Source organism: Kitasatospora sp. NPDC049285 (assembly GCF_040678815.1).
In the GTDB taxonomy this organism is placed as follows: Bacteria; Actinomycetota; Actinomycetes; order Streptomycetales; family Streptomycetaceae; genus Kitasatospora.
The window spans coordinates 1-53,362 of record NZ_JBFAQR010000019.1; the positions used below are offsets into that span (position 1 = coordinate 1).

The window sequence follows — 53,362 nt, forward strand, 5'->3', positions numbered from 1 at the left end:
GCCCCGGTGCGGGCCGGCGCCGGCGTCCCGGTGGGTGCCACCGCCGGCCGGCCGCACGGGCCGGCCTCGTCGAAGGAACCGAAGCCCGGCGCGGGCGAGGGGTTGCCGCACTCGTCGACGTAGTCGTCGTTGCGGGTCGAGCCGACGGTGCGGTGGTGGTAGTGGCGCACCACCGTGTGGCTGCTCCCGGAGGAGTGCGAGCCGCTGCTTCCGGAGCTGCCGGAGCTGCCGGAGCTGTGCGACCCGCTGCTGCCCGATCCGCTGGAGCCCTTCGAACTGCGGCTGCCGCTCTTGCTCTTGGCGAGCAGTTGCATCGACAGCCCGGAGCCCGGGTCCGCGCCGAGGTCCGCCCGGGAGTCCGCGCCGGTCGCCTGCGCGCAGCCGCCCGCACCGTCGTCGGACGACGAGCAGCCGGCGGTGGCGAGCAGCACGGCGCACACCGCCGCCGCGGCGAACACGGCGCGTCCGAGCATCAGTTGTCCCCCCTGCCGGCCGGGCCGCCGGTCACCGTACGGTGCCGGGCGCGAGGTGCCGCCGGACGAAGTCGATCTCCAAGCGGAGCTGCTTGATCCGCTCGTCGACGACCAGCGAACCGTGCCCGGCATCGTAGCGGTAGACCTCGTGGACCTTGCCGAGTTCCTCCAGCCGCCGGACGTAGTTGTCGATCTGCCGGATCGGGCAGCGCGGGTCGTTGAGGCCGGCGCTGATGTACACGGGCGCCTTGACCTGCTCGACGTAGCTCAGCGGGGAGGAGGCGTGCCAGCGCTCGGGGACGTCCTCGGGGGTGCCGCCGAACAGGGTGCGGTCCAGCGACTTCAGCGCCTCCATCTCGTCGTCGTAGGCGGTCAGGTAGTCGGCGACCGGGACGGCGGCCAGGCCGAGGGTCCAGTGGTCGGGCTGGGTGCCGAGGCCGAGCAGGGTGAGGTAGCCGCCCCAGGAGCCGCCGGAGAGCACCAGCCGGTCGGGGTCGGCGAGTCCGCTGTCGACCGCCCAGGCGCGGACCGCGCCGATGTCCTCCAGCTCGATCAGGCCGACCCGTTCGCTGAGCGCGTCGGTCCAGGCCTGCCCGTAGCCGGTGGAGCCGCGGTAGTTGACCCGGACCACCGCGAAGCCGTGGTCCAGCCAGGCGGCCGGCCCGGCGGCGAAGGAGTCGCTGTCGTGGTGGGTCGGGCCGCCGTGCACCTCGAAGACGGTCGGGTACGGGCCCGGGCCGGTCGGCCGCTGGACCAGCGCGTGCACCCGGCCGCCGGGGCCGTCCACCCAGACGTCCTCCACCGGCACCGAGCCGGGCGGCACCGGGCCGGCCGCGCGCAGCACCACCGCGCCGGAGGTGGAGCGGACCGCGGACGGCTCGGCGGCGGAGGACCAGAGGAACTCCACGGTGCCGTCGGGACGGGCGGTGGCGCCCGAGACGGTGCCGCGCGGGGTGTCCAGGCGGACCAGCTCGCCGGAGGCCAGCTCGTAGGAGAACAGCTCGCTGCGGGCCTCGTACTCGTGCTCGATCAGCAGGGCGCGGGCGTCCGGCCGCCACTGCGCGGACAGGTCGCCGGGGAACTCCCGGCCCGACTCGTCGCGCAGCCGCAGCTCGGTCTCGGTGCCGGCGGCGACGTCCCACAGCATCGGCTCCCAGCGGCCGCTGCGCTGGTGCGCGACCAGCAGCCGGGTGTCGCCGGGCGCGGGCGCGAAGCCCAGGCAGGCCACGCCGCGCGGCTCGTCCCGGCCGGTGACCTCGTCCAGCTCGGCGACGGTGGCCCCGTCGGCGGTGCGCAGCACCCGGATCGCGGAGTGCATCGCGTCGCCGTGCTCGGTGTGGTCGACGGCCAGCAGGGTGCCGTCGTGCGACAGGTCGCCGACGCCGCCGTACTCGGCGTGGTGGTAGACCACCTCGGGCTCGGCCGCACCGGGGCGGTGCAGGTAGAGGGTGGTGCCCTCGTCGTCGGTGGAGGTGCCGACCACCACGGTGCCGTCCCGGCCGAGGGCCAGGCCCGCCGAGTACGCGGCGGGCACCCCGGGGGCGGCCTCCTGGTCGGGGCCGCCGGTGAAGGGCTGGCGGCGCCACACGCCGAACTCGTCACCGTCGGTGTCGTCGAACCACCAGATCCACTCGCCGTCCGGGCTCAGCTCGGCGTCGGTCGTGCCGTTGGGGCGGTCGGTCACCCGCCGGTGCTCGTCGGTCGCGCGGTCCCACGCGTACACCTCGTAGGTGCCGGTGGCGTTGGACACGTACAGCGCCCGGTCGGGTGCCTCGTCCGCCCAGTCCGGCAGCGAGACCCGCGCTGCCCGAAACCGCTGCTCCCACGCCGGAACGCCGTTCGTCTGCTCGTTCATGCACTCATCCAACCCGATGCGCGGGGGTGATCGGAACGGCGGTGACGGCGCTGAAACCGGAGCGCGGAGGACGGTGCGAGCACGGAGCAGATGCGGTGCGGCTCCTGACGAACTATCAACGAAAGCGGTACAAATACGGACATAACGACGCGAGGAGTCTCACCGTGGCCGCCCCCACCCCCCTGCTCGACCGGCTCGACGCCCCCGCCCTCGCCCAGGAGCTGGGCCTGGTCGAGGAGATCGAGCGGTACCTGGCCGGCCTCCCCGCGCCCGCCCGCCTCCCCCTGCTGCCGCTCGCCGAGCCGGGCGTCCACGGCGGCCGGTACGGCAGCGTCCGGCAGCCGTGGAACTTCGGCTTCCCGCTGCCCCGCCGCACCCTGCTCGACCACCTGGCCCGCCGCGCCGCCCGTCCGGTCGAGGTCACGGTCGCCGGGCACCTGCGACTGACCTCCCGCTACCTCGCCGAGGCCGGCTGGGTGCAGGGGGCGATGTGGGACGCCGCCGGCCGGGTCTGCCTGCTCGGCGCCCAGACCGCCGTGCTCGCCCACGGCTACGGCACCGCCCGCACCGTCCGCCGCGCGCGGGTCCAGGTCATGGAGATCCTGCACGCCACCGGCCGCCCGGTCCCGTCGCCGGACGTCTACAACGACCGCCCCGGCACCCGCCAGTCCGACGTCCACGCACTGCTGGAGACCGCCCGGGCGCGCGCCGAGTCGCTCGGCATCTGAGACCCGCTTCCAGTCCGTCCCAGATCCGGGATACCCTCCCGGTTGTGAGACACGACGACGAACCCGGCGAGGAGGACCGGCGCCTGGCCGCCCGCCTCGCCGAACTGCGGGCCGAACGCGGCTGGTCGCTCGACGAACTCGCCCAGCGCAGCGGCGTCAGCCGCTCCACCCTGTCCCGGCTGGAGCGGGCCGAGATCAGCCCGACCGCCGCCCAGCTCGGCCGACTCTGTGCCGCGTACGGCCGCACCATGTCCCGGCTGCTCGCCGAGGTCGAGGCCGAGCCGCCGCAACTGCTGCGCGCCGCCGAGCAGCCGGTGTGGCACGACCCGGCCACCGGCTTCGTCCGCCGCTCGCTCTCCCCGCCGCACTCCGGCCTGCGCGCCGAACTGGTCGAGGGCACCCTCCCGCCCGGCGCCGACATCGCCTACGACGCGCCGCCCGTTCCCGGCCTGGAACAGCACCTGTGGCTGATGTCCGGCGCACTCGACCTCACCCTGGACGGCGCCGTGCACCGCCTCACCCCCGGCGACTGCCTGCGCTTCCGGCTCTGGGGCGCCTCCCGCTTCCACAGCCCCGGCCCGGAACCGGCCCGCTACGTGCTCGCCGTCGTCCTGCCCTGAGCTGCCCTGACCCGACCGCCCCCGCCCCCGCCCCGTGACTGAGGAGCCCCGCGTGCCCGCCGTCGAGATCGTGCCACTCACCGCCACCGGCCTGGACGCCCACCGCGACGGGCTCGCCGAACTGCTGCTGGACGCGATAGCCGACGGCGCCTCGGTCGGCTTCCTCGCCGCCACCAGCCCCGCGCAGGCCGCCGCCTGGTGGGCGGAGCAGCGTCCGGCCGTGGCGGACGGCAGCCGGTTGCTGTGGATCGCCCGCGACGGAGCGGGGCGGGCGCTCGGCACGGTCGCCCTGGTCCGGGAGACCAAGCCGAACGGCCGGCACCGCGCCGAGCTGGTCAAACTGCTGGTGCACCGGGACGCCCGCGGCGCGGGCCTCGGCCGCCGCCTGCTGGCCACCGCCGAACAGGCCGCCCGCGACAGCGCCGCCACCCTCCTGCTGCTGGACACCCAGACCGGCAGCCCCGCCGAACACCTCTACCGCACCGCCGGCTGGACCCCGTACGGCATCGTCCCCGGCCACGCCGCCACCCCCGACGGGGAGCGCGCCGCGACCACCTTCTTCTACAAGGAGCTCGACGGCGCGTAGGCGGCCGACGGTGCGTCAGGTGGCGGCTTTGCGGTGCGGTGCGGTGCGCCAGGCGGCGGCTAGGCGGTCGGGTGGACGAACTCCGGCTGGTCCAGCAGGCGCAGCCAGCTGCCGTCCGGCTGCCGGCGGACCACCTGGGCGCGGGCGCCGGCGCCGTCGCGCGGCGGGGTGGAGGTCAGCGCGACGCCGTCGGCGGCCAGGGTGGGCAGCGGCGGCTCCGGGGTGAACTGCGGGCGGGTGGCCAGCACCTGCTCCCAGAGCGCCTGGATCGCGGCCCGACCCACCGTCAGCTGCCCCGGTGGGAAGGCCATCACGGCGTTCTCCTCGTAGAGCGCGGCCACCCCGGCGGCGTCCCCGGCGTTCGAGCGCTCCACGAACAGCCGGGTGAGGTCCTCGGGGTGCATCGCCTTCGGGTACTCGGTCATCACTGCCTCCTGTGGCGTTCCGTCTCGATGCCGCCAGCCTCCCGCCGGCCTGATCAGAAGTCCAACAGCTGATTCTGCTCAGTACTAGAATCTGTAGTCATGGAGCTGAGGCAGCTGGAGTACTTCGTCGCGGTCGCCGAGGAACGCAACTTCACCCGCGCCGCCGAGCGGGTGCACATCAGCCAGTCCGGGGTCAGCGCCCAGATCCGCCAGTTGGAGCGCGAGCTCGGAGCGGAGCTGTTCGACCGTTCCGCCCGCACCGTCACCCTGACAGTGGCCGGCAAGGCCGCGCTGGAGCACGCCCGTGCGGCGCTGGCGGCCTCCCGCGCGGTCGGACAGGCGGTCGGCGAGGTCACCGACCTGATCCGCGGCCGCCTGACCGTCGGGATGGTGCTCGGCTGCACCGTCACCCCGTTCTTCGACGCGCTGGCGGCCTTCCACCGCGCCCACCCGGGCGTCGAACTCGCCCTGCAGGAAGCCGACTCCGAGCAGCTCACCGAGGCCGTCCGGACCGGCGCCCTGGACCTGGCCCTGATCGGCTGCGCCGGCACCACCCCCGACGGGCTGGACGCCCACACCGTGATCAGCGAACGGCTGGTCGCCGCCGTCCCGCCCGGCCACCCGCTCGCCGCCGCGGGCCGCGCCGACCTCGCCGAGCTGCTCGCCCACCCGCTGATCTGCATGCCCGTCGGCACCGGCCTGCGCGGCGTCCTCGACCAGGCCTGCGCCGCCCGGGGCCTGACCCCGCGGATCGCCCTGCAGGCCGGCGCCGCCGAGGCCATCGCCGACCTCGCCGCCCGCGGCCTCGGCGTCGCCCTGCTCAGCCGCTCGATGGCCGCCGCCTTCCCGCAGCTGACGCCCGTCCCGCTGACCGACGTCACCACTCCCGCCCTGCTCACCCTGGTCAACCGCCCGTCCCCGCCCCCCGCCCTGCGCGCCCTGCTCACCGCCCTGCGCCACGCCTTCGCCCGTCCGCCCGCCGCCTGACGCAACGTCGACCCGCGCCTACGCCCGTTCACCCACCGCCTGACGCACCGTCGAGCCGCGTCATCGCCCGTTTGTCGCTTGTCGCCTGACGCGCCGTCGACCGCCCCGAAATCCCCTCGCCCCGCGCCCGCCGCCCGGGCACCATGAACGGCGATGACCCCTGACCACACCGCCGCCCACGCCAGCCTGACCGGACTCGCCACCGCCGACGCCCTCGGCGCCCAGCACTTCGTCCCCGCTCACCTCCCCGCCCTGCGCGAGCGTCGCCTCCCGCCCGCGCCGTGGCCCTGGACCGACGACACCGAGATGGCCTGCGCGCTGCTCGCCGCCCTCCCCGCCGACCGGGCCGACCTCGACCAGGACGCGCTGGCCCGCTCGTTCGCCGAGCGCCACGACTTCGACCGCGGCTACGGCCCGGCGATGAACCGGCTGCTGCGGCAGGTCCGGGAGGGCGGCGACTGGCGCACACTCGCCGCCGGCCTCTTCGACGGCCAGGGCTCGTGGGGCAACGGCGCCGCGATGCGGGTCGCCCCGCTCGGCGCGTACTACGCAGCCGACCCCGCCCTCGCCGCCCACCAGGCGGCCCGATCCGCCGAGGTCACCCACACCCACCCGCTCGCCGTCGCCGGCGCGGTGGCCGTCGCGGTCGCCGCCGCCCTGGCGACCGTCCCGGGGCTGACCGGCCGCGAACTGCTCGCCGGCACCGTCGAGCTGACCCCGCCGGGCCGACTGCGCGAGACCCTCCGCGAGGCCCGGATGCTGCTCGACCAGCCGTACCCCGGACTCGCCGCCCACCGCCTCGGCAACGGCCGCCAGGTCAGCGCCCTGGACACCGTCCCCTGGGCCCTGTGGTGCGCCGCCCGCCACCTCGACGACTACCCCGCCGCCCTGTGGACCTGCGCGGCGGCCGGCGGCGACGTCGACACCACCTGCGCGATCACCGGCGGCGTGGTCGCCGCCCGCACCGGCCCGGCCGGCATCCCCACCCCCTGGCGCACCGCCACCGAGCCCCTCCCCATCTGGCTCCCCACCCGTCCGGAGCCTTGCTGAGTGTCCGTCAGTCGGATGCGTTGGGCCGTTCCGGTGAGAGTGCGGCGCGAGGTGACGGGTTATCGGATGCGCCGTGCACGCCCCGGCCGGAGTGTGGAGGGGCGGCCCCGGTGGGCGGGGCGCGGAGGAGGCGGTGCATGAGCGCGGCAGACGTACCGAGCCCGAGCGGAGCGGCGGCTTCGACGAGGACGAGGGTGAAGGCGGTGTCGACGCCCAGGATGACCTGGGTGACGCTGGCGCTGATGACGACCAGTTCGGTGGCCAGCCTGCGGGCCGCCCCGACCATGGCGGTGTACGGCCTGGCCTGTGTGTTCCTGTACATCGTCCCGGCCATCGTGTTCCTGCTGCCGACCGCGCTGGTCTCCGCGGAACTGGCGTCCGGCTGGAACGGCGGCGTCTACAACTGGGTCGCCCAGGGGCTGTCCAAGCCGCTCGGCTTCCTGGCCGTGTGGTGCCAGTTCGCGATGACGATCTTCTACTACCCGAGCCTGCTGGCGTACGTGGCCAGCACCATCGCCTACGTGATCAACCCCGCGCTGGCCAGCAACGGCCTCTACACCGCCATCGTGATCATGGTGCTGTACTGGACCGGCGTGTGGGTCTCCGCCCGCGGCACCGGCGCGGTCGCGGGCCTGGCCTCCTGGGGCCTGGTCATCGGGACGCTGATCCCCGGCGCCCTGCTGGTGGTGCTCGGCATGGTCTTCCTCGGCCAGGGCAACCCCTCGGCCGCCCCGATGACCGCCTCCCACCTGCTGCCCGCCTGGACCGGCCTGGCCAGCCTGGTGCTGATCGTCAACAACTTCCTCAGCTACTCCGGCATGGAGATGAACGCGGTGCACGTCTCCTCGCTGAAGAACCCGGCCAAGGAGTTCCCGCGCTCGATGTTCCTGGCGGTCGGCCTGGTGCTGCTGATCTTCATCCTGCCGGCGCTGGCGATCAGCTGGGTGGTCCCGGCCGACCAGCTCTCCCTGACCGCGGGCGTGATGCAGGCCTTCGACGCGTTCTTCCAGTACTTCCACATCGGCTGGCTCACCCCGCTGATCGCGGTCGGCCTGGTCGCCGCCTCGCTCGGCGGCATGCTGACCTGGCTGGCCGGCCCGTCCAAGGGCCTGCTGCTGATCTCCCGTCAGGAGGGCTACCTGCCGCCCTCGCTGCAGAAGCTCAACAGCCACGGCGTCCAGCAGAACATCCTGGTCGCCCAGGGCGTGGTCACCACCGTCATCGCGCTGATGTACGCGCTGATCCCGAACGTCTCCAGCGTCTACTGGATCTTCTCGGTGATCACGACGCAGGTGTACCTGATCGTCTACCTGCTGATGTTCCTGGCCGCGATGCGGCTGCGGAGGCTCCAGCCCGACCACCCGCGCGGGTACCGCGCCCCCCTGCTCGGGGTGCTGTGCGTGGTCGGCCTGCTCGCCTCCGCGGCGGCGATGGTGATCGGCTTCGTCCCGTCCTCGCAGTTCGGCGGCGGCAGCGTGTGGGCCTACGTCGGCATCGTCGGCGGCGGCCTGCTGCTGCTCGGCGTGGTGATCCCGTTCGGCTTCCTGAAGGCCAGCAAGCCCTCGTGGCGCGACCCCGCGTACGCCGCGGAGCAGCAGGAGGAGACGGCATGACCGGCACCCGGATGGCCTCCGAGCACAGGTGGATCTACCTCGGCGCGATCGTGCTGCTGGTCGCCATGGTGGTGATCGGCCTGATCACCTACACCCAGCAGAAGGCCACCAACGAGGCGTACAAGAAGGCCGGGCAGTTCAGCGACAAGCTGGTCGCCGCCGGCTACCCCGCGCCCGACCAGAAGCAGATCGCCAACACCCTCGGCACCAACGGCGGCGCGGTCTGCGAGGACCCCGCCAGCGCGCTGAAGACCGGCCTGCAGCGGGTACAGCTGTCCAACGGGGCGGGCGGGCCCGGGCAGCGCCCGATCATCGCCAGCGCCCGCGCGATCGAGGCGGAGGCCCTGCTGCTCAGCGTCTACTGCCCCGACCAGCTGCAGAAGTACCAGGACAAGATCGACGATTTCAAGACCGACGACACGGTCAAGAACTGACGGCCAGTCGAGGAGCGCCGATGACCACCGACACCGAACTCGCCGCCCGGATCGCGTCCCTGATGCCCCGGGCCAAGGCCGACCTGACCGAACTGGTCGCCATCCCCTCGGTCGCCGACCCGCGCCAGTACCCGCCGGAGAAGTGCCGGGAGGCCGCCGAGTGGGTGGCCGCCGCCTTCACCGACGCCGGACTGCGCGACGTCCGGCTCGCCGAGACCCCCGACGGCAGCCACGCCGTCCTCGGCCACCGCCCGCCGCCGCCGGGCGCGCCCACCGTCCTGCTGTACTGCCACTACGACGTGCAGCCGCCGCTCGACGACGCCGCCTGGACCACCCCGCCGTTCCAGCTCACCGAGCGCGACGGCCGCTGGTACGGGCGCGGCACCGCCGACTGCAAGGGCAACATCGTCATGCACCTCACCGCGCTGCGGGCGCTCGGCGACGACCTCCCGGTCGGCGTCAAGCTGGTCGCCGAGGGCTCCGAGGAGCAGGGCACCGGCGGCCTGGAGGCGTACGTCCCGCAGCACGCCGAGGACCTGCACGCCGACGCCCTGCTGATCTGCGACACCGGCAACGCCGCGGTCGGCGTCCCCACCGCCACCACCTCGCTGCGCGGCCTCGCCAACGTGGTGGTCACCGTCGCCACGCTTGCCTCCGACATGCACTCCGGCATGTTCGGCGGCCCCGCCCCCGACGCCCTCGCCGCACTCATCCGGATCCTCGACTCGCTGCGCGACGAGGACGGCGGCACCCGGATCGACGGCCTCGCCGCGGACGGCGTCTGGCAGGGCGTCGGCTACGACGAACCGCAGTTCCGCTCCGACGCGGGCGTCCTCGACGGGGTCTCGCTCACCGGCTCCGGCAGCATCGCCGACCGCCTCTGGGCCCGCCCCGCCGTCACCGTGCTCGGCATCGACTGCGCCCCCGTGGTCGGCTCCGCCGCCGCCATCCCCGGCACCGCCCGGGCCCGGGTCAGCCTCCGGGTGCCGCCCGGCACCGACCCAGGCGCCGCCCAGGCCGCCCTCACCGCCCACCTGGAGAAGGCCGCCCCCTGGGGAGCCAGGGTCACCGTCGAACCCGAGTCCAAGGGCGCGCCGTTCCGGGCCGCCACCGACGGACGCGCCTACGCCGCCCTCGACCGGGCCGCCCAGGACGTCTACGGCAAACCGCTGTCCTTCCTCGGCCAGGGCGGCTCCATCCCGCTGTGCAACGTCCTCGCCGGGGCCTACCCCGAGGCCGAGATCATCCTGATGGGCGTGGAGGAGCCGCGCTGCCTCATCCACGCGCCCAACGAGAGCGTCGACCCGACCGAGATCCAGCACATGGCCGAGGTCGAAGCACGCTTCCTGCTCCACTACGCCGCCGCCGCGGGCCGCTGACCGTCCCTCCGGGAGACCACCGCATGCCTTCGCCCTCCTCCGCCCCCTCCTCCTCCGCTGCCCCCGCCGAGCCCACGCCCGCACCGTTCACCGCCGCCGACTACACCGCCCGGATGGCCCGCGCCACCCGCGCCGCCGCCGAGGCGGGCCTCTCCGGACTGGTCGTCACCCCCGGCCCCGACCTGGTCTACCTGACGGGCTACCAGCCCACCGCGATCACCGAACGGCTCACCGCGCTCGTCCTCGCCGCCGACACCGAACCGCTGCTCCTGGTACCGAAACTGGAACGCCCCGACGCCGAGCAGGCACCCGGGGCGTCCGTCGTCCGGATCACCGACTGGACCGACGGCGCCGACCCCTACCAGGCCCTCGCCCCCGCCCTCAGCGTCCCCGGCCGCTACGGCATCTCCGACAACGCCTGGGCGATGCACCTGCTCGGCCTGCAGGCCGCCCTCCCCGGCAGCAGCTACGCCTCGCTCACCGCCTGCCTGCCCATGCTGCGCGCCGTCAAGGACGCCGACGAACTCGCCCGCCTCACCGCCGCCGGACTCGCCGCCGACCTCGCCTACGGCGAGATCCTCGCCGTGCCGTTCGCCGGCCGCACCGAGAACCAGGTCGCCGCCGACCTCGCCGCGCTCCTGCTCAAGCACGGGCACAGCCAGGTCGACTTCACCGTCGTCGGCTCCGGCCCCAACGGCGCCAACCCCCACCACGAGGCCGGCGACCGGGTCATCCAGCCCGGCGACACCGTCGTCCTCGACTTCGGCGGCCTCAAGCACGGCTACGGCTCCGACACCACCCGTACCGTCTACGTCGGCACCGAGCCGCCCGCGGAGGTCCTCGCCGTCCACGACCTCGTCCGCCGCGCCCAGCAGGCCGCCTTCGACGCCGTCGCCCCCGGCCTCACCTGCCAGGACATCGACCGGGTCGCGCGCGACGTCATCACCGAGGGCGGCTACGGCGAGTACTTCATCCACCGCACCGGACACGGCATCGGCCTCACCACCCACGAACCCCCGTACATGGTCGAGGGCGAGACCCAGCCCCTGGTCCCCGGCATGTGCTTCTCCATCGAACCCGGCATCTACCTCCCGGGCCGCTTCGGCATCCGCATCGAGGACATCGTCACCGTCACCGAGACCGGCGGCCTCCGCCTCAACGGCACCCCCCACGAGCTCGCCTTCGTGACCTGAGCCGTCGTCAGACCCGTTCCACTCCAGGGCCCCACCGGTCGACACCGGTGGGGCCCTGCGGCTGGATGCCAGCGTTCGAACGTACGCAACCCCGTGGCCGAAAAGCATTCATCTCATCGCTTTACCTTCTCATTGCCCGGTGCTTACGGTCCCCGGGTGCGTACGCGGCGCACCCGAGCCGGTGCGCCGACGCGTCGAGGAGACGTTCCTATGCAGCGCAAGGCCCTGAAGGCCGCGGCAGTGCTCGCCGTCGCGAGCTCGCTGATCGGCGGCTCCGCGGTCGCCGCCTACTCCGACCAGGAGCACGGCGAGCGCGACAACGCCGAGATCCGCAACGTCATCTACCTGCTCGGCGACGGCATGGGCCGCACCCACGTCACCGCCGGCCGCGAGCGGTACTACGGCGCCGCCGGCAAGCTCACCATGGAGCGCCTGCCGTTCGTCGGCCAGGTCTCCACCTACGCGGTCGAGAAGGGCAGCGACAAGCCGTCCCTGGTGACCGACTCGGCGAGCTCCTCCACCGCCTGGTCCTCCGGCGTGAAGACGTACAACGCGGCGCTCGGCGTCGACGCGTACGAGAAGAAGGTCGTCACCCTCATGGAGCAGGCCAAGGCGGCCGGCCTCTCCACGGGCAACGTCTCCACCGCCGAGATCACCGACGCCACCCCGGCCGGCATGTTCAGCCACGCGCTGCTCCGCGGCTGCCAGGGCCCGACCTACTCGGACGCCGCCTGCCTGCCGAAGAACGCCGACGGCAGCTACGAGGCCAAGCCGGCCGACGCCACCCTGATCACCCCGATCGCCGAGCAGATCGCCCGCAACGGCACGGCCGACGTGATCCTCGGCGGCGGCCTGGCCCGCTTCGAGCCGGATGACCAGAAGGCGCTGCAGGCCCAGGGCTACCAGGTGCTCGGCAGCTTCGGCGACCCGGCGCTGACCGCGCAGACCGCCGCCAGCCAGAAGGTCGCCACCAAGGCCGACCTGGACGCCGCCAGCGGCAAGAAGGTCGTCGGCCTGTTCAACCGCGGCAACCTGACCGTCGAGGCCGCGAAGTCCGCGCTGCCCGCCGGTGCCGCCGAGAAGGCCGAGCCGACCCTCTCCGACATGACCGGCAAGGCGATCGACCTGCTCGCGAAGAAGAACAAGAAGGGCTTCTTCCTGCAGGTCGAGGGCGCGCAGATCGACAAGCGCTCGCACGCCAATGACGCCAACCAGACCCTGGGCGAGATCAAGGCGTTCGACGACGCCGTCGCCAAGGCCGTCGACTTCGCCAAGAAGGACGGCCACACCCTGGTGATCGTCACCGCCGACCACGAGTGCGCCGGCTTCAACATCATCGAGAAGGGCTCCTTCACCAACGCCGAGGCCGCCGCCCCGCCGGCCAACAGCGACGCCGGCAACACCGCGAACAACAGCTCGCCGGCGCGCTCCTCCTCGGCCAACGTCAAGGACCCGTCCCGCTCCAGCGGCATCGTCAACGGCGCCGGCTCCAAGGACCCGAAGAACTTCGCCCCCGCGACCTTCCGCACCCCGGACGACGCGGCCGGCATCACCGACGGCAGCCCCGAGGCCAGCCTCTGGCTGACCTACCTGTCCGGCAACCACACCGGCGCCGACGTCCCGATCTTCGCCTACGGCCCCGGCGGCCAGCGCTTCGCCGCCAGCCAGGACAACACCGAGCTGTACGGGAAGATGTACAGCGCCCTGTTCGGCAAGAAGCCGCACGGCCGGGACTGACCCTCCGCCGTCCGCCGGGCCCGGGGGTGCCACGCCCCGGGCCCGGCCCCGCTTCCTCTCTTTCTCTTTCCCCTTTCCCGCTCACCGCCCGGCAGAAGGCGCACCCCCATGACCTCCCGCACCCGCATCGCCGCCGCCCTCGGCACCCTCGCGCTCGCCGCCGCCCTGCTCACCGGCTGCAGCGGCACCGAGGACACGCCCGAACCGGCCACCCCCTCGGTCAGCCCGGTCGCGCTTCCCGCCCCGCGTCAGGCCCCGGCGCCCGCCGTCGCGCTGGCCACGCCGGTCGCGGCCGGTGAAGTCCGCCTCGACAACGGCCCGTTCACCGACCGCGTCAAGCTCACCGGCCTCAGCCTCACCGGCGCCCCCGCCGTCACCGGCCACCTGACCATCACGTCCGACGTCAGCGACGTGCTCGCCCTCGAAGTCCACGCCGCCTACTACGACGCCACCGGCCACCTCCTCGGCACCGGCACCTTCCAGTACCAGGAAGAAGAAGCCGCCACCGGCCAACACACCGGCCCCCGCGCCACCGGCGAAGGCATCGACATCACCATCCCCGCCGACCACCTCACCGGCACCCCCACCGGCGCCGTCCTCACCATCCCCGTCCTCGTCAACGAGTAACAGCTCTCCGTCCGTGACGCCGACGAACATGACGGGACCTCACTCGCCCTGCGGGACCCGCTCGAAGCCCTCGGTCCACGCGTCATCGTCCAGCCGGTACGGCACGATCACGAAGCAGTCGGGCTCATCCCCGAAGCCCGGCAGCAGGGCCGCGCGACGCCGACGCTCCTCGGCCTTCTCCCGAGTCGAGTAGATACCGAGGAGCTTCACGTCATCCCCGTCCTGCTCGTCGATGTGAAGACTTCCGTCCGCGTGCACAGTGGCTCCGCGAGGGCCAGCCTCATTCTGGTGGCCCACATGCCACAGCGGATAGACGGTCACGGCCGAACGCTATCGGCCAGCGCTCAAGCCCGGTATGGCTTGCGCAGGGCAGTGATCCGCTCAGACACAGTCCCGCGAAGCCCATGTCCTCGCCCCCATTGCCTGAGTGGCAGTCACCCAGTCGGGCAGACAGAAACGAGGAAGGGCCCTATCGGATCTCTCCGATAGGGCCCTCACCTGCTACTACGAAGTCGGGGTAGCGGGATTTGAACCCACGGCCTCTTCGTCCCGAAGCAACTCGGGCACCCACTCGGCCTGGGGCTGGAGTGTCACTGACCTGCGTGGACAGTCCCTGAGTGTCCGTGGTTGTCCGCCTAGGTACGTGCCGGTTGTAGCGCAGTTAGACACTCAGCATGCATCAGCGCTTCCCATGGCGATCGAGGCCACTGGCACTGGCTCGGGTGCTAAGCCCGGCAGGTACTGAGGCCGCCTGCACGGTGAAGACGGGACCGCGTCTGCCTCATCACGCTCAAGAGTGATGCCTCGCGGGCTGGGGAGCTGCCTTCAAGAGGATCTCGGGTTCCAACCCAGTGTCGATCGACCCCGTGCTTGCAGCCCTCCCTTGCGGCGCTTGAGCCTTCACTCGATCGCGCGTGGCGGCATCCCGGCATGGCGACCGCTAGAATCCCCTACCCAAATGCCTTGCATTATCGATCTTCTCACTGTACAATCATCGCCGCTACCTCTGTCCCGTGCGATAGCATGTCTTCCTGCATATCGAAGAGGCTGGAAGAAGAAGAGTGGACGATCTCGCCCGTGGTCGTGTCCGTGCGACACAGGACACCTTCCAGATCCCCGAGATCCAGAAAGTCCTGACGCCCAAGCGCCCCGCCGTTGAGACAGCTGGCCTCGCAGACATATTTCCGTATTATGCCGGCTTCTCATTCGACTGGGCTCGGGACCTCCTCGCCAAGGATCAGGCAAACGCTAGCACGCCAATAACAGTCCTTGATCCTTGGAACGGAAGCGGAACCACAACCCTAGCGGCCCAAAGCCTGGGATTTCGATCGGTTGGAATTGATCGCAACCCAATTGCTAATATTGTGGCTAGGTTGCGCTGTGGGATAATGTCAAGCGACAGTATTAAAGAGGCTCCATCGGCAGGCCCTGGGGAGTCCTCGGAAGGGGATCCCCTTCGCGCATGGTTTACCGATCAGACTTCTGCTCGCATTCGACAGTGGGTGGATATTGCCAGCGATGGGAACGGGGCATTCAGTCCGCCCTATATCGTATCCCTATTCAGGGTTGTACGCTCTCTGACCAAGAAGTTTGAGGGGAGTAATCCCACATGGGTGAAGAGGGCAAAGGGGCCCGATGATCTCATCGGCCTCGATTCTGACTATCTTGACGATCTAATTCAGGCGGAGTATCGCTTCCTGGTAGGTAGAATCGAAACCTGGCCTGTTCAGACGACAGATAGCCTTCACATTACGGCTTCTGCTACGCGCATGCCTATTGCCAGTTCAACGGTAGACGTGATTCTGACATCGCCGCCCTACTTGACCCGTATTGACTATGCAGTGGCCTACGCTCGCGAACTTGCCGTGCTTGGTATCGACATTGCACGGGATCGAAGCCTACGTTCCGAACTTATGGGGACAACGCTAATTCGCAAGGATGTCGGCTTCTCCATTTCCAGTGTCGGGCCAACAGCGCAACTGCTTTTGTCGCAAGTGCAAGGTCACAAGAGCAAGGCTTCTTCAGGCTACTATCTGAAGCAGGCCCAGCAGTATCTCTCGGACTTGTGCTCTGGACTAGATGAGATCAGCCGCGTCTCTAGGCCAGGTGCGTCGATTCACCTGGTGGTGCAGGATTCCTACTACAAGGATGTCCCAGTCCCGCTGGCTGACATCTGCATAGAGGAAGGCACTCTTCGGGGATGGTCACTCGAAGCCTGCGACAGATTTCCGGTGCGGAGATCTCTCACGGCGCTTAACACGTCTGCCCGGGCATACAAGAAGAGCGATGTAGCGGAGTCAGTAATTTCCTTCAGAAAGGATTGAACGTGGCCGAGGCAGCCAGCTCTCCGGACGAGTTGATCCAGGCTGTAGATCAAAAGATCACAGCCGTCCGAACGCAGAGTATTGACTTCTCTTTCAACGAGCTGGCGGACATGTATGAGTCCGAAGAGCTAATTATTGACCCCGAGTTTCAGCGAATGTTTCGCTGGACCGAAGGTGCTCAAGCTCGGTTCATCGAGTCGCTGCTTCTAGAACTCCCCGTTCCCCCTATTTTTCTGATCGAACGAGATGATCGCGTCTATGAGCTCATCGATGGGCTCCAGCGAATCTCGTCTTTTCTGCACTTTAGAGGCGAGCTGGAAGTTGACGGCGAAAAGCTCCCCCCGCTTGTGCTCTCCGATTGCGACATTGTGCCTGAGCTGAATGGCAGGACACATGCGAACCTGCCACGGGCGCTTGGGATCAAGCTGAAGCGGAGCTACATCCGCGCGGAAATCCTGCGCAAGGAGAGCGATCCTCGGCTTCGATACTACATGTTCAAAAGGCTCAATACTGGCGGCGAGGAGCTTTCCAAGCAGGAAGTCAGGAACGCGACGATTCGCCTTCTTTCGAATGAATTCAACCAGTACATTATTGAGCTATCGCGAAACAGTGACTTCATGTTCTGTTCCGAGACCCTGACAGAGAATGCGCGGCGCGAAAAGTTCGACCAGGAGTTGGTCCTAAGATTTTTTGCCTTCAAGAATGCTGGCTCAACATATAGGCATGACATTGCCGACTTCCTTACTGACTACATGGAAGACATTTCGGACCCGTCCTCCACTAGTCAATTTGACTATGTTCGCGAGCGAGAAGTCTTTGAGAAAACCTTCAAGGTAATTCGCGTAATTGCTGACGTGATGGAAATTGGCCCGAGGGTAATGGGGACGGTCTCTCGGACCGGAGACCCGCGTTGGCAGTTCTCGGTCTACCATTACGAGGGAATCGTACTGGGTATTCAGAGGGTCCTTGATCGGCTTGATCCGTCAGATTCAACTCAAATGGCGCGCATTGCAGAAGTAGTGAGGGGCGGGAAGTCCGATCCAGACTTTCTGCGCGCCACGGGCGGTGGAAAGAATGACCGCAATTCGCTGCGCGCGCGCATCTCATACTTTGCTGACAGGTTCTCGGGAGTACTCGATTGAACCTTTCCGAGATGCGTGCCGAGCTCGAAGAGGATATGGCTTGGCGCTTGGATGAGATTCGCCATCTCGGGAACCGCCTATTGCTTGAGCATGACCCTGAGGATTGGCCAGTCTTTTCTCTTAGGGCTATTCTTGTAATGCAATATGCCCACCTGGAGGGGTTCACCAGGAACGCACTCTCTCTCTATGTTGCTGCTATCAACGCGAAGCGCCTGCCCGCGGAAGACTTGCAGCCTGAGCTTTTGGCGGCTGCCCTCGCTGTTGAGTTTGATAACTTGCGCAAATCGTCAGGTGGCGAGGGCCTGGAAGGCGAGGGGAGGTTGACCACTCGTGCTCGTCATCAAACTGCCTTCGTTCAACGAATCCAAGAGCTGAGCAAAGGTTCTCTTTCAATCGCCGCCGAGGTTGCAGTGTCCATGGAGATGAACCTAGGGTCTGATGTCCTGAAGCGTTCTCTAGTCGCTCTTGGAATTCCCGTGACCCGAGTTGCAAGAGATCAGTACACTTCTATCGATTTTGTTAAGCGGGTGCGGAATGATATCGCACATGGAAGCCGAAAGGAGAATATCCCGAAAGGAATGTTTGACGCACATCTGAAAAAGTGCGAGACGTTCATGGGTGATCTTGCACGGGTTCTGACGCAGGCAGTTGCCGAGGAGTGGTACCGAATCGCTCGCCCAACTGTTCCTGAGATGCGTGGTGGCTTGACTGAAGGAGTCTCGCCGAGTACGGGAGTCGACGGATAACGCATTGAGGGCGGCGTAGCGGTTTTGGCCGGTGTCCTGTCTGGTCTGGGTCCGAGCATGATCGGGGGGCCGTAAGCTTGCCCGCGATCTCGGGCAGGCTCCTCGCCTGCCCGCAATCTGGCCGAGTGGCCCCCCGTTCTTGCTCGGTGCGGGTCCCGGTCCTGGCAGGTGGGTAAAACCGTGGAGCCGCCCGCCCCAGCCATGACGGCGCGTTGGGCCGCAACCACTCACGATCGTCCGTCCGCCTTGCGCGGCCGGCCGCCGCCTCGCCCGGGCGAAGACAAGCGCGGGGGCGAGCGGATGGGCCGCGCCCTGGCGCGAAGCGCCCTTGAACCCGTAGAGAAGAGTTTTACGCACCCCCTCCCCACCACCCCCTGAACCTCCCATGCCACCTGTTGACCTGGCCCGACCGTCCGTATGCTCGGCTGGTTCGGCTGACGGCATGTCACATCGGGGGATCATGGATACGGTCACGCAGCTCGTCACCATCGCGGCCGTGGTTCTGGGTGGACTCACCACCTACGCGACCAATCAGCTCATGGAGCGGGGCAAGCGCCGGGACTCACTCCGGGTTCGCTGGGACGAGAAGAAGCTTGATGCCTACGTCGAGTACGTGGGGAGTGTCCGGGCCTGCGTTTACGCGGCGGTGCTGGCCTTTGAGGTGACGCACTCCATCCGCGAGATGCCACGTACAGAGCACGAGCTGCTGATGGACCTTACGGAGGCTGAGGGCCGTCGGGCTCTCGCCTTCGAGCGGCTGATGATGCTCGCTGGCGACCAGGTGATCGAGTCGGCCCATGCAGTGAACACCGCAGCCGCCGCGATCGACTGGCGCGCCCGCCGGCTGGTTGATGGCCCAGTGGAGGAATGGCGGGCCCTCCACATCGAGATCTTCCGCGCGATCAACGTCTTCCATGAGGTGGGACGCGCCGACCTTGGCGTCACCGGCGGCTTTGTTGGCGACCAGCACACCGCGCGGGGGCTCACCCTCCCTCGACAGCAGGAGAGTTCAGCCGACGAGTGACCGGCAGCAGCCATGCGAACGGCCCCGGCAGCAGGGTCATCCCCTCTGCTGGGGCCGCGTCGTGCCGTGGGTCCGATCAGGCCGCGTCGAAGCGCCAAGAGTTCAGCGCGGCCAGCGCCTCCGCCCGGGCCTGGATCACTGCCATCCGGGCCTCCCACTCGGTCTCCAGCACGTGCGCTGCCTGGCTGGTGCTCTGTCCCGGCCACTTCCGGTAGAGCAGACCGGTCTCCGCCGTGAACCACCCGCGGCTGACCGCGTCGAGCGCCATCAGCAGTCCGGTGTCCTCCGATGCAGGGAGCGCCATCCACCCACCAAGCGCCAGCACCAGCTCGCGCCGCGCGCAGAGGGTGGCCGGGTGGACCTGTGCCCGGTAGTTGTGGGCCTTCCAGTGCCGGAGAACCTCGCCGCGCTCGATCGGGCCTTCGGGCGGGTCCTGGTCGAAGCCCACCGTGCTGCCGTCCGGAAGAAGGTCGAGCACCCGCGAGGTCGTCCACGCCACGTCCGGCCGGCTAGTGAGCACCGCGAGGTCTCGGGCGAGGGCGCCGGGGGTCAGCATGTCGTCGGCGTCCAACACCTTGACGAACTCGCCTGTGGCGCGGGCCAGGCTGATCGTGCGGGCCATGCCGGCGCGTCCATGGCGGCCCTGACCGAAGCTGATCCGGGAGTCGTCCGGAACGTGGGGCGCTACGTCGTCAGTCTGGCCGTCCTCCTGGATGACCCACTGCCAGTCCCAGCCCGCGGGCAACTCCTGTTCCAACAGCGACTTGTAAGCGTCGGCGAGGAACTTCGCCGCCGGCCCGTGCACTGCCGTGATGACGCTCACGGTGTTGGCCATGCTCACCACCTGTCCAGCTTGGTCGTGTAGACCATCTCGGTGCGGTCGCCCGGAAGGATCACGTCGGAGACCTCCACCACGCGGTCCGTGGTGTCGATGCAAGTCTTCCGGAGGAGGACCACCGACACACCGACCGGCAGGCCGAGTTCCTCGTTCTCCTCGGGCGTTGGCGGACGGGCGCGGAAGGTCTCGACGATGCGGTCCAGCTCGATTCCGAGTGTGAAGAGTTGGTTCTGCGTACCCCCGGGCCAAGGCTCCAGGTCAGCGCGGAGTAGGTCTGGGTTCTGCGAGACCAAGTCACGGACCAGGTAGGACCGGGAGATGTTGAACGGGTGCCGGTCCTGGCTGTAGCGGGTTCGGTAGGTCCGCTCCAGCAGCAGGGTGCCCTCGGGTACACCGAACAGCGTGGCCAGGTCGGCGGGCGCCGGGACTTCCTGGAAGTCAGCGTGGAACACCAGATCGTCCACGGCCAGGCCGGTGTCATGTTCGGTCGCGCCGGTGCTCTTACGGACGGCCTCCGGCTGGCGGGCCCGGTCCTTCTCCCACTGGTGCCGCTCGTTGCTCCGGGTGGCCCGCTTCGGCTGCCGGCGGACGAAGGTCCCGCGGCCCTGCTGCTTCTCGACCAGGCCCTCGGCCTGAAGCACACCGACGCCCTGACGGATCGTGGGCACGCTCACGTCGTAGTGAATCGCCAGTTGGGTCTCTGCTGGCAGCCGATCGCCCGGTGCCAGGACTCCGTCAGCGATCTGTCGCCGCAAATCGGTGGAAATCCGCTCGTACTGGTTGGCCATGGAGCCGGTCACCGCCCTGTCGTGGTCTCCCGAACATCTTAAGTCCTCAAGAGGAGTTGACGACTAGCTGATGCGCCGTCATAGTTCATTGCAACTCCTCAAGAGGACTTAAGGACTAGAGGAGCTGATGACCTTCGGCCCTGCCATGGGGCCGATCGGCGTCCGGGGCCGCATGCCCCGGCTCAGCGAAGGAGTTCGGAAGATGCGTCTCATCCCCGTGGACACCACCGGCGCTCTGGTGATGGTCGCCCAGGAGCCCCGGCCGAAGCTGAAGGACCGGCGGACCGGCGAGATGGCGATGGACACCGAGACCGGTGCCCCGCTGATGACCCTCGACGTCACGTTCGTCGCCAACGGCCAGGCCGAGATCCTGTCGCTGACCGTCCCGCAGCCCGGCATCCCGGACGGTCTCATCCCCGGCACCCTGGTGGCGCTCACCAAGCTGATCGCCCGGCCGTGGGAGAACGAGTTCAACGGCCAGAAGCGCTCCGGCATCGCCTTCCGCGCCGACGCGGTCACCGCCACGATGCCGGCGTTCGTCGGCGCGAAGGGCTGATGACCGGTGTCCGCGCTGACCACGACGCTCCTGGAGCTGGGTGTCCCGGCCGCCGCCGCGACCGGAGCCGCGCTCTACGCGAAGGTGAAGCACCCGCGCGCGTACTGGTCCACGGTCGGCCTCCCGCTGACCCTCGCCCGGATACACCGCGACTACGACGCCGTGATGGAGTCCTGCGGCCTGACGGTCGAGCCCTCGTTCTGGCGCGCGATGGCGGCACAGGCGACCAACCGGGAGAGCAAGCCCGCCGTCCCGAAGATCAAGGGCATCCGGGGCTCGGCGACCGGCCTCCGGATACGGCTGCGGCTGGCCCGTGGGCAGGAGACCGAGGACGTGGCCAACGCCGCCCAGCGGCTGCGGCACGCGTGGGGTGTCCACGCCGTGTACGTCTCCGAGGTCAAGCCCGGGATCGTGGACCTGAAGATCGTCGGGTACGACGTGCTTCGGCAGGTGCGCATGCCGCGCCGTACCGGCGTCAAGTCCGGTGACCTGCTGCGGGTTCCGGTAGCCCTGCGCTCGGACGGGACCGCCCACGTCCGGGACTACCTGGAGGTGCCGCACGGGCTGACCCTGGGCGCGAGTCAGTCCGGCAAGTCGATGCTGACCCGGAACCTGATCCACGGGCTGGCGAATCAGCCGGTCGCGCTGGTCGGCATCGACTGCAAGGGCGGCATCGAGCAGCGCCCGTTCGCGGCTCGCCTCTCGGCGCTGGCGATCAGTCAGGAGGAAGCCCTCGGGCTGCTGCTGGCCCTGTTGATCGAGATGGACGACCGGTACGACCTGATCCGCGCGTACCAGGGCATGCCCGGCTCGGTGCCGGCGGAGGAGATGACCGCCGACATATGGGGGTTGCCGGAGAAGGTCCGCCCGGTGCCGATCGTGGTGCTGGTGGACGAGATCGCCGAACTGTTCCTCGTGGCCAGCAAAGCGGACGAACCGCGCCGGAACCAGATCGTCACCGCGTTGATCCGGCTGGCCCAACTCGCCCGTGCCGCAGGCATCTTCTTGGAGATCAACGGCCAGCGCTTCGGGGCCGACCTCGGCAAGGGCGCGACCATGCTCCGCTCCCAGCTCACCGGCCGCACCGTCCACCGCGTCAACGACCTGGAGAGCGCGCGGATGGGCCTCGGGGACATCTCCGAAGCGGCGATGACCGCGGCTACCCGGATCAGCCCGACCATGCCCGGCGTGGCCGTCGCCGGCGACACCTCCGGCCGCTGGTACGAGATCCGCACGCCGTACCGCTCGCTCGGCGAAGTCGCCGACCGCTGCGCCAAGTTCGCACACCTGACGCCCGACCTGCACCGCCTGGCGGCCTTCCGCCCGCAGGTGGCCGCGCCCTCCACGGCCTCGGTCGAGATCCCGCCGATGCCGTCCGCGCCGCCGATCTACGTCTCGGCCCCCGCCGCCGAGTAGCCCCGAACTCCTGGGTCGGCGCGACCGCTTCGCGCCAAGTCCCTATCCCGTCACGCCCTGATCGAGAGGAACTCCCATGGCCCGCAAGCCCTCCATTGCCGAGATCGGTGCCTACCTGGCCCGCGTCCGTGCCGGCGGGGACGCCGGACCGCTCCTGGCCGACAAGGCCGACCTGCTGGAGCGGATCGCCTCGAACAACCCACACGACAGTGACATGGCTGAGGTCGCCCGGGACGCCCGCCGCGCCGCCGACGAGCACCAGCGCCGCAGCCGGTAGCGCCATGGCCATCACGAAGCCCACCGTCCAGGACTGCCCGGCCTGCGATGGCACCGGCCAGACCACCGTCGCGGTCGTCGCCGGTCGCGGCCAGCGTCGCCGGAAGGTCGCCGACCAGGAAGCCACCTGCCTGGACTGCCTGGGCACCGGTAGCGTCCCGGAGCTGCTCGACCAGTCCATGGGGAGCTGACGTCATGCGCCGTCTGCCCAAGCTGGACGCGGTCCTGCTGCAAGCCGTGATCGCCGCTGCGCTCTCGTTCGCCCACCTGCACGACCTGGCCGAAGCCGCCGGGCAGACCGGCTGGAAGGCGTGGGCCTACCCGGTCTCGGTCGATCTGCTGCTCGTCGCCGCGTGGCGTCGACTGCGCTCCCGGGTTTCCGTCCGGCTCGCCTGGGTCTGGTTCGTGATCGCGCTGGCCGCCTCGCTCGGGGCCAACATCGGCACAGCCGGACTCCTGAACCTCGGGGACACCCCGACCTGGCTCCGGATCATCGTCGCCGGGTGGCCCGCCGCCGCGTTCCTCGGCGGAACCCTGCTGGTCCACACCGCAGCGCACGCCCCGGCTGAAGCTCCTGTGGAGTTCGAGACCGGGGAGGAGCTTCCGCCGGTGTACGTCGCGGTGCCGGAGACCAAGCCTGAGCCAGCGGCGATCGAGGAACCCGAGCTGGTACCCGCGCTGCCCGCTCCGCCCGTGCCCTCGACCCCGGCGGCGCCGCTGGCCAACCCGCCCGGCCCGGCCACAGCAACGCCCGTCCCGGCGTTCCTGCTCGACCACGCCCGCAAGCTCGCCGACGACCACCGCGCGCGGACCGGCAACCAGATCGACGCCGCAACCCTGCGCGCCCGGCTCGGAATCAAGGACCCGCTCGCCTCGGCGCTCGCTGCCGAACTGACCTGAGAGAAGACCGCCATGACGCTCTCGCTCCCGCTCGTCGCCGTTCTCGCCGCCATCGGCTGGCTGATCGTCCGTCACCACCGCCTCCGCTGGTGGGCCGTGATCTCGCTGCTGCTGCTCGGCTTCTACCTCGCCAGCTCGCCGGCCGCGCCGCTGATCGACAACACCACCCGCGACGGCGTGCAGGTCGTCAACCGCACCGGAAGCAAGTGAGGGCCGCCTGATGCTCGCCACCCTGCAGCCCGAAACGCTGATCCTCTCGGCCGACGGGTCGGCCCTGGTCGCGGAGATCGAGGCGTACTTGGCCTCGCTCCCGGCCCCCGCTCGGCTGACCGTCCCGTACGTCTGCCCGCTCGGCTCGATCGTCCAGCGCTGGAACGCGGGCTTCCCTCATCCGCGGCTGACCGTCCTGGACCGGATCGCGCACCGTCCGGCCCGTCCCGTCGACGTCACCGTGGCGGACCACCTGCGGCTCACCTCCCGCTACCTCGCCGAAGTCGGCTGGGTCCAGGGCGCGCTGTGGGACTCCGCCGGCCGCGTCTGCCTCCTCGGTGCCCAGGCCGCCGTCCTCGCACACGGCTACGGCACGCCTTACATCGTCAGCCGAGCCCGCAACCAGGTCATGGAAGTCCTCCGCGCCACCGGACTGGTCGTCAGCTCCCCGGACATGTTCAACGACGCCCCGACGACCCGCCAGGCGGACGTTCACCGCCTGCTCGACCGAGCTTCCGCCCGCGCGCTTTCCCTCGGCATCTGATTCCCCCCGGGGCGAAAGCAAGCCGCCAAGCATCCCGTCGCCCCGGGGACCTCAACCTGCACCGGAAGGACCCGCAATGGACCTCGCCCCGCTCCTCGCCGCCGGCGTCCCGCTCGCGGGCTGGGCCGCACACGGCACCCTCCTCGCCCGCCGCCTGGCGACCGCCCGCCGCGACCCGCTCACCGGTCTGCTCACCCGCGATGGCTTCACCGCCCGCGCCGAGCGGCTGATCCGCTCCCACCCCGAGCGCACCACCGTGTTGCTGATCGACCTGGACGAGTTCAAGGCCATCAACGACACCCACGGCCACGCCGCTGGGGATGCCGTCCTCGCAGCCACCGCCCGCCGCCTCGACACCTGGTGCGGTACGGACGGCCTTGCCGCCCGCCTCGGCGGAGACGAGTTCGCTGCCGTCGTTCTGGACGCCGCCGACCGGGTCCCGGACCTCCGTGGCCTGCTCCAAAGGCCCGTCGCGTTCGGAACCTCGCTGCTGGCCGTCGGCGCGTCCGTCGGCACCTCGCACCCGGCCACGCTGCTGCTCACCGAGGCGCTGTCGGCGGCCGACCGCCAGATGTACGCCTCCAAGCCCGGCGCCCGAACCTCGCGCCGCCGCTGAACACAACCGGTCCCCGGCACGGCAGCAAGCCGCCAAGCATCCCGCCGCGCCGGGGACCTCAACCCGAACCGAACCGAAGTCCGCGAAGGAGACCACCATCATGACGCAGCGCCCCCGCCCGACACGCCTAATCTGCCGCAACTGCGACGGCTTCGGCCGCGCCGCGACCACCACCGGCCACCGCCACCGCGACGGCTCCCGCGCCACCGCCCCCGTCAACTGCCCCATCTGCGGCGGCCGAGGCACCGTCGCCCGCGTCCTTGCCTCGGCGGTCTGACATGGCGCTCCTCGACTGGCGCGACTCCCGTCACTGGGACAACAAGCCCGCCCCCTGCGGCGTCTGCGACAAGCCCACCAACCTCCGCTCCGACCGCGGCAAGCCCGCCCACAAGGTCTGCGCCGAGACCTGGACCGAGCAGCACCCCAAGCCCACCGAACAGCGCTGACCGCACGGCCCCGGAGCCAGCAACTGACGGCTCCGGGGCCTCAGTTCGAAAGGAGGAGATCATGCTCACCCTCACGGAACCGCCCGTTGCCGATCTGACCGCGCTGGCGTCGCTGGGCACCATGCCGGCGCTCGTGCGGCAGCTCTCCGGGCTCGCCGGGTGCACCTCGCCGATCCGGCTCGCTGGTTGGCGGACCGAGGTCAACGAGACGACCGGCCAGGTGCTGCACCACCTGGAGTCGTCACAGCTACCCGCGGGCGATCTGCTGGTGCGGTGCGGCAACCGACGGACGACCCGCTGTGCCTCGTGTGCCGAGACCTACCGGCGGGACACCTACCACCTGATCACCGCCGGGCTGGTCGGCGGCAAGGGCATCCCGGACACCGTGGCCGTGCACCCCCGGGTGTTCGCCACCTTCACCGCTCCGTCGTTCGGCCCGGTGCACAACCGGCCCGCTGCCGGCCGCTGTAAGTGCGGGACCGCGCACGCCGCTGATGATGCGCTACTCGGCTCGCCCCTCGACCCCGAGACGTACGACTACGACGCCGCGGTGCTGTGGAACGCGCACGCCGGGAAGCTCTGGGCCCGGTTCTCGATTCACCTGCGCCGAGAGGTCGCCAAGCGGGCGGGCCTGTCGCAGCGTCAGTTCCGAGAGCACGCCCGGGTCTCGTTCGGGAAGGTCGCCGAGTACCAGAAGCGCGGGGCGATCCACTTCCACGCGGTGATCCGGCTCGACGGCCCCGAGGGTGCCGACACTTCCCCGCCAGCCTGGGCCTCGGCCGAACTCCTCACCGACGCGATCCGTGCCGCCGCTGCCCGCACCGAGATCCCCGGCCCGACTGTCAACGGCCGTATGCACCGATTCGCTTGGGGTAGGCAGCTCGACGTTCGCACGATCCGCAACGCTGACTTCAACGGCCCAGTCCCGATCTCCGATCGCGCCGTCGCGGCCTACATCGCCAAGTACGCCACCAAGGGCGCGGAGACCGCCACGGGCACCCTCGATCGGCCCATCCGGCTGCTCGCCGAGGTCGCTCACCTGGAGATCCCGGAGCACGCCCGCCGGCTGATCCGGACCTGCTGGACGCTCGGCGCGAACCCGGGCCTGGGGGACCTTCGGCTCCGCGCGTGGGCTCACATGCTCGGCTTCCGGGGCCACTTCTCGACCAAGACCCGCAAGTACTCGACCACCCTCGGGGAGCTCCGCGCCGCCCGCACCGCCTGGCGCCGCGCGCAGACCCTCCAGCTCCTCCACGGCCCCGACGCACCCGCCACCGATGAGACCACTCTCGTGCTCGCGCACTGGGCGTTCGCCGGCCGTGGCCTCACTCGCGGCGAAGCCTGGCTGGCCACCGCGATCCAACCCGCCCCCGGAACGGAAGGAGAACCGACGAATGGCTGATGACGACCTGCTGACCGTGCCGGAGGTGATGGCTCGCCTCAAGCTGGGCCGCTCCGCGGTTTACGACCTGATCCGTTCCAAGCGGCTGCATTCGATCACCATCGGAAGGGCGCGCCGGGTCCCGTACGGCTCCTATCGGGCCTTCGTCGCCTCGCGGTCCGAGGTGATCGGCTGATGGCGACTCGCCGCAGCCGCGGGGACGGCGGGCTCCACTGGGACGAGAAGCGTCAGCGCTGGATCGCCAGCGCCAGCCTCGGGTTCGACCCGAGCGGGAAGCGCATCATGAAGCGGGGGAGCGGCAAGACCAAGACCGAGGCCAAGAACAAGCTCAAAGAGGTCCTGCGGGACCACGAGGACGGCCTCGCCATCGCGCCCACCAACTACACGGTGGCCAACGCGGTGAACGACTGGCTGACGTACGGGCTGGCCGGCCGCGACGACAAGACCGTCGAGACCTGCACCATCCTGTGCCGGACCCACGTCATCCCGGCGCTCGGCGCCCGCAAGCTCCGGGACCTCAGTGCCGAAGACGTGGACCGCTGGCTGGCGGTCAAGGCCAAGACGCTGAGCACCCGCACGCTTCAGGCCCTGCACTCCTGCCTCAACCGGGCGGTGAAGCGCGCGATGGCCCGCGACAAGGTGAAGCGCAACGTGGTGGAGCTGTGCGCCGTGCCCACAGGACAGGCCGGGCGCCCGTCAAAGGCGCTGACGCTCGCTCAGGCCGAGGCTGTGCTGAAGGCGGCGGAGAAGACCGGGATGTACGCCTACATCGTGGTGTCCCTGCTGACCGGTGCGCGCACCGAGGAGCTGCGGGCGCTGACCTGGGACCACGCCTTCCTGAAGGGCATCCCGAAGGCTGATCCGCCGATCCCGCCGCACATCGCGGTGTGGCGCTCGGTCCGCGCCGGCGGGGACACCAAGACCCGGAAGTCCCGGCGGACCCTCGCGCTCCCGGCCCGCTGTGTCGAAGCGCTGCTCGACCACTGGGTGGACCAGGGCTGGGACCGGCTCGCGGCCGGCGACAAGTGGCAGGAGAACGGCCTGGTCTTCCACTCCGCCGTGGGCACCGAGCTGGACCCGTCGCACGTCCGCCGCGCGTTCCGCACCGCCATTGCCACAGCCGAGGGGATCAACGCTGCCGAGTGGACGCCCCGCGAACTCCGGCACAGCTTCGTGTCGATCCTGTCCGACAAGGGCGTCCCGCTGGAGGAGATCTCCCGGCTCGTCGGCCACTCCTCCACCAGCGTGACGGAGGAGGTCTACCGAAAGCAGATCCGCCCGGTGATCCAGACGGGTGCGACGGTCATGGACGACGTCTTCGGGCACGCAGCTGAGGGATAGTCACTCAGTTAGACACGCAGAACGAGGAAGGGCCCTACCGGATCTCTCCGGCAGGGCCCTTACCTGCACTTACGAAGTCGGGGTAGCGGGATTTGAACCCACGGCCTCTTCGTCCCGAACGAAGCGCGCTACCAAGCTGCGCTATACCCCGGTCCTGCGATGTTGCCTTCCGTCTCCGGCGCAACGAGTAGAACTCTACAGGAGGCGGGGCCAGAGACGAAATCCGGTTTAGGGCTGGTCAGCGAGGGGCGGGGGTGAGGGTGAGGAGGGTGGCTTCGGGGGGGCAGGCGAAGCGGATGGGGGTGTAGCGGTTGGTGCCGCAGCCGGCGGAGACGTGGAGGTAGGAGCGGTGGCCGGCGGTGGTGTGGGTGGAGAGGCCCTTGACGCGGTCGGTGTCGAGGTCGCAGTTGGTGACCAGGGCGCCGTAGAAGGGGATGCAGAGCTGGCCGCCGTGGGTGTGGCCGGCCAGGATCAGGGGGTAGGCGTCGGCGGTGAAGGCGTCGAGGGTGCGCAGGTAGGGGGCGTGGACGACGGCGAGGGAGAGGTCGGCGTCGGGGGAGGGGCCGCCGGCGACCATGGGGTAGCGGTCGTGGCGGATGTGCGGGTCGTCGAGGCCGGTGAACTCGACGTCGAGGCCGGCGAGGGTGAGGCGGCCGCGCGCGTTGTTGAGGTTGAGCCAGCCGGCCTCGTCGAAGCCGTCGCGGAGCTTCTGCCAGGGGTTGTGGACGGCGCCGGTGATGCCGCGGCGGCCGGAGCCGTCGGGGTTGTTGAGGCCGTGGACGCCGGTGCGCAGCGCGGTGAGGTAGCGGGTGGGGCTCTTGCGGGCGGGCCCGTAGTAGTCGTTGGAGCCGAAGACGTAGACGCCGGGGAACTCCATCAGCGGGCCGAGCGCGTCCAGCACGGCGGGGACGCCGAGCGGGTCGGAGAGGTTGTCGCCGGTGTTGACCACCAGGTCGGGTTCGAGCGCGGCGAGGCTCTTCAGCCAGCGCTGTTTCTTCTCCTGCCCCACGACCATGTGGATGTCGGACACCTGGAGGATCCGGATCGGCCGCGCACCGGCGGGCAGGATCGGGACCTCGACCCGGCGCAGGCGGAACGAGCGGACCTCGTACCCGGCGGCGTAGACGAGACAGGCGGCGCCGGTGGCGGCGATACCGAGCGGGACGGAGTACAGCGGTCGCATCGGTCCATCGTCGCAGACCGGGGCAACGGACCGAACGGGCGGTCGCCCCGGTGGGCGTGGCAGGCCGAACGCCGAACGGGCGCTGGGCAGTCAGCGCGGCCGGCGGACCGCGACGGCGGCGGACAGGTCGCCTTCAGCGCGGCCGGCGGACCGCGGCGGCGGCGGACAGGTCGCCTTCAGCGCGGCCGGCGGACCGCGACGACGGCGGACAGGTCGCCGGCCAGCGGGAGGTCGACGGCGCGCAGGGCGGGGTGGTCGAGCCAGTGCAGGCGGGCGGTGTCGGGTCGGCCCTGGAACTGCGGCGGCCAGCTCTCGCACGGGCTGAAGTCGTCGACCACCAGGACGCCGCCCGGGGTCAGCAGCCGTTCCGGGTCGGCGCCGCGGTCGGTCTTGGCCTGGCCGCCGCCGTCCAGGACCAGCAGGTCGTACGGGGCGTGCTGGTGGAGGGCGGTCCAGTCGCCGGTCAGGACGGTGACCTCGGGGTGGGTGGCGAAGAGCTGCGCGGCGGCGGTGGCGCGGACCGGGTCGCGTTCGACGCTGAGCAGCCGGACCCCGGGCCGGGCGGCGGAGGCGAGCCAGGCCAGGCCGACGCCGAGGCCGGTGCCGCTCTCGCCGATGCGGACCCGGGCGCCGCCGGCCAGTACGTGCAGCAGGCGGCCCTGTTCGGGGCGGCAGGAGTACGGGAAGCCGTGCGCCCGGGCCAGGGTGACGGCCTGTCGGACCAACGGCGGGAAGCCGTCCAGCCGTTCGCCGTACGCGTCGGTGCCGTGAGCTGACATGGCGTCAGTCTGCCAGCCGGGCGCGACGGCTGGACGGTCGCCCCCGGCGGGGACGCCGGCTTCGGGCTCCACCGGGACGGCCGGACGGTCGGCCCCCGGCGGGGACGCCGGCTTCGGGCTCCACCGGGACGACTGGATGGTCGCCCCCGGCGGGGACACCGGCTCCGGGTTCCACCGGGGCGGCCTCGCCTCAGGCGGTGTGACGGCGGCGGCGCGCGAGCAGCCAGAGGACTGCTCCGCCGGCCGCGACCAGGAGGCCGCCGAGCCCGGCGACCAGCCCGGTGCCGCTGGAGCCGGTCTCGGCCAGCCGGTCTGACGAGCCGTCGGACGAACCGTCGGAGGAGTCACCGGACGAGCCGTCGGTGGACCCCGTGGAGCCGCCCGTCCCGGCGGTGGCAGTGGCGGTCGGCGTCGGCGTGGGAGCAGGCGTCGGCGTGGCGGTGGTCGCCGCGGTGAGGGTGAGGCTGCGGCCGGCCTGGCACATGGTGGTGCCGTTGAAGGGGTTCTCGTGGCTCTCGTCGACGATCAGGCAGGCGTTGAGCTTGGTGCTGCCGACAGGGGTGTCGGCGGCGTACGAGACCCGCAGGTGGGGGATGCGGTCGGTGTGCGCCGCGAACGTGAGGTCGGGTTCGTCGACCCGGACGGCGACGTAGTCCGCGTCGGCGACGTGCTCGGCCTTCAGGGTCACCCAGCCCTGACCGGGGACCTGCTTCTGCACGGTGGCGTGCGGGTCGACCCAGAGCACGTCGTTGACGTTGGTGTACTCGGCCGGGGTGCCGTTGCTGATCTTCCAGTCGAACTCCACCGGCGCACCGCCGACCACCGCGCTCGCGGGGACGTTCTGCAGCTCGCTGTCGATGGAGACCATGCCGAGGTCGTTGCGCTGCTCGGCGAGCGGCTGGGTGGCGCCGGGCTCGGTGAGCGTGGACTTCAGCGCCACGTGCTGGAAGCCGCCGTTGCTCGCGCCGTGGTGGGGCAGGCCCATGGGAGCGCCGATCCGGAGCTGGACGGTGGTGGTGCCGGGGGCGGCGGTGATCGTCTGGCTGCCGGTGAAGACGCCGTCGGCGAAGGTCAGCGGGACGGACTTCCACTGCCCGTCGGCCGGATCCCGGTAGCCGATGGCGAGGTCGTACTTCGAGGCGCCCGGGCCGGTCTCGGCGGCGAGCCGCAGGGCCAGCTGACGGGCGGTCGGGCCCGGGTTCGTGACGGTCTCCACCAGCGGCAGCGGACCGCCGGCGAAGGCCAGTGCGGCCGGGGCCTGGACGGCCAGCGTCGGCGCCGGGGCGTCGGCGGCGACGGCGGTGGTGGCGGTGCCGGTGGCGAGCAGTCCGGCGAGCAGCAGGGCGGCGAGAGCGGCCGGGCGGTGGCGTGCGGGCATGGCGAAGTCCCCCCAGGACAAGGTGAGTTGACGAGTGCGGAAGGTCGGAGACGGGCAGGTCGCGGGTGATGCTGCGCGGCCCCCGTCCGGCCTCTCACCGGTATGGACGTTCATCGCGGCCCGCGGTTGCGTCCGGGTGCGAAGAATTTTCCGCGGACTTCGGGAAGTGGCGGCGGCGCGGTAAAGAAGCGGCGTTCGGGCCGGTCAGGTGCCAGAATCGGCGGCATGACGACGCTCAAGGCGCAGCTGCAGGAGGATCTCACGGCTGCCATCAAGGCACGGGACGAGCTCCGCTCGTCCACTCTCCGGCTCACCCTGGCCGCGGTCACCGGCGCGGAGGTGGCGGGCAAGGAGAAGCGCGAACTGTCCGACGCCGAGGTGCTGCAGGTGATCGGCAAGGAGGCGAAGAAGCGCCGCGAGGCCGCCGAGGCGTTCGACGGCGCCGGCCGGGCCGAGCAGGCGGAGCGGGAGCGCGCCGAGGGCGTGGTGCTGGACGGCTACCTCCCGGCGCAGCTCAGCGACGAGGAGCTGACCGCGATCGTGGCCGCCGCGGTGGCCGAGTCCGGGGCGAGCGGGCCGCAGGGCATGGGCGCCGTGATGAAGCTGGTCCGGCCTAAGGTCGAGGGCAAGGCGGAGGGCGGCCGGGTGGCGGCCGCGGTGAAGGCGGCCCTGGCGGGCTGAGCCCGGCGGCGCCGGAGCACCGGAACCGCCGGCATCAGAAGCGGCACCAGAATCGCCGAAAGCCGCCTGCGGTGGGGGAGTTCCCCGCCGCAGGCGGCTTTCGTGCGGGTGTGTCAGTGGTGGCCGGGCTTGCCGGTGTTGCCGCCGTTGATGGCGCCCGGCGGGAGGGTGATGCCGCCGTTGATCAGGCCGCCGTTGTTGTTGCCGCCGAGCAGGCCGCCCTGGGCGTTGTCGCCGGAGGGCGGGGTGGCGGTGTCGGACGGGTTGGGGCTCGGCGTTGCGACCGGGATGTTGACGGTCTGGAACTGGGACTTGGGGGTGTTGTCCAGGGCGTCGTTCATGGCCTGCTGCCAGATCGGGCCGGGGCCGTCGGCGCCGTAGACCGCGTTGCGGTAGTGGCCGCCGATGGTGATGTTCTTCATCGAGACGTTGCCGCCGACGCCGCCGAGCCAGACCGAGGTGGCCAGGTCGGGGGTGTAGCCGGTGAACCAGGCGGCGTACCGGTTGTCGGTGGTACCGGTCTTGCCGGCGATCTGGCGGCCGTCGTCGAGGCCGAGGGCGGAGCCGGTGCCCTTCTCGGTCACGCCGAGCAGCAGGGTGTTGACGCCGTCCGCGGTGGTCTCGGACATCGCCTGGGTGCAGTTGGCCTTGGGCACGTCGATCTTCTTGCCGTCGGTGTTGACCACCGAGGTGAGCGCGATCGGGGTGCAGTACTTGCCGCGCGCGGCGAACGCGGCGTAGACGCTGGCCATGGTGAGCGGGCTGACCTCCTGGGTGCCGAGCACCATGGAGGGGACCTGGAGCAGCGGCTTGCCGTTGGCCAGGGTCTTGATGCCCAGCTTGTCGGCCATCTGCTTCATCGGGCAGAGGCCGACCTGCTCCTCCAGCTGCACGAAGTAGGTGTTGACCGACTTCTGCATGGCGATCTGCATGCTGAACGGGCCGACCTCGCCGGTGCCCTCGTTCTGGACGCTGACCCCCTTCTCGTTCCACGTGCCGTCGCAGGTGGTCATCTTGGGGTAGTCCATCTTGTACGGCGAGGGGAACTCCTGGGTGATCGGCACCCCGGACTCCAGCGCCGCCGCGGCCAGGATGGGCTTGAAGGTCGAGCCGGGCGAGAAGCCGTTGCCGCCGCCCATCGCGGCGTCCACGTTGAGGTTCAGCACGGTCTGGTTCTTGTTGTTGTCCAGGCCGTACGGGCGGGTCTGGGCCATCGCCAGGATCTCGCCGGTGCCGGGCTTGATCATGGTGCCGGCCGCGGACACCGGGTCGGTCACGAAGACCTTCTTGGTGACCGCGTTGTACATCGCGTTCTGCTTCTCCGGGTCGATCGTGGTGTAGATCTTCAGACCGCCCTGGGACCACAGCTTCTGCCGGTCCGCGGCGGTCTTGCCGAACGCCGGGTCCTGCTTGAGCACGTGGCGCACGTAGTCGCAGAAGTAGCCCATGCCGGACTGCGCGGTGATGCAGCCGTTCTGCGGCTCGGAGTACTTGATGCCGAGCGGCGCGGCGAGCGCGGCCTTCGCGTCGTCGGCGGTGATGTGCTTGTACTCCAGCAGCTTGTTGATCACCGTGTTGCGGCGCGTCTGCGCGGCCTGCGGGTGGGCGATCGGGTCGTACGCCGAGGGGTTCTGCACCAGGCCGGCCAGCGTCGCGGCCTCGGGGATGGTCAGGTCCTTGGCGCTCTTGCTGAAGTAGCGGTTGGCCGCCGCCTCGATGCCGTACGCCTGGTGGCCGTAGAACGTGATGTTCAGGTAGTTGGTGAGGATCTGGTCCTTGCTCAGGTCCTCTTCCAGCTTGATGGCGTACTTCAGCTCCTGGATCTTGCGGCCCAGGGACTTGCGGGTGGCCTCCAGGAACGCCTGCTGGTCGTCGCCGGCCTGTTCGACGAAGACGTTCTTCACGTACTGCTGGGTCAGCGTCGACGCGCCCTGCGACGCGGAGCCGGACTCGGCGTTCTTGGTGACCGCGCGCAGCACGCCCTTGAGGTCGACCGCGCCGTGCTCGTAGAAGCGGTTGTCCTCGATGTCCACCTGGGCCTGGCGCATGATCGGCGCCATCTGCTCCTTGGTGAGGATGGTGCGGTCCCGGTCGTACACCTTGGCGATCAGGCCGCCCTTGGCGTCGTAGATGGTGGACGCCTGGGAGAGGGTCGGCGTCTTGAAGTCGTCCGGGATGTTGTCGAACGAATCGGCGGTGTCCTTGGCGGTCAGTCCGAACGCGCCGACGGCCGGGAGGGCCATGCCGGCGACCAGGACGCCGGCCAGCACGGCGCTGCCCAGGAACTTGATGCCGAGCCCTGCCAGGTCGAGCGGGGAGCCCGCGGATCGCGAAGGTGCCATGGGGAGAACCCTACGTCGGCGAATCCCGTACAGGGGGGCAGGTGTTCGCCTACGCTTGTCACAGAACTGCGACAGCTTCGCTCTGTTCATCGTCATCACTCTTGTGAGTGATGAGCTTTGTCCGATTCGGGATGATTTGCGATGGATCTTGGCGGGCGATCTCCCGGCTGTCGTGGCGCACCGTGACGAAAGTGACCAAACGGTCCCGGGCAAGGCCTGCGACCTGCAATCACTCCAACGAGTGAGCTGACGGACACCCATAGTCCGATCGGGTCATTTCAGATTGGGCCCACAGGGGCTGTTGCGTCGTGCCGTTCTTCCGTAACGTCCTCAACTGGCAGCGGTGAATATGCCGTTGCCGCCGTGGGGGAGCCCCGAATCGGGAGAGGACGGCGCCGGCATGGGCTGGGTGGACGACTGGAGCGCACAGGCGGCTTGCCGCACGAGCGATCCGGATGAACTGTTCGTACAGGGGGCGGCGCAGAATCGCGCCAAGGCGGTGTGCAGCGGATGCCCGGTGCGCACCGAATGCCTCGCTGACGCACTCGACAACCGCGTCGAGTTCGGCGTCTGGGGTGGGATGACCGAGCGTGAGCGCCGGGCGCTGCTGCGCCGCCGGCCGACCGTGGTCTCCTGGCGCAGGCTGCTGGAGACGGCGCGCACCGAGTACGAGGAGTCACTGGCGACCGGGGTGGTCCTGCGGGACTACGCCCAGGCCGGCTGACCCTTCGTCAGGAGCCGGGAAACCGGACGGTTCTGACGCAGCATCGGCGGCTCAATCGGTGGGGGAGCCGAGGCGGTCGCCGATGGCCCGCAGTCCGTCCAGGTCGTGCACGTCCCCGGGCAGGGCGGGCACCTCGACGATCGGCACGTCCGGGTAGACCGAGACGAAGCGGTCCCGGGTGCGCCGTTCCCTCGTCATGATCTGCATGCGTTCGGCGTGCAGCCGCAGCAGTCCGGCGGCCAGCGTCTCGGCGGCGACGGTGGCGGAGTGCGAGCCGTTCTCCTCGAGTGCCTCGGCGGCGGCCAGCGCGCGCTCCGCGGTGAGCTGCGGGGCGCCGGTGGAGTGGACCCGGTTGAGCACCAGCCCGGCCAGCGGCATGGCGTCGGCGGCCAGCCGGTCGACGAAGTACGCGGCCTCGCGCAGCGCGTCCCGTTCGGGCGCGGCGACCACCAGGAACGCGGTGCCCTCGGCCTTGAGCAGCTGGTAGGTGCGGTCCGCGCGCTCCCGGAAGCCGCCGAACATGGAGTCCATCGCGGTGACGAAGGTCTGCACGTCGGTGAGGAGCTGGGCACCGAAGATCTTGCCGAGGGTCCCGGTGAGCAGGCCCATGCCGACGTTGAGGAACTTCATCGCGGAGCGCCCGCCGACCTTCGCCGGGGCGGTGAGCAGCCGGATCACCCGGCCGTCCAGGAAGGACCCGAGGCGGCTCGGGGCGTCCAGGAAGTCCAGCGCGGAGCGGGACGGCGGCGTGTCGACGACGATCAGGTCCCAGCGGTCCTCGGCGCGGAGCTGGCCCAGCTTCTCCATCGCCATGTACTCCTGGGTGCCCGCGAAACCGGCCGAGAGCGACTGGTAGAACGGGTTCTCCATGATCGTCCTGGCCCGCTCGGGCTCGGCGTGGTTGAGCACGACCTCGTCGAAGGTCCGCTTCATGTCGAGCATCATGGCCTGGAGCTCGCCCTCGCCCGTGGTGCCCTTCACCACCCGCGGGGTGTTGTCCAACTCGGTCAGGCCCATCGACTGGGCCAGGCGCCGCGCCGGGTCGATGGTCAGCACCACGACGCGGCGGCCGCGTTCGGCGGCGCGCAGGCCGATCGCCGCGGCGGTGGTGGTCTTGCCGACCCCGCCGGAGCCGCAGCAGACCACGATCCGGGTGCCCGGGTCGTCGATCAGCGCATCGATGTCCAGGCCGGTCATGCCGCCCCCTGCCGCTTCAGCTCGCCCGCCAGCCGGTACAGCCCGGCCAGTTCCATGCCCTCCCCGAGCAGCGGCAACTCGTAGGTCGGCAGCCGCAGTTGCTGCAGGTCGGCGCGTTGGACGCGTTCCAGTTCGACGCGTTCGGCGTGCTCCCGGGCCTGCTCCAGCAGCGGGTCGAGCAGCGGCTCGACGTTGGCCCGGACGGTCTCCGGCTTGCGCGAGCGCCCGCCCAGGCCCGCCTCGCCGAGGGCCAGCGCGACGTCCTCGCGGTGGTCGGCGTGCGCCGCCTCGACCGCCGCCGCGTCCAGTATCGGCGGGCGCACCATGTTCACCAGCACCCCGCCGACCGGCAGCCCGGCCTCCCGCAGATCGGTGATCCCGTCCACCGTCTCCTGCACCGGCATCTCCTCCAGCAGCGTCGTGAAGTGCACCGCCGTCTCCGGGGAGCGCAGCACCCGCATCACGGCCTGCGCCTGGGTGTGGATCGGGCCGAACCGGGCCAGGCCCGCCACCTCGGAGTTGACGTTCAGGAAACGGGTGAGCCGGCCGGTCGGCGGGGCGTCCATCACCACCGCGTCGTACAGCAGCCGCCCGTCCGGGCCCTTGCGGCGGGCCGCCTCGCAGGCCTTGCCGGTGAGCAGCACGTCCCGCACGCCGGGGGCGACGGTGGTGGCGAAGTCCACGAAGCCGACCTTCTGCAGGGCCTTCCCGGCCCGGCCCAGCTTGTAGAACATCTCCAGGTACTCCAGCAGCGCCAGCTCGGTGTCGATCGCCAGCGCGTGCACCTCGCCGTGGCCCTTGCCGGGCAGGCCGAGCTGACTGGGCGTCACGGTGGCGACCCGGCGTTCCTGGTAGGGCAGCGCCGCGATCTGGAACAGCTCGGCGATGCCCTGCCGGCCCTCCACCTCGATCAGCAGGGTCCGCCCGCCCTCGGCGGCCAGCGCCAGGGCCAGCGCGGCGGCCAGCGTGGTCTTCCCGGTGCCGCCCTTCCCACTGACCACGTGCAGCCTGACGCCCTCCCAGTCCGGCTCCCGCTCCGCCTCCTGCGCGGTCGGCCTGGCCGTGCCGGGGGTGCTCGCCACGCTCGCTCTCCGTCCGTCGGTCCGCCGGCACCGTGCGGGTGCCCTCACCGCGAGGGTAACGAGCGAGCGGTCCCGATGCCCGGAGCATCCCGGCCGCCCCCGGCAATCATGCCCCCTTTGTGTCCCACCTCACACGGCCCGGGCGGCTAGAGTCACCCCCATGACCAAGTGGGAATACGTCACCGTGCCGCTCCTCGTGCACGCCACCAAGCAGATCCTCGACACCTGGGGCCAGGACGGCTGGGAGCTCGTCCAGGTCGTGCCCGGCCCGAACCCGGAGCAGCTGGTCGCGTACCTGAAGCGGGAGAAGGAGTAGCCATGGGCCAGGTCGAGCAGAAGCTCGCCGACCTCGGGCTGACCCTGCCCGAGGTCGCCGCACCGGTCGCCGCGTACGTTCCGGCGCTGCGCACCGGCCACTACGTGATGACCTCCGGTCAGCTGCCGGTCGTCGCCGGGAAGCTCCAGCGGACCGGAAAGGTCGGCGCCGAGGTCACCGCCGAGGAGGCCAAGGAACTCGCGCAGATCTGCGCGCTCAACGCGCTGGCCGCCGTGAAGTCGGTGGTCGGCGACCTGGACAAGGTCGAGCAGGTCGTCAAGGTGGTCGGCTTCGTCGCCTCCGCCCCCGACTTCACCGGCCAGCCCGGCGTCGTCAACGGCACCAGCGAGCTGCTGGGCCAGGTCTTCGGCGACAAGGGCGTGCACGCCCGCAGCGCCGTCGGCGTGGCGGTGCTGCCGCTGGACGCGCCCGTCGAGGTCGAGCTGATGGTCCGCGTCCGCGACTGACCAGACGCACCCGACCGGGGCCCGCTGCCGACCACGGCGCGGGCCCCGCTGCGTTCGCCGCCCCGTCGAGCGGGGGCGTTAACATCCGTGAACATGCCGCAGATGCCCGCTCCCTGGCCCACCCGGATCCGCGCCCTGGCCGCCGGCCGGGTGCAGCCCCCCGCCCCCCGCCCGTCCGCCACCGTGGTGCTGCTGCGCGACGGCGCGACCGGCCCGGAGGCGTACCTGCTGCGCCGACGCACCTCGATGGCGTTCGCGGGCGGGCTGTACGCCTACCCCGGCGGCGGCGTCGACCCGCGCGACGGCGACGCGCCCTGGGCCGGCCCGAGCGCCGCCGCGTGGGCCGAGCGGCTCGGCGTGGACGAGGACACCGCCCGGGCCGTGGTCTGCGCGGCGCTGCGCGAGACCTTCGAGGAGGCCGGCGTGCTGCTGGCCGGGCCGGACGCCCACTCGCTGGTCGAGCCGCGCGACTGGTCCGCCGAGCGGGCCGCCCTGGAGGCCCACGAGCTGTCGTTCGGGGACTTCCTGGCGCAGCGTCAGCTGGTGCTGCGCACCGACCTGCTGGCGGCCTGGGCCCGCTGGGTGACCCCCGAGTTCGAGGAACGCCGCTTCGACACCTGGTTCTTCGTCGCCGCGCTGCCCGCCGGACAGCACGCCGCCGACACCGTCGGCGAGGCCGACCGGGTGGCCTGGCTGCGACCCGCCGACGCGGTGGCGGGCTTCGAGCAGGGCCGGTTCGGGATGATGCCGCCGACCATCACGGTGCTGCGCGAGCTGCTGCCCGCGGACAGCGTCGCCGCGGCCCTCACGGCCGCCGCCGGACGGGACGTGGCACCCGTCCTGGGCCACGCCGAGGTCGCCGGGGAACGGATCACCATCCGCTGGCCCGGGTATGACGAACTCACTATCGACGGCGAGTTTCCTGCATGAGAAGCTCCCACCGAGGGCCTGCCGGCCCTCCCTGAGACACCCGCAACCTGCGGGAACACGTACCGACGCCCGGAAGGAGACCTCCGATGACCCACAACGACGTGGCTCGCCGGACACCCGTCACGCCCGCCCGCACCGTCACCCCGCGCGCCGCCGCCTGCGACGAACCGGCGCCCCGGGAGACCACCCGCCTGCTGCACCGCGAGCTGCCTGCCCGGGCCACGGTTCGCTCGCTGCCGCTGCGCCGCCTCAGCCGAGCCGAGGTGGACGCCGGGTGAGCGGACCCCACGACCTCGGAGCCACCGGGTGACCACTCTGCTGCCGGGCGACCCCGCCGAGACCATCGGCGGGGCCGCCACCCCCCGTGCGTACTGCCTCCTCGCGCCCAACCCGAGCGTGATGTCCCTGGACGGCACCAACACCTGGCTGCTGTCCGAACCGGGCTCCGACCTCGCCGTCGTGGTCGACCCCGGTCCGCTCGACGAGGGCCACCTGCGCCGGGTGGTCGCCACCGCCGAGGAGCAGGGCAAGCGGATCGTCCTCACCGTGATCACCCACGGGCACCCCGACCACACCGACGGGGTCGAGCGCTTCGCCGAACTCACCGGCTCCCGGGTCCGCGCCCTCGACCCCGAACACCCCCTCGGCGTGGACGGCCTGCACGGCGGCGAACGGCTCGACGTCGGCGGCCTCGACCTCCGGGTGATCGCCACCCCCGGCCACACCGCCGACTCGCTCACCCTCCACCTGCCGGCCGACGGCGCCCTGCTCACCGGCGACACCGTGCTCGGCCGCGGCACCACCGTCGTCGCCCACCCCGACGGGCGGCTCGGCGACTACCTCGACTCCCTGCGCCACCTGCACGTGCTCGCCTCCGAGCACGGCGTCCGCACGATCCTGCCCGGCCACGGCCCCGTCCTGGCCGACGCGCTCGGCGCCGTCGAGTACTACCTGGCGCACCGGGCCAGCCGCCTCGCCCAGGTCGAGACCGCGGTCGAGTCGGGCTGCCGCACGCCGGAGGAGGTCGTCGCGCGGGTCTACGCCGACGTCGACCGCGCGGTGTGGCCCGCGGCGGAGCTGTCGGTGCGGGCGCAGCTGACGTACCTGGAAGAGCACGGGCTGATCTAGCGGGAACCGGGACGCCAAAGATCCGCCCGGGAGAGCACATCACTCCCTGGGCGGATCTCGTTGCGGCTCGCGTCCGGCGCGTCGCGGCTCAGCGCGAGCGGCGGGAGAGGCGTTCGACGTCGAGGAGGACGACCGCGCGGGCCTCCAGCTTGAGCCAGCCGCGGCCGGCGAAGTCGGCGAGGGCCTTGTTGACCGTCTCGCGGGAGGCGCCGACCAGCTGGGCGAGCTCCTCCTGGGTCAGGTCGTGGGCGACGTGGATGCCCTCCTCGGACTGCACGCCGAAGCGGCGGGAGAGGTCCAGCAGGGCCTTGGCGACGCGGCCGGGCACGTCGGAGAAGACCAGGTCGGACATCACGTCGTTGGTGCGGCGCAGCCGGCGGGCGATGGCGCGCAGCAGCGCGATGGAGACCTCGGGCCGCGCGTGCAGCAGCGGGAGCAGGTCGCCGTGGCCCAGGCCGAGCAGCTTGACCTCGGTGAGGGCGGTGGCGGTGGCGGTGCGCGGGCCCGGGTCGAACAGCGACAGTTCGCCGATCATCTCGCTGGGGCCGAGCACCGCGAGCATGTTCTCGCGGCCGTCCGGGGAGGCGCGGTGCAGCTTCACCTTGCCCTCGACCACGACGTACAGCCGGTCGCCCGGGTCGCCCTCGTGGAACAGCGACTCGCCGCGAGCGAGCGTCACCTCGGTCATGGAAGCGCGGAGCTCGGCAGCCTGGTCGTCGTCGAGTGCCGCGAAGAGCGCCGCGCGCCGCAGAACGTCGTCCACGAGCTTCCTCCTGCTGGTGTCTGGGCAGATCTACTCACAAGGATGACGCATGTCGCTCCGATCATATGAGGAGGGGGTGTGCCCGGGGGCCGAGTACGCGGCCATTCGCGCACTTCGGGTGACGGCCCGCCGGCCCCGCGACCCGGCCGGATCGCCTCCGGCAGGCCGCTGATCGCGGCCCCCGCGCAGTGGGTACAGCGCGAAGCAGGCGGCCGCGAGGAGCAGGATCGCCGGCGGGACGGCACCCAGCAGCAGCCGGATTCCGCTGAGCGCGGACGCCGGCTGGACGTCGGCCCCCGAGCGGTAGCCGCCCGCGGCGAGCACCAGGGAGAGCACCGCGGCCTGCAACGAGACCGACCAGCGGACGATGAAGCCGTTCATGCCCATGTACATGCCTTCGCGGCGCGCGGCGGTCCTGGTCTCGTCGTCGTCGATCACCTCGGCGAGCATGATCTCCAGCAGCACCAGCATCCCGGCGATGCCGAGGCCGACCAGCGCGGCGGTGAGCACCGCTCCCAGCAGCGTGCCGACCAGCAGGAACGGGGTGAGGCCGAGGGCCAGCACGCCGGTCGCGGCGAGCACCGCCCGGCGCGGGCCGAGCCGGACGGTGAGCCGCCCCCAGCCCCACACCGCGGGAACGGCGGTGGCGAAGATCGCGCCGAGCACCAGCGTGTTCGCGGAGTCCGGCTCGTGCAGCACGTACTTGGTGAAGAACGGCAGCCCGGCCTGCATCAGCGCGATGGTCAGTTGCACCAGGAAGCTGCCCACCGCGTACGTCAGGAACGCCCGGTTGGCCAGCGTGTAGCGGACGGCGGTGAGGAACCCGAACGCCTCGCGGGGCTGCTCCGGGCGCTCCACCGAGCCGCGCAGCGAGACCAGGAAGCAGCCGGTGGCGATCAGGCCGAACGCCGCGCCCATCGCGGGCCAGCCGATCGAGCCGTACAGCAGCGGGGCGGCGGCGACGCCGAGCACCATGCCGCCGATGCCGAGCGCCTGCCGGGACGGGGCGGCCCTGGCGCGCTCGCCGGTGGTGGGGAAGAGCTCCGGGAAGAGCGCGACGTAGTTGAGCACCACCAGGACGGTCAGCAGGTCGTAGACCAGCACCACGGCCAGGAAGTACCAGAACCGGGCGGTCGCCCCGTCCACCAGCGGCGTCCACACCAGCGTCTGCGCGGCCGCCAGCGGGACGGTGCCGAGCGCGATGTACGGCAGCCGGCGGCCCCAGCGGGTGCGGGTGCGGTCGGAGAGGTGGCCGATCAACGGGTTGAGCACCGCGTTGGCGACGCCGTGCAGCACCATCGCCAGGCCGATCAGCCCGGACGGGACACCGAGCCGGTCCACGTAGTAGTACGTCGCGTAGGTGGCGAACGCCTGGCTGAGCAGCTGCACGCCGAGGTTGCCGGTGGCGTAGCGCAGCGGGCTGCGGGTGCGGCGGGCACCGAGCAGACGGTCGATCATCCGGCGCTGCCCGCGGGGTGCGCGCCAAGGTGATGGAGCGTCAGGGAGCGCTGGACCTCGCGCAGTTCGCGCCAGCCGGTCCGGACGATGCCCTCCTCGGCGAGCACCGCCCGCACCTCGGGGTCGGTGAACAGCCGCAGTGCCGCGCTTGGCGTGGTGCGGCATGATCGCGCGCAGCTCCGCGGTGTCCTCGAAGGGGTGCACGAAGACCTCGTTGACGCCCGGCCGCAGCCCGCGCAGCAGGCCGATCATCTCGGCCCGGACGTCCTCGTACGCATGGCCCTCGCCGAGCTGGAAGGTGCCGGTCCACAGGTGGTCGAGGATCACCACGCCCGCCCGGTCGGCGAGTTCCGCCTTCGCGGCGACCAGCTCGTCGAACTCCGGCGGCAGTCCCATCCCCGCCGCCGAGCGGGGCAGCCGGAACGGCAGGCCGTACTCGGCGCACAGCGGCAGCACCTGCTCCAGGAAGTCCCGGCCGGTGGCCAGGCCGTAGACGCTGCCCATGTGGTTGTCGGCGTGCGTCGGGTCGAGGCCGAGGGCGATCGCCCGGTCCAGCTGGGCGCGCAGTTCGGCGGTGAGCTGTCCGGCGTCGGCGGTGCGCTCGACGGTGGCGCAGTCGCGCGGGAAGTAGCCGTGCTCGTCGACCAGCGAGGAGCTGTCGCCGGTGCGGGCGACCGGTCCCCACCGGTAGCCCTCCCACTCGCTGGTCAGGGTCAGGTGCACGCCCACGTCCCAGCCGTGCGCGGCGGCCGTGGCGATCGCCTCCGGTGCCCACGGGCACGGCAGCATCACGGTGGCGGAGTCGATCGCGCCGGCTGCCAGCAGGCCGGAGATACCGGTGTTGGCGGAGCGGCACATGCCGTAGTCGTCGGCGTTGACGATCAGCAGGCGGGTGTCGGGGGAGTGGCCGAGGCGTTCGGCGACGCTGGGCGGCATGCGGGGTCCCGGGGGTGTGGGGGGAGTGGAAACGGTTACTGACACGCAGTCAGGAAAGCGTTTTCACGGACCTGTTCGCGGGCCAGCAGGCAGGCCCCGTCCAGGTCCGCGTCCGGGCCGAGCTCGGAGGCGCGCACGTCGATCCGCAGCGGGCCGGCGATCTCCGCGAGCCGGCGGCGCACCAGCGCGGCGAGCGGCTCGTTCCCGGCCCCGGCCGGACCGCCGAGGACGAACAGCCCCGGCTCGACGACCAGCGTGACGGCACCGATCACCTGCGCGGCGCGACCGACGAAGTCGCTGATCTCGGCGCCGGTCGAGTCCGAGGTCAGCCCCGGGACCGCCGCCCCGAGCGGCAGGCCCGCCTGCGGGAGGAAGCCCACCTCGCCGGCACCGCCCGCGATGCCGCGGTGCAGCCGCCCGTCCAGCACCAGTCCGGCGCCGAGACCCGGCCCGATCCGCAGCAGCGCGAAGTCCTTGGTGCCGCGGCCCTCGCCGAGCCGCAGTTCGGCGACGGCGGCGAGGTTGGCGTCGTTCTCCAGCGTGAACGGCAACGGGAACGACCGCTCCAGCCCCTCGACCAGCCCCGCGCCGTCGCGCGGCAGGCCACGGCCGACCCGGATCGTCCGCCCGTCCCGCCCGACGATCGCCGGGACGCCGACCACCGCCGCATCGACCGCGTGAAGCGGCATCCCCGCCTGCTTGGCGCACCGGGCCGCGGCCGTCGTCACGGCGGACGCCACGTCGAGCGTGGCCGGTGCGGTGGCCGTCGCCAGCACGCTGCCGGTCAGGTCGATCAACCGCGCCTCGACGGTGGTCGGGCTGACCCGCACCCCCAGCGCGTGCCCCGCCCCGGGGTCGACGCCGTACAGCGTGGCCGCCGGCCCACGACGCGAGGTGTCGAGGCCCAGCTCCCGGACCGCCCCGCGCTCCACCAGCCGTTCCAACGCCTGCGCGACGGTGGTCTTCGACAACCCGGACGCCCGCACCAACTCCGGCCGCGCAACCGGCCCGTCCCGCTCGACCAGTTCGAGCACGGCACGCGCATTGATCGACCACAGCAGGTTCTGCTGACCGGCCAGCGGCTTGTCGGACATGTCTCGGCGACACCTTCGGGGGAGAGGGATGAGTAGGTCGGAAACTTTCCTACCACGGCGCGGGGTGACGGCGACAGGGGGAGGCTGAGGTGATGGCTGCCATGGCGGGCCTCCTTCTCCTTCACTCCCGGTGAACGCCGGTTCCGGCGGGCCGGGCGTCAGGGTGGCGTTGGTATCCAGGGCGGCGGCGTCAGGGAAGCGTCAACGCGGGGCCGGGGCCTCGGCGGATCGGATCTGCTGGCGGTGCGGCGCGGACCCCGGCGACCGGAAGGCCGGGGTCCGGCCGCCTCGGACGGAGGACGGGATGGAGCAGCAGCCGCGCGCGGGCCGAAACGGGCTGCGGGTCGTGGTCGGAGTCAGCGGATCGCTCGGCAGCCTGGGCGCCCTGCACCGCGCGGTCGCCGAGGCCCGGCGGCTCGACGCGGAGGTGCTGGCGCTGCACGCCTGGGAGCCCCCGGGCGGGGAGTTCGGCTACCGCCGCTCGCCGTGCCCGCCGCTGCTCTCGGCCGTCCGTGCCGCCGCGGCGCAGACCCTCGCCGAGGCGATGGCCGAGGCGTTCGGCGGCGCGGACCCCGGCGTGCCGGTCACCGCCACCACCGTGCGGGGCCCGGCAGGCCCGTCCCTGGTCGCCGCCGCGGACCGCCCCGGCGACCTGCTGGTCCTCGGCCCGTCCGGCTCGTGGTTCCGGCGGGGCCTGCGGGCCTCGGTCGGGCAGTCCTGCGTGCGGCCGGCGCACTGTCCGGTGCTGATCGTCCCCCGCTCCGAACTCCAGGTCGCCTTCGACGAGTTGAGCGGCCACCCGTTCGCGGCCCGGGCACTGGAGGCGGAGCTGCGCGAACTCACCCGCCCGGTGGCCTCCGCCCGGCGATCCACCGCGCAATGACCGACCGGCCGACGTGACCCCCCGCCCTTGGCGGACAATGGACCACATGACTGCGGCGGATGACAGCGGACTCGTGGCGGTGGCGGAGCTGGTCGCGGCCGGCGGTGTGGTGGTGCTGAGCGGCGCCGGACTGTCGACCGAGTCCGGGATCCCGGACTACCGCGGGCCGAACGGGGTGCGGCGCCACCGCGCGCCGATGACGTACCAGGAGTTCGTGGCACAGGCGGAGGCCAGGCGGCGCTACTGGGCGCGCAGCCACGCCGGCCGGGCGGTGATCTCGCGGGCCCGACCGAACGCCGGCCACCGCGCGGTGGCCGAGCTGCGCGCCTCCGGCCACCTCTCCGCGGTGATCACCCAGAACGTCGACGGCCTGCACCGCGCGGCGGGCACCGCGGACGCGGTCGAGCTGCACGGCGGCCTGGACCGGGTGATCTGCCTGGACTGCCGCCGGACCACCACCCGCACCGAACTCGACGAGCGCCTCGCCGCACTCAACCCGCACTTCCAGGACGCCGGCTCCCGGGTGAACCCGGACGGCGACGTCGAACTCCCGGACGACCTGGTGGCCGGTTTCACGGTCGCCGAGTGCACCACGTGCGGCGGGGTCCTCAAGCCGGACGTGGTGTTCTTCGGCGAGAGCGTCCCCAAGGAGCGGGTCGATCTCTGCTACCGCCTGGTGGACGACAGCCGGGCGCTGCTGGTCCTGGGCTCCTCGCTGGCCGTCCTGTCCGGCCTGCGCTTCGTCCGCCACGCGGCGAAGACCGGCAAGCCGGTGGCCATCGTCAACCAGGGCCCGACCCGCGGCGACGAGCTGGCCGGCGTCCGGGTGGACCGCCCGCTGGGCGAGGCCCTCACCGAACTCGCGACGCGGATCGAAACGGCGCGGTAGGCGAGGTAGGCGTGGACTGCGGCACGGTGGGCGCGTCGCGCCGCGCCCGGCACCGGTCACGTCGGCACCGCGCCCGGCACCCGCCGCGTCGCGAACCCTGACGGACGGTCAGCAGTGCCGTCCGCCGAGCCAGTGCGCGTCGACGCCCGCGACCACGCTGCCCGCCACCGTGCCCAGCAGCGCGCCCGCGACCACGTCGCCCGGGTAGTGCACCCCGGTGTGCACCCGTGAGTACCCCACCGACAGCGCCAGCAGGCCCAGCGGCGCCGCTGCCCACGGCAGCCGGGACGCCACCCCGGTGGCGAAGGCGAACGCCGAGGCGGTGTGGCCGGAGGGGAAGGAGGCCGACTCCGGCATCGGCACGTGCCGGCTCTCCGGCACCCTGCCCGCCTCCCGGTCCGGGCGCGGGCGGCGGGCCAGCGACTTGCCGAGCAGGTTCGCCGCCGCCGAGGCCACCGCCACCGACCCCAGCCCGACCAGCGCCGCCCGGCGCGGCGCGCCCGGTGCCAGGGCGAGGGCGCAGGCCGCCGCGATCGACAACTTGGAGTTGTCGGCCGCCGTCGACAGGCGCCGCAGCCCCTGGTCCAGCGCCGGTGTCGGGGTCGCCGCCACCGCGACGTACACCGCCTCGTCCACCGCCGCCAGGTCCGCGACCACCTGCCGACCGGCCAGCGCCCAGCGCGTCACCGCCCTCATCGGGCACCGCCGTCGGTCTCGGTCCGGCCCGCCGCGAGCTGGGCCAGCCGGCTCCACCGCACCGTCGGCACCGCCTGCACCGGGCCCGGCCGGTGCCGCGGGACCCGTACCCGCAGCGCCGCCGGGCGGATCACGCAGCGCACCGGCACCGCCAGCTCCAACGCCTCGCCGTCCACCGCCACCGGAATGCTCGCCGTATCCGCCGTCACCAGCACCTCCCGACCCGTCAGCACCGTCACCGCCTCCGCATTCGTACCGCGCAACGCCAGGTCCGCGGCCTGCGCCGCGCCGTCGACCCGCACGCCCAGCACACCCAGCAGTCCGCGGTCCATCCGCGAACGCCGCCCGGGATCCAGCAAGTCCCCTGCGTCGTAGGGGTTGTTGCTGACCAGCACCGCCTGCGGCTGCTCCAGCCGCCGCTCCCCGGCCGAGGCGGTCAGCCGGGCGCCCGCGTAGCCGACCAGCAGGTCCGGCAGCATGGCCAGGACGGTCGTCGCCTTGGCGTCCCGGTACTCGGGGCGCTGGACGATCTCCGCGTACGTGCCGAACGACACGTTGTTGACGAACGCCCGGCCCGACACCTCGCCGAGGTCGACCCGTACCTCCACTCCGTCGGTCAGCGCGTCCAGGCAGCGGCCGGGGTCGGTGCGGTCCAGGCCCAGGTCCATCGCGAAGTGGTTGCGGGTGCCCGCCGACACCACCAGGAACGGCAGCCCGTGCCGGGCCGCGACCTGGGCCACCAGCGCCTGGGTGCCGTCGCCGCCGGCCACCCCGAGCAGGTCCGCGCCCTCGGCGACGGCCCGTTCGGCGAGTTCCACCACGTCCTGCCACGCCGTCGGGTCGAGCAGCACCACCTCGGCGCCCAACTCCCGTGCCCGTTCGGCCAGGTGGAAGCGCTCCACCTTCCCGCCGCCGGACTTCGGGTTCATGATGAGCACCGGCTTGCGGGGCGCGTCGACCGTCCGCTCCGGCATCTGCTGCTCACCGCGCGCCTTGCGCAGCGCCGCCCGGGCGAAGGCCAACCCCACCGCCCACAGCGCCACCGCGCCCAGCACCCACGGCCAGGTCCCGCCGCCCACGTACAGCGCCACCGCGCCCGCCGGGGCTGCCACCGCCAGTGCCGCGCCCAGCCAGCGCACCGGGCCGCGCCGCGACAGCGCCCACCACATCCCGGCCGCCATCAGTGCCAGCGCCACCACCCCGACCGCGACCACCAGCGCGCCCCGCAACCCCGCCCCGGCGGCCAGCACCGCCACCGCCGCCACCCCGCACCCGACGGCGACCCTCGCCAGCGCCACTTCACCCATCTCCCGACGGTAACGCGGCGTCAGGCCGCCCGCCCCTCAGGAACGCAGAACGATCAGCCACCGCCAGGGCCCCTGATGGTGGCTGATCGTCCGTGGTGCTGCTTACTCCTGCGGCGTGCCGTCGGCGGCGATCCGCGCGAAGCCGAGGTACTTGTGCAGCGCCTTCGGCAGCAGCACCGAGCCGTCGGCCTGCTGGTGCTGCTCCAGGACGGCGGCGATGGTGCGGCCCAGCGGCAGGCCGGAGCCGTTGACGGTGGCGGCGGGGGTGGGCTTGCCGTTCTCGTCGCGGGTGCGGATGCCGGCCCGGCGCCCCTGGAAGGTGCCGAAGTCGGAGACCGAGGAGACCTCGCGGTAGGTGTCCTGGCTGGGCAGCCACACCTCCAGGTCGTAGGTCAGCCGCGCGGAGAACCCGGTGTCACCGGCCGCCAGGGCGACCACGCGGTACGCGAGTTCCAGCGCCTGCAGGCAGGCCTCGGCGTGCGAGACCATCAGCAGCATCTGCTCGTTCGCCTGCTCGGGCGCGCAGATCCGCACCATCTCCACCTTGGAGAACTGGTGGAGCCGGATCAGGCCGCGGGTGTCGCGCCCGTACGAGCCCGCCTCGGAGCGGAAGCACGGGGTGTGCGCGGTCAGCGCCAGCGGCAGCTCGGCGGGCGGGACGATCTCGTCCGCGTACAGGTTGGTCAGCGGCACCTCGGCGGTCGGGATCAGGTACAGGTCCCGGTCGGCGGTGCCGGTGCGGAACAGGTCCTCCTCGAACTTCGGCAGCTGGCCGGTGCCGGTCATGGTCCGCCGGTTCACCAGGTACGGCACCGCGTGCTCGACGTAGCCGTGCTGACGGGTGTGCAGGTCCAGCAGCAGCGAGACCACCGCGCGCTCCAGGGCGGCGCCGACGCCGCGCAGCACGCTGAACCGCGAGCCCGACAGCTTGGTGGCGCGGCCGAAGTCCAGGATGCCCATCGCCTCGCCGAGGTCGACGTGGTCCTTGGGGGCGAAGTCGAAGGCCGGCGGGGTGCCGACCTTGCGCAGCTCGAGGGCGTCCGCGTCGGAGTTGCCGTCCGGGGCCTCGTCCGCGGGCAGGTTCGGGATGGTCAGCAGCAGCTCCGTCAACTCCTGCTGGACCTGCTCCAGTTCGGCCTCGTTCTGCTGGACCTGCTCCTTCAGCGCGCGGGCGCTCTCCTTCAGCTCGGAGACGTCCCCGCCCGACTTGGCGGTGCGCTGCACCTCCTGGGCGACCTGCTTGGAACGGGCCCGCAGCTCGTCGCCGGCCTGGATCCCGCCGTTGCGGCGGGACTGCAGCTCCTGCAGCGCGGACAGGTCCAACTGGTAGCCGCGGCGCGCCAGAAGCCGGACGGCTTCGTCCCCCAGGTCGATCAGGACGCGGGCATCATGCATCGGGGATCTGCTCCTTGGTACAGCCAGGTAGGTGCCCCGACCGTAGCAGGGCCGCAGACCGCGTCGCAGCGCCTTTCACCCCGGTTCGGAGTCCTCGACGGCGCACGGTTGCGAGATGATCCGCACGGAGATAGTCTCTGCATAGACAATCTCAGTGGCGAAGGGGAGCCGACCATGTGGGAGCACGAGTACAGCGCCGAGACCGCCGCCGCGCCGCAGGACGTCTGGGCGGTGCTCAGCGACCTGAACGGCTGGGCGAGTTGGGACACCTCGATGGAGTCGGTCGTGCTGCAGGGCGCGTTCGAGGTCGGGGCGAAGGTGGTGATGACCCCGACCGGCCAGGAGCCGATCGAGTCGGTGATCGTCCGGATCGAGGAGAACGTCGCGTACGCCGACCAGACCGAGTTCGGCGGCGTCACCCTGCGCTTCGCCCACACGCTGACCGCGCTGCCCGGCGGCGGCACCAGGGTCCTGCACCGGCTGGAGATCACCGGCCCGGAGGCCGGGCAGATCGCCCCCGAGCTCGGCCCGCAGATCACCGAGGACTTCCCGGAGGCGATGGCCGGCCTGCTGGCCCGGGCGGAGGGCGCCGCCTGATGGACGGTCTGGTCGACGGCCCCGGCCGCAGCCCCGGCTTCTGGCTCTGGCACACCACCCTGCGCTGGCAGCGCGAGATCGCGGCGGCCCTCGCCCCGCACGACCTGACGCACGCCCAGTTCGTGCTGCTGTCCTGCGCCTGGTGGCTGAACGAGCAGGGCGCCGCCCCCAACCAGCAGGAGCTGTCCCGGCAGGCCGGGACGGACGTCCGGACCACCTCGCAGGTGGTCCGGAAGCTGGAGGCCAAGGGCCTGCTGCACCGGGCGACGGACCCGGACGACACCCGGGCCCGCCGCCTGCGGATCACCCCGCGCGGGGTCGAGCTCGCCCGCGCGGCGATCCCCGCCGTCGAGGCGGTCGACCGGGCCTTCTTCGCCCCGGCCGGCCACCCCGCCGGCGATCTCCCGGCGCTGGACGGCAGCGCCCTGAGCAGCCTGTTCCGACGCCTCACCGAGGCGCCGGAGCGGGAGGTCTGACCGTCGTTCGGAAACCGCGGCGGCGCCGCTCAGCCCTGGGCGAAGAACTCCGCCGCGGCCTTCGCCAGCACGGCCGGCTGCACGTCGTGGGTCTGCCCCGCCAGCGTGCGGTACCCGGCGCCGGGTACCGCGGCGGCGGCCGCCCGGACGCCCGCCCGCATCGTCGCGGAGGCCAGCTCGCCGTCCACCAGCAGGACCGGCAGGGCGAGTTCGGCCAGCCGCGCGGTCGGCACGTCGGCGCCCTCGCGCCCGTCCAGCACCTCCACGTCGTTGGCCAGCGACGGGCCCACCTGCTCGAACACCTCCCAGAGCGGCGACTCCCGGAACTGGGCGAGCATCCCGGCGGGCGTGCCGACGAAGGTCATGAAGCGCGCCACCGCGTCCCCGGGCCGCCCGGCGGCGAGGTCCTGCTCCATCCCGGCCACGTACTCCTTGAACCGGCCGCGCTGCCCGTCGTCGGTGCTGAACGGCGGCTCGTACGCGACCACCCGGGTCACTCCGATGCCCGCGCCGGCCGCCGCCAGCGCGAGCGCCGCGCCGGAGGACAGGCCGACCAGCGCCGCGCTGCCGCCCGCCGCGGCGATCACCGCCGCCAGGTCCGCCACCTCCCGCTCCCGGCCCCCGCCCGCCGGGCCCCCCGAGGCCGCGGGCCCGCCACCCGGCTCGCTCTCGCCGCGACCGCGCCGGTCGTACGTGAACACCCGGTACCCGTCGGCGAGTTGCCGGGCGATCCCGGCCGCCGGGCCGAACCCGCGGTAGCACAGCGCACCGTCCACGACCACCACGGCCGGTCCGCTGCCGGTGGCCGTGTACGCGATCCGGGTGCCGTCGGCGGAGGTGACGCTGCTGCTGGTGGTGCCGGTCATCTCGGAACTCCCCAACGAAGGCGAAAGGTCGTCAGTTCTGCTCGGCCAGCGTGGCCGCGACCAGCGCGTTGGCGTGGCCGTGGCCGAGGCCGTGCTCGGTCTTCAGCCAGCCGACCAGCTCCATGTGCCTGGTCAGCGGCGACTCGCGGATCACCTGCTGCCACTCGGCGATCGGGCGCCCGTACTTCTGCTCGATCGAGGGGAAGTAGCTGGCCGGTCCCTTGACGCTCATCTGTCTGCTCCATCCGTGCGGTGTGCTGCCGTCACAGGATCGGACGGGGCGGGCGGGCCGAACTCATCGGTGGCGGCGGAGTTTCTTTCCCAGCCTCCGCGGCGACGGCCGATTCGTTCAAGACCGCACCGTGCTGAGCCGCCTACCGTCGAGGCATGGCATGGATCGACGACAGCATCATCGAGCGCGCCGCCGGCTTCCTCTGGACGGGCGGCCGGGTCCTGGAGCAGCGCCGCTTCGCCCTGCACTTCGACGGCGGCGACCCCGCGGGCCTCCTCGCCGCCCTGGACGCCTACCGCACCCCGGACGGCGGCTACGCCTTCGGCCTGGAACCCGACGTCCGCGGCCCCGCCCCGCAACCGCTGGCCGCCATCGCCGCCGCCCGCACCCTCGCCGAGGCCGGCGCGCTGCCCGGCGACCAGCGCGCCCGCGGGCTCTGCGACTGGCTGACCGGCGTCACCACCCCCGACGGCGGGGTGCCCGCCGTCCTGCCCAGCCTCCGCCCGTACCCCCACCCGCCGTTCCTGCCGATCGCCGACGACCCTCCCGCCGACCTGCTCGCCACCGGCCAGATCGCCGGCCCGCTGCTGCGCCACGGCGTCGACCACCCGTGGGTGCGCACCGCCGACGCCTTCTGCCGCCGCGCCGTCGAGCAACTGGAGCAGACCCACCCGTACGAACTGATCGCCGCCGTCAGCTACCTGGACGGCGCGCCCGACCGCGCGTGGGCCCGCCGCCAGGCCGCCCGGCTCGGCGCGGCGGTGCGCGAACAGGGGCTGGTCCTGCTCGACCCGGCGCACCCCGAGCAGGTCCGCCCGGCGCCCGGCTACGCCCCCGGCGAGTACCACCTGCCGCACGACTACGCGCCGCGCCCGGATAGCCTGGCCCGCGCCTGGTTCACCGACGCGGAACTCGAACGCGGCCTCGCCCACCTCGCCGCCGCCCAGCAGCCGGACGGCGGCTGGCCGATCAACTGGGCCCGCTGGTCCGCCGCCACCGAGTCGGAGGCCCGCCCGGGCGTCACCCTCGGCGCGCTGCTGACCCTGCGGGCGTACGACGAGACGGGCTGACGCACCGTCAATCGACGCGCGAGGGCGGCGCACCGGGTGCGCCGCCCTCGACCGCTCGCGGGAGCCGTGGAGCCGTCACTTCGGGTCGCGGTTGTACACCGCCTTCGACCAGCGGTAGCCGAGCGCGGTCAGGGCCACGCACCAGGCCAGCGCGATCCACCAGTTGTTGCCGATCGCGGTGCCGAGGAGCAGTCCGCGCAGGGTTTCGATGGCGGGG

At 71.6% G+C, this 53,362-nt stretch carries 59 protein-coding genes, 1 tRNA gene and 1 pseudogene (1 of these 61 cut by a window edge); 39 read left to right on the plus strand and 22 right to left on the minus strand.

From position 1 onward, the window contains the following. Together AB0K51_RS14935 and AB0K51_RS14940 are read right to left on the minus strand one after the other, a co-directional pair. Positions 1–473, minus strand: a pseudogene (locus AB0K51_RS14935) (hypothetical protein); the annotation flags it as partial. 31 nt (positions 474–504) lie between these two features. Further along, a complete protein-coding gene (locus AB0K51_RS14940; protein ID WP_363454433.1) occupies positions 505–2,328 on the minus strand; it encodes a prolyl oligopeptidase family serine peptidase in 1,824 nt (607 codons plus the stop codon). Positions 2,329–2,492: 164 nt separating this feature from the next. On the opposite strand from AB0K51_RS14940, the gene AB0K51_RS14945 reads away from it, so the two are divergent. The 3 genes from AB0K51_RS14945 to AB0K51_RS14955 are packed head-to-tail and all read left to right on the plus strand — an operon-like array spanning position 2,493 to position 4,262. Continuing rightward, on the plus strand, positions 2,493–3,056 hold the full coding sequence (locus AB0K51_RS14945) for a hypothetical protein (RefSeq protein ID WP_363454435.1): 564 nt from the start codon (positions 2,493–2,495) through the stop codon (positions 3,054–3,056). Between the two features lie 44 nt (positions 3,057–3,100). Continuing rightward, the gene (locus AB0K51_RS14950) at positions 3,101–3,676 is read left to right on the plus strand and encodes an XRE family transcriptional regulator (RefSeq protein WP_363454437.1); all 576 of its coding nucleotides are present in this window, start codon (positions 3,101–3,103) and stop codon (positions 3,674–3,676) included. Positions 3,677–3,728: 52 nt separating this feature from the next. Continuing rightward, positions 3,729–4,262: a GNAT family N-acetyltransferase gene (locus AB0K51_RS14955; protein WP_363454439.1), complete on the plus strand. Its 534-nt coding sequence runs from the start codon at positions 3,729–3,731 to the stop codon at positions 4,260–4,262. A 59-nt stretch (positions 4,263–4,321) separates the two neighbouring features. Here AB0K51_RS14955 and AB0K51_RS14960 read toward each other — a convergent pair whose 3' ends face one another. Continuing rightward, positions 4,322–4,687: a nuclear transport factor 2 family protein gene (locus AB0K51_RS14960; RefSeq protein ID WP_363454440.1), complete on the minus strand. Its 366-nt coding sequence runs from the start codon at positions 4,685–4,687 to the stop codon at positions 4,322–4,324. Positions 4,688–4,786: 99 nt separating this feature from the next. Here AB0K51_RS14960 and AB0K51_RS14965 point away from each other — a divergent pair, with 99 nt between their 5' ends. The 8 genes from AB0K51_RS14965 to AB0K51_RS15000 all read left to right on the plus strand — a co-directional run bounded on the left by AB0K51_RS14965 (position 4,787) and on the right by AB0K51_RS15000 (position 13,707). Further along, positions 4,787–5,674, plus strand: a complete 888-nt coding sequence (locus AB0K51_RS14965; RefSeq protein WP_363454442.1) for a LysR substrate-binding domain-containing protein — start codon at positions 4,787–4,789, stop codon at positions 5,672–5,674. 153 nt (positions 5,675–5,827) lie between these two features. Continuing rightward, the gene (locus tag AB0K51_RS14970) at positions 5,828–6,724 is read left to right on the plus strand and encodes an ADP-ribosylglycohydrolase family protein (RefSeq protein ID WP_363454444.1); all 897 of its coding nucleotides are present in this window, start codon (positions 5,828–5,830) and stop codon (positions 6,722–6,724) included. A 137-nt stretch (positions 6,725–6,861) separates the two neighbouring features. Further along, complete coding sequence (locus tag AB0K51_RS14975) at positions 6,862–8,337, plus strand: APC family permease (RefSeq protein WP_363454446.1); 1,476 nt, start codon at positions 6,862–6,864, stop codon at positions 8,335–8,337. Beyond that, on the plus strand, positions 8,334–8,771 hold the full coding sequence (locus AB0K51_RS14980) for a hypothetical protein (RefSeq protein WP_363454448.1): 438 nt from the start codon (positions 8,334–8,336) through the stop codon (positions 8,769–8,771). Before AB0K51_RS14975 ends, AB0K51_RS14980 begins: the two co-directional genes overlap by 4 nt. A 20-nt stretch (positions 8,772–8,791) precedes the next feature. Beyond that, positions 8,792–10,150 (plus strand): dipeptidase, encoded by a 1,359-nt coding sequence (locus AB0K51_RS14985; protein WP_363454450.1) that lies wholly within the window; start codon positions 8,792–8,794, stop codon positions 10,148–10,150. A 23-nt stretch (positions 10,151–10,173) separates the two neighbouring features. Beyond that, positions 10,174–11,343, plus strand: a complete 1,170-nt coding sequence (locus AB0K51_RS14990) for an aminopeptidase P family protein (protein ID WP_363454452.1) — start codon at positions 10,174–10,176, stop codon at positions 11,341–11,343. 210 nt (positions 11,344–11,553) lie between these two features. Further along, entirely contained in the window at positions 11,554–13,080 is a 1,527-nt protein-coding gene (locus AB0K51_RS14995) for an alkaline phosphatase (protein ID WP_363454454.1), read from the plus strand. Between the two features lie 108 nt (positions 13,081–13,188). Next, the gene (locus AB0K51_RS15000; RefSeq protein WP_363454456.1) at positions 13,189–13,707 is read left to right on the plus strand and encodes a hypothetical protein; all 519 of its coding nucleotides are present in this window, start codon (positions 13,189–13,191) and stop codon (positions 13,705–13,707) included. Between the two features lie 39 nt (positions 13,708–13,746). Here AB0K51_RS15000 and AB0K51_RS15005 read toward each other — a convergent pair whose 3' ends face one another. Beyond that, on the minus strand, positions 13,747–14,028 hold the full coding sequence (locus AB0K51_RS15005; RefSeq protein ID WP_363454458.1) for a hypothetical protein: 282 nt from the start codon (positions 14,026–14,028) through the stop codon (positions 13,747–13,749). Positions 14,029–14,768: 740 nt separating this feature from the next. Here AB0K51_RS15005 and AB0K51_RS15010 point away from each other — a divergent pair. The 4 genes from AB0K51_RS15010 to AB0K51_RS15025 all read left to right on the plus strand — a co-directional run bounded on the left by AB0K51_RS15010 (position 14,769) and on the right by AB0K51_RS15025 (position 18,943). After that, positions 14,769–16,031 (plus strand): hypothetical protein, encoded by a 1,263-nt coding sequence (locus tag AB0K51_RS15010; protein WP_363454460.1) that lies wholly within the window; start codon positions 14,769–14,771, stop codon positions 16,029–16,031. A gap of 2 nt (positions 16,032–16,033) precedes the next feature. Then, a complete protein-coding gene (locus AB0K51_RS15015; RefSeq protein WP_363454462.1) occupies positions 16,034–17,173 on the plus strand; it encodes a DUF262 domain-containing protein in 1,140 nt (379 codons plus the stop codon). Positions 17,174–17,184: 11 nt separating this feature from the next. Further along, positions 17,185–17,919: an MAE_28990/MAE_18760 family HEPN-like nuclease gene (locus AB0K51_RS15020; protein WP_363454464.1), complete on the plus strand. Its 735-nt coding sequence runs from the start codon at positions 17,185–17,187 to the stop codon at positions 17,917–17,919. A gap of 460 nt (positions 17,920–18,379) precedes the next feature. Beyond that, positions 18,380–18,943 carry a hypothetical protein gene (locus AB0K51_RS15025; protein WP_363454466.1) on the plus strand — a complete coding sequence of 188 codons (564 nt, stop codon included), beginning with the start codon at positions 18,380–18,382 and terminating at the stop codon, positions 18,941–18,943. 76 nt (positions 18,944–19,019) lie between these two features. Here the strand turns inward: AB0K51_RS15025 and AB0K51_RS15030 are convergent, their stop codons facing one another. Then, entirely contained in the window at positions 19,020–19,778 is a 759-nt protein-coding gene (locus AB0K51_RS15030; protein WP_363454468.1) for a glycosyltransferase family A protein, read from the minus strand. A gap of 2 nt (positions 19,779–19,780) precedes the next feature. Then, on the minus strand, positions 19,781–20,569 hold the full coding sequence (locus AB0K51_RS15035) for a GntR family transcriptional regulator (protein WP_363454470.1): 789 nt from the start codon (positions 20,567–20,569) through the stop codon (positions 19,781–19,783). Positions 20,570–20,771: 202 nt separating this feature from the next. Between AB0K51_RS15035 and AB0K51_RS15040 the strand changes: the two genes are divergently transcribed. From AB0K51_RS15040 to AB0K51_RS15095, 12 genes are all read left to right on the plus strand, one after another. Beyond that, positions 20,772–21,125 (plus strand): hypothetical protein, encoded by a 354-nt coding sequence (locus AB0K51_RS15040; RefSeq protein WP_363454472.1) that lies wholly within the window; start codon positions 20,772–20,774, stop codon positions 21,123–21,125. A gap of 6 nt (positions 21,126–21,131) precedes the next feature. Next, positions 21,132–22,541, plus strand: a complete 1,410-nt coding sequence (locus AB0K51_RS15045; RefSeq protein WP_363454474.1) for an FtsK/SpoIIIE domain-containing protein — start codon at positions 21,132–21,134, stop codon at positions 22,539–22,541. Positions 22,542–22,617: 76 nt separating this feature from the next. Further along, complete coding sequence (locus AB0K51_RS15050; RefSeq protein ID WP_363454476.1) at positions 22,618–22,818, plus strand: hypothetical protein; 201 nt, start codon at positions 22,618–22,620, stop codon at positions 22,816–22,818. A 4-nt stretch (positions 22,819–22,822) separates the two neighbouring features. Further along, the gene (locus tag AB0K51_RS15055) at positions 22,823–23,008 is read left to right on the plus strand and encodes a hypothetical protein (protein ID WP_363454478.1); all 186 of its coding nucleotides are present in this window, start codon (positions 22,823–22,825) and stop codon (positions 23,006–23,008) included. A 4-nt stretch (positions 23,009–23,012) separates the two neighbouring features. Beyond that, positions 23,013–23,717 carry a DUF2637 domain-containing protein gene (locus tag AB0K51_RS15060; protein ID WP_363454480.1) on the plus strand — a complete coding sequence of 235 codons (705 nt, stop codon included), beginning with the start codon at positions 23,013–23,015 and terminating at the stop codon, positions 23,715–23,717. 12 nt (positions 23,718–23,729) lie between these two features. Beyond that, a complete protein-coding gene (locus AB0K51_RS15065) occupies positions 23,730–23,927 on the plus strand; it encodes a hypothetical protein (RefSeq protein WP_363454482.1) in 198 nt (65 codons plus the stop codon). A 10-nt stretch (positions 23,928–23,937) separates the two neighbouring features. After that, entirely contained in the window at positions 23,938–24,471 is a 534-nt protein-coding gene (locus AB0K51_RS15070) for a hypothetical protein (RefSeq protein WP_363454484.1), read from the plus strand. A gap of 76 nt (positions 24,472–24,547) precedes the next feature. Continuing rightward, positions 24,548–25,087 carry a GGDEF domain-containing protein gene (locus AB0K51_RS15075; RefSeq protein ID WP_363454486.1) on the plus strand — a complete coding sequence of 180 codons (540 nt, stop codon included), beginning with the start codon at positions 24,548–24,550 and terminating at the stop codon, positions 25,085–25,087. Positions 25,088–25,365: 278 nt separating this feature from the next. Beyond that, positions 25,366–25,533: a hypothetical protein gene (locus AB0K51_RS15080; RefSeq protein WP_363454488.1), complete on the plus strand. Its 168-nt coding sequence runs from the start codon at positions 25,366–25,368 to the stop codon at positions 25,531–25,533. 61 nt (positions 25,534–25,594) lie between these two features. After that, entirely contained in the window at positions 25,595–26,935 is a 1,341-nt protein-coding gene (locus tag AB0K51_RS15085) for a replication initiator (protein ID WP_363454490.1), read from the plus strand. Further along, positions 26,928–27,110: a helix-turn-helix domain-containing protein gene (locus AB0K51_RS15090; protein WP_363454492.1), complete on the plus strand. Its 183-nt coding sequence runs from the start codon at positions 26,928–26,930 to the stop codon at positions 27,108–27,110. Before AB0K51_RS15085 ends, AB0K51_RS15090 begins: the two co-directional genes overlap by 8 nt. Next, positions 27,110–28,276 carry a site-specific integrase gene (locus AB0K51_RS15095; protein WP_363454494.1) on the plus strand — a complete coding sequence of 389 codons (1,167 nt, stop codon included), beginning with the start codon at positions 27,110–27,112 and terminating at the stop codon, positions 28,274–28,276. The genes AB0K51_RS15090 and AB0K51_RS15095 overlap by 1 nt, the downstream gene beginning before the upstream one ends. 77 nt (positions 28,277–28,353) lie before the next feature. Here the strand turns inward: AB0K51_RS15095 and AB0K51_RS15100 are convergent. From AB0K51_RS15100 to AB0K51_RS15115, 4 genes are all read right to left on the minus strand, one after another. Continuing rightward, positions 28,354–28,427, minus strand: a tRNA-Pro gene (locus AB0K51_RS15100). A gap of 87 nt (positions 28,428–28,514) precedes the next feature. Beyond that, on the minus strand, positions 28,515–29,459 hold the full coding sequence (locus tag AB0K51_RS15105) for a metallophosphoesterase (RefSeq protein ID WP_363454496.1): 945 nt from the start codon (positions 29,457–29,459) through the stop codon (positions 28,515–28,517). 176 nt (positions 29,460–29,635) lie between these two features. Next, on the minus strand, positions 29,636–30,238 hold the full coding sequence (locus tag AB0K51_RS15110; RefSeq protein WP_363454498.1) for a class I SAM-dependent methyltransferase: 603 nt from the start codon (positions 30,236–30,238) through the stop codon (positions 29,636–29,638). Positions 30,239–30,428: 190 nt separating this feature from the next. Next, complete coding sequence (locus AB0K51_RS15115) at positions 30,429–31,616, minus strand: LPXTG cell wall anchor domain-containing protein (RefSeq protein ID WP_363454500.1); 1,188 nt, start codon at positions 31,614–31,616, stop codon at positions 30,429–30,431. A gap of 225 nt (positions 31,617–31,841) precedes the next feature. On the opposite strand from AB0K51_RS15115, the gene AB0K51_RS15120 reads away from it, so the two are divergent. Then, positions 31,842–32,297 (plus strand): GatB/YqeY domain-containing protein, encoded by a 456-nt coding sequence (locus AB0K51_RS15120; protein ID WP_363454502.1) that lies wholly within the window; start codon positions 31,842–31,844, stop codon positions 32,295–32,297. A 113-nt stretch (positions 32,298–32,410) separates the two neighbouring features. Here the strand turns inward: AB0K51_RS15120 and AB0K51_RS15125 are convergent, their stop codons facing one another. After that, the gene (locus AB0K51_RS15125) at positions 32,411–34,639 is read right to left on the minus strand and encodes a transglycosylase domain-containing protein (RefSeq protein WP_363454504.1); all 2,229 of its coding nucleotides are present in this window, start codon (positions 34,637–34,639) and stop codon (positions 32,411–32,413) included. 400 nt (positions 34,640–35,039) lie between these two features. Between AB0K51_RS15125 and AB0K51_RS15130 the strand changes: the two genes are divergently transcribed. Next, positions 35,040–35,363, plus strand: coding sequence for a WhiB family transcriptional regulator (locus tag AB0K51_RS15130; RefSeq protein WP_363454506.1), 324 nt, complete (start codon positions 35,040–35,042; stop codon positions 35,361–35,363). Positions 35,364–35,414: 51 nt separating this feature from the next. Here the strand turns inward: AB0K51_RS15130 and AB0K51_RS15135 are convergent, their stop codons facing one another. After that, the gene (locus tag AB0K51_RS15135) at positions 35,415–36,560 is read right to left on the minus strand and encodes an ArsA family ATPase (protein WP_363454508.1); all 1,146 of its coding nucleotides are present in this window, start codon (positions 36,558–36,560) and stop codon (positions 35,415–35,417) included. Then, entirely contained in the window at positions 36,557–37,567 is a 1,011-nt protein-coding gene (locus AB0K51_RS15140) for an ArsA-related P-loop ATPase (protein ID WP_363454651.1), read from the minus strand. The genes AB0K51_RS15135 and AB0K51_RS15140 overlap by 4 nt, the downstream gene beginning before the upstream one ends. 235 nt (positions 37,568–37,802) lie before the next feature. Between AB0K51_RS15140 and AB0K51_RS15145 the strand changes: the two genes are divergently transcribed. The 5 genes from AB0K51_RS15145 to AB0K51_RS15165 all read left to right on the plus strand — a co-directional run bounded on the left by AB0K51_RS15145 (position 37,803) and on the right by AB0K51_RS15165 (position 40,483). Beyond that, a complete protein-coding gene (locus AB0K51_RS15145) occupies positions 37,803–37,958 on the plus strand; it encodes a DUF4177 domain-containing protein (RefSeq protein ID WP_014136749.1) in 156 nt (51 codons plus the stop codon). A 2-nt stretch (positions 37,959–37,960) separates the two neighbouring features. Continuing rightward, a complete protein-coding gene (locus tag AB0K51_RS15150; protein WP_363454510.1) occupies positions 37,961–38,425 on the plus strand; it encodes a RidA family protein in 465 nt (154 codons plus the stop codon). Between the two features lie 93 nt (positions 38,426–38,518). Next, a complete protein-coding gene (locus AB0K51_RS15155; protein ID WP_363454512.1) occupies positions 38,519–39,355 on the plus strand; it encodes an NUDIX hydrolase in 837 nt (278 codons plus the stop codon). An 86-nt stretch (positions 39,356–39,441) separates the two neighbouring features. Beyond that, entirely contained in the window at positions 39,442–39,633 is a 192-nt protein-coding gene (locus AB0K51_RS15160) for a hypothetical protein (protein ID WP_363454514.1), read from the plus strand. 28 nt (positions 39,634–39,661) lie between these two features. Beyond that, complete coding sequence (locus AB0K51_RS15165) at positions 39,662–40,483, plus strand: MBL fold metallo-hydrolase (protein ID WP_363454516.1); 822 nt, start codon at positions 39,662–39,664, stop codon at positions 40,481–40,483. An 88-nt stretch (positions 40,484–40,571) separates the two neighbouring features. Here the strand turns inward: AB0K51_RS15165 and AB0K51_RS15170 are convergent, their stop codons facing one another. From AB0K51_RS15170 to AB0K51_RS15180, 3 genes are read right to left on the minus strand one after another with little or no spacing between them, the layout of a single operon-like run. Next, positions 40,572–41,246, minus strand: a complete 675-nt coding sequence (locus AB0K51_RS15170; protein WP_073807417.1) for a Crp/Fnr family transcriptional regulator — start codon at positions 41,244–41,246, stop codon at positions 40,572–40,574. A 30-nt stretch (positions 41,247–41,276) separates the two neighbouring features. Beyond that, a complete protein-coding gene (locus AB0K51_RS15175; protein ID WP_363454518.1) occupies positions 41,277–43,640 on the minus strand; it encodes an MFS transporter in 2,364 nt (787 codons plus the stop codon). 35 nt (positions 43,641–43,675) lie between these two features. Further along, positions 43,676–44,734: an ROK family protein gene (locus AB0K51_RS15180; RefSeq protein ID WP_363454520.1), complete on the minus strand. Its 1,059-nt coding sequence runs from the start codon at positions 44,732–44,734 to the stop codon at positions 43,676–43,678. Between the two features lie 304 nt (positions 44,735–45,038). Between AB0K51_RS15180 and AB0K51_RS15185 the strand changes: the two genes are divergently transcribed. Both AB0K51_RS15185 and AB0K51_RS15190 read left to right on the plus strand, forming a co-directional pair. Further along, positions 45,039–45,617 (plus strand): universal stress protein, encoded by a 579-nt coding sequence (locus tag AB0K51_RS15185; RefSeq protein WP_363454522.1) that lies wholly within the window; start codon positions 45,039–45,041, stop codon positions 45,615–45,617. A gap of 37 nt (positions 45,618–45,654) precedes the next feature. After that, positions 45,655–46,506, plus strand: coding sequence for an NAD-dependent protein deacetylase (locus AB0K51_RS15190; protein WP_363454524.1), 852 nt, complete (start codon positions 45,655–45,657; stop codon positions 46,504–46,506). A 108-nt stretch (positions 46,507–46,614) separates the two neighbouring features. On the opposite strand, the gene AB0K51_RS15195 is transcribed toward AB0K51_RS15190, so the two are convergent. The 3 genes from AB0K51_RS15195 to serS form a co-directional block, all read right to left on the minus strand. Beyond that, positions 46,615–47,202 (minus strand): phosphatase PAP2 family protein, encoded by a 588-nt coding sequence (locus AB0K51_RS15195; protein WP_363454526.1) that lies wholly within the window; start codon positions 47,200–47,202, stop codon positions 46,615–46,617. Continuing rightward, positions 47,199–48,509: a diacylglycerol kinase family protein gene (locus AB0K51_RS15200; protein ID WP_363454528.1), complete on the minus strand. Its 1,311-nt coding sequence runs from the start codon at positions 48,507–48,509 to the stop codon at positions 47,199–47,201. Before AB0K51_RS15200 ends, AB0K51_RS15195 begins: the two co-directional genes overlap by 4 nt. 102 nt (positions 48,510–48,611) lie before the next feature. Continuing rightward, positions 48,612–49,904: a serine--tRNA ligase gene (gene serS / locus AB0K51_RS15205; protein ID WP_363454530.1), complete on the minus strand. Its 1,293-nt coding sequence runs from the start codon at positions 49,902–49,904 to the stop codon at positions 48,612–48,614. Between the two features lie 174 nt (positions 49,905–50,078). On the opposite strand from serS, the gene AB0K51_RS15210 reads away from it, so the two are divergent. Both AB0K51_RS15210 and AB0K51_RS15215 read left to right on the plus strand, forming a co-directional pair. Beyond that, positions 50,079–50,501, plus strand: coding sequence for an SRPBCC family protein (locus tag AB0K51_RS15210; protein WP_363454532.1), 423 nt, complete (start codon positions 50,079–50,081; stop codon positions 50,499–50,501). After that, complete coding sequence (locus AB0K51_RS15215) at positions 50,501–50,977, plus strand: MarR family transcriptional regulator (protein ID WP_363454534.1); 477 nt, start codon at positions 50,501–50,503, stop codon at positions 50,975–50,977. Before AB0K51_RS15210 ends, AB0K51_RS15215 begins: the two co-directional genes overlap by 1 nt. A gap of 29 nt (positions 50,978–51,006) precedes the next feature. On the opposite strand, the gene AB0K51_RS15220 is transcribed toward AB0K51_RS15215, so the two are convergent. After that, entirely contained in the window at positions 51,007–51,843 is an 837-nt protein-coding gene (locus tag AB0K51_RS15220) for an alpha/beta fold hydrolase (protein WP_363454536.1), read from the minus strand. Between the two features lie 31 nt (positions 51,844–51,874). Continuing rightward, positions 51,875–52,075, minus strand: a complete 201-nt coding sequence (locus tag AB0K51_RS15225; RefSeq protein WP_363454538.1) for a DUF4287 domain-containing protein — start codon at positions 52,073–52,075, stop codon at positions 51,875–51,877. A gap of 155 nt (positions 52,076–52,230) precedes the next feature. Between AB0K51_RS15225 and AB0K51_RS15230 the strand changes: the two genes are divergently transcribed. Continuing rightward, positions 52,231–53,145: a hypothetical protein gene (locus tag AB0K51_RS15230; RefSeq protein WP_363454540.1), complete on the plus strand. Its 915-nt coding sequence runs from the start codon at positions 52,231–52,233 to the stop codon at positions 53,143–53,145. A gap of 75 nt (positions 53,146–53,220) precedes the next feature. Here AB0K51_RS15230 and AB0K51_RS15235 read toward each other — a convergent pair whose 3' ends face one another. Then, positions 53,221–53,362: the final stretch of an ABC transporter permease gene (locus AB0K51_RS15235; RefSeq protein ID WP_363454542.1), read on the minus strand. 647 nt of this gene lie beyond the right edge of the window; only the last 142 of its 789 coding nucleotides appear in the window; its start codon lies off the right edge, out of view; it ends in the stop codon at positions 53,221–53,223.

What these genes read in the sequence shown, in the direction of transcription:
- AB0K51_RS15210 (WP_363454532.1), top strand. Translation starts at nt 50,079, where the DNA reads ATGTGGGAGCACGAGTACAGCGCCGAGACCGCCGCCGCGCCGCAGGAC.
- AB0K51_RS15120 (WP_363454502.1), top strand. Translation starts at nt 31,842, where the DNA reads ATGACGACGCTCAAGGCGCAGCTGCAGGAGGATCTCACGGCTGCCATC.
- AB0K51_RS14975 (WP_363454446.1), top strand. Translation starts at nt 6,862, where the DNA reads ATGAGCGCGGCAGACGTACCGAGCCCGAGCGGAGCGGCGGCTTCGACG.
- AB0K51_RS15030 (WP_363454468.1), bottom strand. Translation starts at nt 19,778, where the DNA reads ATGGCCAACACCGTGAGCGTCATCACGGCAGTGCACGGGCCGGCGGCG.
- AB0K51_RS15070 (WP_363454484.1), top strand. Translation starts at nt 23,938, where the DNA reads ATGCTCGCCACCCTGCAGCCCGAAACGCTGATCCTCTCGGCCGACGGG.
- AB0K51_RS15035 (WP_363454470.1), bottom strand. Translation starts at nt 20,569, where the DNA reads ATGGCCAACCAGTACGAGCGGATTTCCACCGATTTGCGGCGACAGATC.
- AB0K51_RS15130 (WP_363454506.1), top strand. Translation starts at nt 35,040, where the DNA reads ATGGGCTGGGTGGACGACTGGAGCGCACAGGCGGCTTGCCGCACGAGC.
- AB0K51_RS14940 (WP_363454433.1), bottom strand. Translation starts at nt 2,328, where the DNA reads ATGAACGAGCAGACGAACGGCGTTCCGGCGTGGGAGCAGCGGTTTCGG.
- AB0K51_RS14990 (WP_363454452.1), top strand. Translation starts at nt 10,174, where the DNA reads ATGCCTTCGCCCTCCTCCGCCCCCTCCTCCTCCGCTGCCCCCGCCGAG.
- AB0K51_RS15060 (WP_363454480.1), top strand. Translation starts at nt 23,013, where the DNA reads ATGCGCCGTCTGCCCAAGCTGGACGCGGTCCTGCTGCAAGCCGTGATC.
- AB0K51_RS14960 (WP_363454440.1), bottom strand. Translation starts at nt 4,687, where the DNA reads ATGACCGAGTACCCGAAGGCGATGCACCCCGAGGACCTCACCCGGCTG.
- AB0K51_RS15110 (WP_363454498.1), bottom strand. Translation starts at nt 30,238, where the DNA reads ATGTCAGCTCACGGCACCGACGCGTACGGCGAACGGCTGGACGGCTTC.
- serS (WP_363454530.1), bottom strand. Translation starts at nt 49,904, where the DNA reads ATGCATGATGCCCGCGTCCTGATCGACCTGGGGGACGAAGCCGTCCGG.
- AB0K51_RS15160 (WP_363454514.1), top strand. Translation starts at nt 39,442, where the DNA reads ATGACCCACAACGACGTGGCTCGCCGGACACCCGTCACGCCCGCCCGC.
- AB0K51_RS15105 (WP_363454496.1), bottom strand. Translation starts at nt 29,459, where the DNA reads ATGCGACCGCTGTACTCCGTCCCGCTCGGTATCGCCGCCACCGGCGCC.
- AB0K51_RS15185 (WP_363454522.1), top strand. Translation starts at nt 45,039, where the DNA reads ATGGAGCAGCAGCCGCGCGCGGGCCGAAACGGGCTGCGGGTCGTGGTC.
- AB0K51_RS15055 (WP_363454478.1), top strand. Translation starts at nt 22,823, where the DNA reads ATGGCCATCACGAAGCCCACCGTCCAGGACTGCCCGGCCTGCGATGGC.
- AB0K51_RS15230 (WP_363454540.1), top strand. Translation starts at nt 52,231, where the DNA reads ATGGCATGGATCGACGACAGCATCATCGAGCGCGCCGCCGGCTTCCTC.
- AB0K51_RS15020 (WP_363454464.1), top strand. Translation starts at nt 17,185, where the DNA reads ATGCGTGCCGAGCTCGAAGAGGATATGGCTTGGCGCTTGGATGAGATT.
- AB0K51_RS14995 (WP_363454454.1), top strand. Translation starts at nt 11,554, where the DNA reads ATGCAGCGCAAGGCCCTGAAGGCCGCGGCAGTGCTCGCCGTCGCGAGC.
- AB0K51_RS15025 (WP_363454466.1), top strand. Translation starts at nt 18,380, where the DNA reads ATGGATACGGTCACGCAGCTCGTCACCATCGCGGCCGTGGTTCTGGGT.
- AB0K51_RS15180 (WP_363454520.1), bottom strand. Translation starts at nt 44,734, where the DNA reads ATGTCCGACAAGCCGCTGGCCGGTCAGCAGAACCTGCTGTGGTCGATC.
- AB0K51_RS15050 (WP_363454476.1), top strand. Translation starts at nt 22,618, where the DNA reads ATGGCCCGCAAGCCCTCCATTGCCGAGATCGGTGCCTACCTGGCCCGC.
- AB0K51_RS15195 (WP_363454526.1), bottom strand. Translation starts at nt 47,202, where the DNA reads ATGAGGGCGGTGACGCGCTGGGCGCTGGCCGGTCGGCAGGTGGTCGCG.
- AB0K51_RS15065 (WP_363454482.1), top strand. Translation starts at nt 23,730, where the DNA reads ATGACGCTCTCGCTCCCGCTCGTCGCCGTTCTCGCCGCCATCGGCTGG.
- AB0K51_RS15115 (WP_363454500.1), bottom strand. Translation starts at nt 31,616, where the DNA reads ATGCCCGCACGCCACCGCCCGGCCGCTCTCGCCGCCCTGCTGCTCGCC.
- AB0K51_RS14985 (WP_363454450.1), top strand. Translation starts at nt 8,792, where the DNA reads ATGACCACCGACACCGAACTCGCCGCCCGGATCGCGTCCCTGATGCCC.
- AB0K51_RS15155 (WP_363454512.1), top strand. Translation starts at nt 38,519, where the DNA reads ATGCCGCAGATGCCCGCTCCCTGGCCCACCCGGATCCGCGCCCTGGCC.
- AB0K51_RS15085 (WP_363454490.1), top strand. Translation starts at nt 25,595, where the DNA reads ATGCTCACCCTCACGGAACCGCCCGTTGCCGATCTGACCGCGCTGGCG.
- AB0K51_RS15150 (WP_363454510.1), top strand. Translation starts at nt 37,961, where the DNA reads ATGGGCCAGGTCGAGCAGAAGCTCGCCGACCTCGGGCTGACCCTGCCC.
- AB0K51_RS15040 (WP_363454472.1), top strand. Translation starts at nt 20,772, where the DNA reads ATGCGTCTCATCCCCGTGGACACCACCGGCGCTCTGGTGATGGTCGCC.
- AB0K51_RS15075 (WP_363454486.1), top strand. Translation starts at nt 24,548, where the DNA reads ATGGACCTCGCCCCGCTCCTCGCCGCCGGCGTCCCGCTCGCGGGCTGG.
- AB0K51_RS14970 (WP_363454444.1), top strand. Translation starts at nt 5,828, where the DNA reads ATGACCCCTGACCACACCGCCGCCCACGCCAGCCTGACCGGACTCGCC.
- AB0K51_RS15225 (WP_363454538.1), bottom strand. Translation starts at nt 52,075, where the DNA reads ATGAGCGTCAAGGGACCGGCCAGCTACTTCCCCTCGATCGAGCAGAAG.
- AB0K51_RS14965 (WP_363454442.1), top strand. Translation starts at nt 4,787, where the DNA reads ATGGAGCTGAGGCAGCTGGAGTACTTCGTCGCGGTCGCCGAGGAACGC.
- AB0K51_RS14980 (WP_363454448.1), top strand. Translation starts at nt 8,334, where the DNA reads ATGACCGGCACCCGGATGGCCTCCGAGCACAGGTGGATCTACCTCGGC.
- AB0K51_RS15175 (WP_363454518.1), bottom strand. Translation starts at nt 43,640, where the DNA reads ATGCCGCCCAGCGTCGCCGAACGCCTCGGCCACTCCCCCGACACCCGC.
- AB0K51_RS15000 (WP_363454456.1), top strand. Translation starts at nt 13,189, where the DNA reads ATGACCTCCCGCACCCGCATCGCCGCCGCCCTCGGCACCCTCGCGCTC.
- AB0K51_RS15080 (WP_363454488.1), top strand. Translation starts at nt 25,366, where the DNA reads ATGGCGCTCCTCGACTGGCGCGACTCCCGTCACTGGGACAACAAGCCC.
- AB0K51_RS15200 (WP_363454528.1), bottom strand. Translation starts at nt 48,509, where the DNA reads ATGGGTGAAGTGGCGCTGGCGAGGGTCGCCGTCGGGTGCGGGGTGGCG.
- AB0K51_RS15145 (WP_014136749.1), top strand. Translation starts at nt 37,803, where the DNA reads ATGACCAAGTGGGAATACGTCACCGTGCCGCTCCTCGTGCACGCCACC.
- AB0K51_RS15215 (WP_363454534.1), top strand. Translation starts at nt 50,501, where the DNA reads ATGGACGGTCTGGTCGACGGCCCCGGCCGCAGCCCCGGCTTCTGGCTC.
- AB0K51_RS15135 (WP_363454508.1), bottom strand. Translation starts at nt 36,560, where the DNA reads ATGACCGGCCTGGACATCGATGCGCTGATCGACGACCCGGGCACCCGG.
- AB0K51_RS15220 (WP_363454536.1), bottom strand. Translation starts at nt 51,843, where the DNA reads ATGACCGGCACCACCAGCAGCAGCGTCACCTCCGCCGACGGCACCCGG.
- AB0K51_RS15190 (WP_363454524.1), top strand. Translation starts at nt 45,655, where the DNA reads ATGGACCACATGACTGCGGCGGATGACAGCGGACTCGTGGCGGTGGCG.
- AB0K51_RS15095 (WP_363454494.1), top strand. Translation starts at nt 27,110, where the DNA reads ATGGCGACTCGCCGCAGCCGCGGGGACGGCGGGCTCCACTGGGACGAG.
- AB0K51_RS15125 (WP_363454504.1), bottom strand. Translation starts at nt 34,639, where the DNA reads ATGGCACCTTCGCGATCCGCGGGCTCCCCGCTCGACCTGGCAGGGCTC.
- AB0K51_RS15090 (WP_363454492.1), top strand. Translation starts at nt 26,928, where the DNA reads ATGGCTGATGACGACCTGCTGACCGTGCCGGAGGTGATGGCTCGCCTC.